At 64.1% G+C, this 56,344-nt stretch carries 54 protein-coding genes and 2 pseudogenes (1 of these 56 cut by a window edge); 27 read left to right on the plus strand and 29 right to left on the minus strand.

The genetic code is table 11. The features are described 5' to 3' along the window. The first annotated feature begins 156 nt into the window (after positions 1-156). The 4 genes from FJ424_RS11220 to FJ424_RS11235 all read left to right on the plus strand — a co-directional run bounded on the left by FJ424_RS11220 (position 157) and on the right by FJ424_RS11235 (position 5,932). Positions 157-783 (plus strand): CDGSH iron-sulfur domain-containing protein, encoded by a 627-nt coding sequence (locus FJ424_RS11220; RefSeq protein ID WP_140654608.1) that lies wholly within the window; start codon positions 157-159, stop codon positions 781-783. Positions 784-883: 100 nt separating this feature from the next. Then, complete coding sequence (locus FJ424_RS11225) at positions 884-1,258, plus strand: endonuclease domain-containing protein (protein WP_140654606.1); 375 nt, start codon at positions 884-886, stop codon at positions 1,256-1,258. A 169-nt stretch (positions 1,259-1,427) separates the two neighbouring features. Further along, positions 1,428-3,449 carry a hydantoinase/oxoprolinase family protein gene (locus FJ424_RS11230; RefSeq protein ID WP_140654604.1) on the plus strand — a complete coding sequence of 674 codons (2,022 nt, stop codon included), beginning with the start codon at positions 1,428-1,430 and terminating at the stop codon, positions 3,447-3,449. Positions 3,450-3,751: 302 nt separating this feature from the next. Then, on the plus strand, positions 3,752-5,932 hold the full coding sequence (locus FJ424_RS11235) for a malate synthase G (RefSeq protein ID WP_140654602.1): 2,181 nt from the start codon (positions 3,752-3,754) through the stop codon (positions 5,930-5,932). A 40-nt stretch (positions 5,933-5,972) separates the two neighbouring features. Here the strand turns inward: FJ424_RS11235 and FJ424_RS11240 are convergent, their stop codons facing one another. Then, complete coding sequence (locus FJ424_RS11240; protein WP_246677219.1) at positions 5,973-6,488, minus strand: GNAT family N-acetyltransferase; 516 nt, start codon at positions 6,486-6,488, stop codon at positions 5,973-5,975. Between the two features lie 161 nt (positions 6,489-6,649). Between FJ424_RS11240 and FJ424_RS11245 the strand changes: the two genes are divergently transcribed. The 3 genes from FJ424_RS11245 (at position 6,650) to FJ424_RS11255 (ending at position 8,770) form a co-directional block, all read left to right on the plus strand. Beyond that, on the plus strand, positions 6,650-7,240 hold the full coding sequence (locus FJ424_RS11245; RefSeq protein WP_140654601.1) for a DUF308 domain-containing protein: 591 nt from the start codon (positions 6,650-6,652) through the stop codon (positions 7,238-7,240). Between the two features lie 30 nt (positions 7,241-7,270). Next, complete coding sequence (locus FJ424_RS11250) at positions 7,271-7,858, plus strand: TetR/AcrR family transcriptional regulator (protein ID WP_140654626.1); 588 nt, start codon at positions 7,271-7,273, stop codon at positions 7,856-7,858. 255 nt (positions 7,859-8,113) lie between these two features. Next, entirely contained in the window at positions 8,114-8,770 is a 657-nt protein-coding gene (locus tag FJ424_RS11255) for an outer membrane protein (RefSeq protein WP_140654599.1), read from the plus strand. Between the two features lie 129 nt (positions 8,771-8,899). Here the strand turns inward: FJ424_RS11255 and FJ424_RS11260 are convergent, their stop codons facing one another. The 3 genes from FJ424_RS11260 to FJ424_RS11270 form a co-directional block, all read right to left on the minus strand. Next, positions 8,900-10,429: a YifB family Mg chelatase-like AAA ATPase gene (locus FJ424_RS11260; protein WP_140654597.1), complete on the minus strand. Its 1,530-nt coding sequence runs from the start codon at positions 10,427-10,429 to the stop codon at positions 8,900-8,902. Positions 10,430-10,596: 167 nt separating this feature from the next. Beyond that, positions 10,597-12,252 (minus strand): ABC transporter substrate-binding protein, encoded by a 1,656-nt coding sequence (locus tag FJ424_RS11265; RefSeq protein ID WP_140654596.1) that lies wholly within the window; start codon positions 12,250-12,252, stop codon positions 10,597-10,599. Beyond that, positions 12,253-13,185: a nucleoside hydrolase gene (locus FJ424_RS11270; RefSeq protein WP_246677226.1), complete on the minus strand. Its 933-nt coding sequence runs from the start codon at positions 13,183-13,185 to the stop codon at positions 12,253-12,255. Between the two features lie 229 nt (positions 13,186-13,414). Between FJ424_RS11270 and FJ424_RS11275 the strand changes: the two genes are divergently transcribed. Beyond that, on the plus strand, positions 13,415-14,410 hold the full coding sequence (locus FJ424_RS11275; RefSeq protein WP_181182067.1) for a LacI family DNA-binding transcriptional regulator: 996 nt from the start codon (positions 13,415-13,417) through the stop codon (positions 14,408-14,410). Positions 14,411-14,488: 78 nt separating this feature from the next. On the opposite strand, the gene FJ424_RS11280 is transcribed toward FJ424_RS11275, so the two are convergent. The 4 genes and pseudogenes from FJ424_RS11280 to FJ424_RS11295 all read right to left on the minus strand — a co-directional run bounded on the left by FJ424_RS11280 (position 14,489) and on the right by FJ424_RS11295 (position 19,006). After that, positions 14,489-15,553, minus strand: a complete 1,065-nt coding sequence (locus tag FJ424_RS11280; protein ID WP_140654590.1) for a glycosyltransferase — start codon at positions 15,551-15,553, stop codon at positions 14,489-14,491. A gap of 64 nt (positions 15,554-15,617) precedes the next feature. Continuing rightward, positions 15,618-15,957, minus strand: a pseudogene (locus FJ424_RS11285) (glutathione synthase); the annotation flags it as partial. Between the two features lie 210 nt (positions 15,958-16,167). Continuing rightward, complete coding sequence (locus tag FJ424_RS11290) at positions 16,168-17,910, minus strand: GGDEF domain-containing phosphodiesterase (RefSeq protein ID WP_181182066.1); 1,743 nt, start codon at positions 17,908-17,910, stop codon at positions 16,168-16,170. Positions 17,911-18,118: 208 nt separating this feature from the next. Continuing rightward, a complete protein-coding gene (locus FJ424_RS11295; protein WP_181182065.1) occupies positions 18,119-19,006 on the minus strand; it encodes an MEDS domain-containing protein in 888 nt (295 codons plus the stop codon). A 92-nt stretch (positions 19,007-19,098) separates the two neighbouring features. On the opposite strand from FJ424_RS11295, the gene FJ424_RS34320 reads away from it, so the two are divergent. Further along, positions 19,099-20,082 carry a LysR substrate-binding domain-containing protein gene (locus FJ424_RS34320; protein ID WP_281405435.1) on the plus strand — a complete coding sequence of 328 codons (984 nt, stop codon included), beginning with the start codon at positions 19,099-19,101 and terminating at the stop codon, positions 20,080-20,082. Positions 20,083-20,130: 48 nt separating this feature from the next. Here FJ424_RS34320 and gshB read toward each other — a convergent pair whose 3' ends face one another. The 3 genes from gshB to FJ424_RS11315 all read right to left on the minus strand — a co-directional run bounded on the left by gshB (position 20,131) and on the right by FJ424_RS11315 (position 22,667). After that, positions 20,131-21,072 (minus strand): glutathione synthase, encoded by a 942-nt coding sequence (gene gshB, locus FJ424_RS11305; RefSeq protein WP_140654584.1) that lies wholly within the window; start codon positions 21,070-21,072, stop codon positions 20,131-20,133. Between the two features lie 225 nt (positions 21,073-21,297). Continuing rightward, the gene (locus tag FJ424_RS11310) at positions 21,298-21,672 is read right to left on the minus strand and encodes a GtrA family protein (RefSeq protein ID WP_140654582.1); all 375 of its coding nucleotides are present in this window, start codon (positions 21,670-21,672) and stop codon (positions 21,298-21,300) included. Continuing rightward, positions 21,672-22,667: a glycosyltransferase gene (locus FJ424_RS11315; RefSeq protein WP_140654580.1), complete on the minus strand. Its 996-nt coding sequence runs from the start codon at positions 22,665-22,667 to the stop codon at positions 21,672-21,674. The genes FJ424_RS11310 and FJ424_RS11315 overlap by 1 nt, the downstream gene beginning before the upstream one ends. A gap of 126 nt (positions 22,668-22,793) precedes the next feature. On the opposite strand from FJ424_RS11315, the gene FJ424_RS11320 reads away from it, so the two are divergent. The 8 genes from FJ424_RS11320 to FJ424_RS11355 all read left to right on the plus strand — a co-directional run bounded on the left by FJ424_RS11320 (position 22,794) and on the right by FJ424_RS11355 (position 32,077). Further along, complete coding sequence (locus tag FJ424_RS11320) at positions 22,794-24,590, plus strand: GtrA family protein (protein ID WP_140654578.1); 1,797 nt, start codon at positions 22,794-22,796, stop codon at positions 24,588-24,590. Positions 24,591-24,845: 255 nt separating this feature from the next. Beyond that, positions 24,846-26,195: an EAL domain-containing protein gene (locus FJ424_RS11325; protein ID WP_140654624.1), complete on the plus strand. Its 1,350-nt coding sequence runs from the start codon at positions 24,846-24,848 to the stop codon at positions 26,193-26,195. Positions 26,196-26,347: 152 nt separating this feature from the next. Then, positions 26,348-27,115, plus strand: a complete 768-nt coding sequence (locus FJ424_RS11330) for an SDR family oxidoreductase (RefSeq protein ID WP_140654577.1) — start codon at positions 26,348-26,350, stop codon at positions 27,113-27,115. Continuing rightward, the gene (locus FJ424_RS11335) at positions 27,112-28,044 is read left to right on the plus strand and encodes a 2-dehydro-3-deoxygalactonokinase (protein WP_246677220.1); all 933 of its coding nucleotides are present in this window, start codon (positions 27,112-27,114) and stop codon (positions 28,042-28,044) included. Before FJ424_RS11330 ends, FJ424_RS11335 begins: the two co-directional genes overlap by 4 nt. After that, on the plus strand, positions 28,044-28,682 hold the full coding sequence (locus FJ424_RS11340; RefSeq protein WP_140654573.1) for a 2-dehydro-3-deoxy-6-phosphogalactonate aldolase: 639 nt from the start codon (positions 28,044-28,046) through the stop codon (positions 28,680-28,682). Before FJ424_RS11335 ends, FJ424_RS11340 begins: the two co-directional genes overlap by 1 nt. Continuing rightward, complete coding sequence (locus tag FJ424_RS11345) at positions 28,682-29,554, plus strand: SMP-30/gluconolactonase/LRE family protein (RefSeq protein ID WP_140654571.1); 873 nt, start codon at positions 28,682-28,684, stop codon at positions 29,552-29,554. Before FJ424_RS11340 ends, FJ424_RS11345 begins: the two co-directional genes overlap by 1 nt. A gap of 112 nt (positions 29,555-29,666) precedes the next feature. Continuing rightward, the gene (locus FJ424_RS11350) at positions 29,667-30,725 is read left to right on the plus strand and encodes a D-alanine:D-lactate ligase-like protein (RefSeq protein ID WP_140654569.1); all 1,059 of its coding nucleotides are present in this window, start codon (positions 29,667-29,669) and stop codon (positions 30,723-30,725) included. A gap of 83 nt (positions 30,726-30,808) precedes the next feature. Further along, a complete protein-coding gene (locus FJ424_RS11355) occupies positions 30,809-32,077 on the plus strand; it encodes a low temperature requirement protein A (RefSeq protein WP_210239409.1) in 1,269 nt (422 codons plus the stop codon). Positions 32,078-32,094: 17 nt separating this feature from the next. Here the strand turns inward: FJ424_RS11355 and FJ424_RS11360 are convergent, their stop codons facing one another. The 9 genes from FJ424_RS11360 to FJ424_RS11400 all read right to left on the minus strand — a co-directional run bounded on the left by FJ424_RS11360 (position 32,095) and on the right by FJ424_RS11400 (position 42,372). After that, positions 32,095-32,382, minus strand: coding sequence for a DUF1330 domain-containing protein (locus FJ424_RS11360; protein WP_040986451.1), 288 nt, complete (start codon positions 32,380-32,382; stop codon positions 32,095-32,097). A 231-nt stretch (positions 32,383-32,613) separates the two neighbouring features. After that, positions 32,614-33,297 (minus strand): orotidine-5'-phosphate decarboxylase, encoded by a 684-nt coding sequence (gene pyrF / locus FJ424_RS11365; RefSeq protein ID WP_140654620.1) that lies wholly within the window; start codon positions 33,295-33,297, stop codon positions 32,614-32,616. A gap of 23 nt (positions 33,298-33,320) precedes the next feature. Further along, complete coding sequence (locus tag FJ424_RS11370; RefSeq protein WP_140654567.1) at positions 33,321-33,917, minus strand: NADPH-dependent FMN reductase; 597 nt, start codon at positions 33,915-33,917, stop codon at positions 33,321-33,323. A 93-nt stretch (positions 33,918-34,010) separates the two neighbouring features. Next, complete coding sequence (gene pmtA / locus FJ424_RS11375; protein WP_140654565.1) at positions 34,011-34,613, minus strand: phospholipid N-methyltransferase PmtA; 603 nt, start codon at positions 34,611-34,613, stop codon at positions 34,011-34,013. Between the two features lie 165 nt (positions 34,614-34,778). Then, positions 34,779-35,909 (minus strand): molecular chaperone DnaJ, encoded by a 1,131-nt coding sequence (gene dnaJ, locus FJ424_RS11380; protein ID WP_140641991.1) that lies wholly within the window; start codon positions 35,907-35,909, stop codon positions 34,779-34,781. Between the two features lie 222 nt (positions 35,910-36,131). Then, positions 36,132-38,048 (minus strand): molecular chaperone DnaK, encoded by a 1,917-nt coding sequence (dnaK, locus tag FJ424_RS11385; protein WP_140654563.1) that lies wholly within the window; start codon positions 38,046-38,048, stop codon positions 36,132-36,134. A 464-nt stretch (positions 38,049-38,512) separates the two neighbouring features. Next, positions 38,513-39,481: a substrate-binding domain-containing protein gene (locus tag FJ424_RS11390; RefSeq protein ID WP_140654562.1), complete on the minus strand. Its 969-nt coding sequence runs from the start codon at positions 39,479-39,481 to the stop codon at positions 38,513-38,515. A gap of 18 nt (positions 39,482-39,499) precedes the next feature. Beyond that, a complete protein-coding gene (locus FJ424_RS11395) occupies positions 39,500-40,795 on the minus strand; it encodes an ABC transporter permease (RefSeq protein ID WP_140641985.1) in 1,296 nt (431 codons plus the stop codon). Then, on the minus strand, positions 40,792-42,372 hold the full coding sequence (locus FJ424_RS11400) for a sugar ABC transporter ATP-binding protein (RefSeq protein ID WP_140654560.1): 1,581 nt from the start codon (positions 42,370-42,372) through the stop codon (positions 40,792-40,794). The genes FJ424_RS11395 and FJ424_RS11400 overlap by 4 nt, the downstream gene beginning before the upstream one ends. Before the next feature lie 219 nt (positions 42,373-42,591). Between FJ424_RS11400 and FJ424_RS11405 the strand changes: the two genes are divergently transcribed. Further along, the gene (locus FJ424_RS11405; protein WP_140641981.1) at positions 42,592-43,611 is read left to right on the plus strand and encodes a LacI family DNA-binding transcriptional regulator; all 1,020 of its coding nucleotides are present in this window, start codon (positions 42,592-42,594) and stop codon (positions 43,609-43,611) included. Here FJ424_RS11405 and FJ424_RS11410 read toward each other — a convergent pair. The 6 genes from FJ424_RS11410 to FJ424_RS11435 form a co-directional block, all read right to left on the minus strand. Further along, the gene (locus tag FJ424_RS11410; protein WP_140654558.1) at positions 43,601-44,401 is read right to left on the minus strand and encodes an inositol monophosphatase family protein; all 801 of its coding nucleotides are present in this window, start codon (positions 44,399-44,401) and stop codon (positions 43,601-43,603) included. The genes FJ424_RS11405 and FJ424_RS11410 overlap by 11 nt on opposite strands. Before the next feature lie 72 nt (positions 44,402-44,473). Next, a complete protein-coding gene (locus FJ424_RS11415) occupies positions 44,474-45,472 on the minus strand; it encodes an LLM class flavin-dependent oxidoreductase (protein WP_140654556.1) in 999 nt (332 codons plus the stop codon). A gap of 3 nt (positions 45,473-45,475) precedes the next feature. Next, entirely contained in the window at positions 45,476-46,297 is an 822-nt protein-coding gene (locus FJ424_RS11420) for an arylamine N-acetyltransferase (RefSeq protein ID WP_140654554.1), read from the minus strand. Between the two features lie 105 nt (positions 46,298-46,402). Beyond that, positions 46,403-47,572 carry an AI-2E family transporter gene (locus FJ424_RS11425; RefSeq protein ID WP_140641971.1) on the minus strand — a complete coding sequence of 390 codons (1,170 nt, stop codon included), beginning with the start codon at positions 47,570-47,572 and terminating at the stop codon, positions 46,403-46,405. Between the two features lie 162 nt (positions 47,573-47,734). Beyond that, the gene (locus FJ424_RS33595; protein WP_181182062.1) at positions 47,735-47,875 is read right to left on the minus strand and encodes a hypothetical protein; all 141 of its coding nucleotides are present in this window, start codon (positions 47,873-47,875) and stop codon (positions 47,735-47,737) included. A gap of 140 nt (positions 47,876-48,015) precedes the next feature. Then, entirely contained in the window at positions 48,016-49,077 is a 1,062-nt protein-coding gene (locus FJ424_RS11435) for an LLM class flavin-dependent oxidoreductase (RefSeq protein WP_140654552.1), read from the minus strand. Between the two features lie 231 nt (positions 49,078-49,308). Between FJ424_RS11435 and FJ424_RS11440 the strand changes: the two genes are divergently transcribed. Next, positions 49,309-49,737, plus strand: a complete 429-nt coding sequence (locus tag FJ424_RS11440) for a DUF6481 family protein (protein ID WP_140641967.1) — start codon at positions 49,309-49,311, stop codon at positions 49,735-49,737. 117 nt (positions 49,738-49,854) lie between these two features. On the opposite strand, the pseudogene sugE reads toward FJ424_RS11440, so the two are convergent. After that, positions 49,855-50,168: pseudogene (gene sugE / locus FJ424_RS11445) on the minus strand (quaternary ammonium compound efflux SMR transporter SugE). Positions 50,169-50,361: 193 nt separating this feature from the next. After that, positions 50,362-50,487 (minus strand): hypothetical protein, encoded by a 126-nt coding sequence (locus FJ424_RS34325; protein ID WP_095819016.1) that lies wholly within the window; start codon positions 50,485-50,487, stop codon positions 50,362-50,364. Between the two features lie 223 nt (positions 50,488-50,710). Between FJ424_RS34325 and FJ424_RS11455 the strand changes: the two genes are divergently transcribed. After that, entirely contained in the window at positions 50,711-51,670 is a 960-nt protein-coding gene (locus FJ424_RS11455) for a cation diffusion facilitator family transporter (RefSeq protein ID WP_140654550.1), read from the plus strand. Positions 51,671-51,705: 35 nt separating this feature from the next. After that, positions 51,706-52,110: a GFA family protein gene (locus tag FJ424_RS11460; protein ID WP_140641961.1), complete on the plus strand. Its 405-nt coding sequence runs from the start codon at positions 51,706-51,708 to the stop codon at positions 52,108-52,110. A 56-nt stretch (positions 52,111-52,166) separates the two neighbouring features. Here the strand turns inward: FJ424_RS11460 and FJ424_RS11465 are convergent, their stop codons facing one another. Next, positions 52,167-53,420: a DNA recombination protein RmuC gene (locus FJ424_RS11465; RefSeq protein ID WP_140654548.1), complete on the minus strand. Its 1,254-nt coding sequence runs from the start codon at positions 53,418-53,420 to the stop codon at positions 52,167-52,169. A 103-nt stretch (positions 53,421-53,523) separates the two neighbouring features. On the opposite strand from FJ424_RS11465, the gene def reads away from it, so the two are divergent. The 6 genes from def to truA form a co-directional block, all read left to right on the plus strand. Beyond that, complete coding sequence (gene def / locus FJ424_RS11470) at positions 53,524-54,054, plus strand: peptide deformylase (protein ID WP_140654546.1); 531 nt, start codon at positions 53,524-53,526, stop codon at positions 54,052-54,054. A gap of 85 nt (positions 54,055-54,139) precedes the next feature. Beyond that, entirely contained in the window at positions 54,140-54,418 is a 279-nt protein-coding gene (locus FJ424_RS11475) for a plasmid stabilization protein (protein ID WP_140654618.1), read from the plus strand. After that, positions 54,415-54,840 carry a type II toxin-antitoxin system VapC family toxin gene (locus FJ424_RS11480; protein ID WP_140654544.1) on the plus strand — a complete coding sequence of 142 codons (426 nt, stop codon included), beginning with the start codon at positions 54,415-54,417 and terminating at the stop codon, positions 54,838-54,840. Before FJ424_RS11475 ends, FJ424_RS11480 begins: the two co-directional genes overlap by 4 nt. Positions 54,841-54,876: 36 nt before the next feature. Next, entirely contained in the window at positions 54,877-55,812 is a 936-nt protein-coding gene (gene fmt / locus FJ424_RS11485) for a methionyl-tRNA formyltransferase (protein ID WP_140654542.1), read from the plus strand. Next, positions 55,809-56,315, plus strand: a complete 507-nt coding sequence (locus FJ424_RS11490) for an N-acetyltransferase (protein WP_140654540.1) — start codon at positions 55,809-55,811, stop codon at positions 56,313-56,315. The genes fmt and FJ424_RS11490 overlap by 4 nt, the downstream gene beginning before the upstream one ends. Positions 56,316-56,338: 23 nt before the next feature. After that, positions 56,339-56,344 carry the start of a tRNA pseudouridine(38-40) synthase TruA gene (gene truA / locus FJ424_RS11495; RefSeq protein WP_140654538.1) on the plus strand. Its footprint extends 786 nt past the window's final position, so the window shows 6 of its 792 coding nt (coding positions 1-6); it begins with the start codon at positions 56,339-56,341; the stop codon falls past the right edge of the window.

Here is a 56,344-nt window from a genome sequence, read left to right on the forward strand (position 1 = left end):
CGAACGCATCATAGGGGAGAAACTGTTACCTATGTATCCGGTTCAAAGTGTTACCCATCTATCGGCTGGACACCGGCTGTGCATCCGGCCAGCTTGACGCCCCTCTCGCCCCCGCCCTAGCCTCGTCTCCACCCACCAACAGGAGACCCCACCCAAATGGCAGGCACGGTCGAAGGCGAGAAGCTCGACGTTTCTTTCAGCGGCAAGCGCTGCATCCATTCGCGCAATTGCGTGCTCGGCAACCCGCATGTCTTCGTGCCCAACGCGCCGGGCGAATGGATCCATCCGGAAGCGGCCAGCGTCGAGCAGGTCGTGGCGCTGGCGCAGAACTGCCCGTCGGGCGCCATCACCTACACCAGAAAGGATGGCGGACCGCAGGAGAAGCCGCCGGTGGTCAACACGGTGCGGTTGAGGGAAAACGGCCCGCTGGCGGTGCATGCCGAGATCGTGCTGGGCGACGAAACCGTCTTCCGCGCCACGCTCTGCCGCTGCGGCCTGTCGCAGAACAAGCCGTTCTGCGACAATAGCCACATCAAGGCCGGCTTCATCGCCACCGGCGAGCCGCCGCTGAAGGAAGCGCAGGTGCTGGAGGCGCGGGATGGCCCGCTGACCGTGACGCCCACCGTCAACGGCCCGCTCAAGGTCGAAGGCAATGCCGAGATCGTCACCGGGACAGGACATACGATCGCCCGCACCACCAAGGTGTTTCTCTGCCGCTGCGGGCATTCGGCCAACAAGCCGTTCTGCGACGGGAGCCATAAAAGGGTGGGGTTTGTGGGGTAGGCGTCGAAGCTGCCAATCTCCCCCCTCGTGGGGGAGATGTCCGGCAGGACAGAGGGGGGCGCCGTAGAGCGCGAACCTTAACAATCACCGAGCGATGCAAATGCCCCATACGCCGCTGCCGCCAAAACACCGCGCCAACGCCAGATCAATGCGCAAGGTGATGACAGGAGCCGAATTGAAGCTTTGGAACGAGCTTCGCGCCCATCGGTTGATGGACCTAGGCTTCCGGCGCCAGTTCCCGATCGCCGGATATATCGTAGACTTCGCTTGCCCGCAGAAGAAGCTCGTCGTCGAGGTCGACGGGTCTCAGCACGGAGAAGCCGATGCCGTCGCAGGCGATGAGGCACGGACTGCGAGGCTGGAGAAAGATGGCTGGACCGTTCTGCGGTTCTGGAACGAAGGTGTCATTCGCGACATCGATAGTGTTTGCCAGCATATCGTGATCGTGACCGGGCTTGGAAGTCCATCCGAATAGCGCGGTCAGGTCAGCGGGACAGCGCCCCCCTCTGGCCTGCCGGCCATCTCCCCCACAAGGGGGGAGATTAGCTCTTCCCCCCTGGCCCACCTCTCCCGCCTTTATCGGCCAGCCCGTATCGGCTAAGGGCTTCGCGACAAAGCCCTCTTGCCCGGACCGCCCGCCCAAAATGACCGCCAAGCCTCACCCCCTCTTCCTCGGCATCGACACCGGCGGCACCTACACCGATGCCGTGCTGTGGTCCGAGGGAGGCGGACCCAAGGGAAAAGTCCTGGCCAAGGCCAAATCGCTGACCACGCGGCACGACCTCGCCGTCGGCATTTCCGGCGCAGTGGATGCGGTGCTTCAGGAATCCGCCACCGATCCGGCCGCCATCAAGCTGGTCTCGATGTCCACCACTCTGGCCACCAACGCGCTGGTCGAGGGCCAGGGCGGGCGCGTGGCGCTGGTCATGATCGGCTTTTCCGAGGCCGACCTTGCCCGCGACGGGTTGAAGACGGCGCTCGGCACCGACCCGGTGGTGTTCTGCCCCGGCGGCCATGACGTGCATGGCAATGCGGCGAAACTCGACCTGTCCGGCCTCGAGGCGGCGCTCCCCGAGCTTGGCGGCTCGGTGTCGGGCTTTGCCGTCTGCGCCTATTTCGCCACCCGCAACCCGGCGCATGAGCTTGCGGCCCGCGACCTGATCCGCGACAAGACCGGCCTGCCGGTCACCGCCAGCCACGAGTTGTCGGCCAAGCTCGGCGGCCCGCGCCGGGCGCTCACCACCTTGCTCAACGCCCGCCTGATCTCGATGATCGACCGGCTGGTCGCTGCGACCGAAGGTTTTCTTGGCCATCGCGGCATCGCAGCACCCCTGATGGTGGTGCGCGGCGACGGCGCGCTGGTCTCGGCGGCCTTCGCCCGCCAGCGGCCGATCGAGACGATCCTGTCCGGCCCGGCCGCCAGCCTTGTCGGCGCCCGCCACATGACCGGGCTGGACGACGCCATGGTCTCGGATATCGGCGGCACCACGACAGACGTCGCCGTGCTCGATGGCGGCCGCCCGCGCCTCGATCCGGAAGGCGCCACCGTCGGCGGTTTCCGCACCATGGTCGAGGCGGTCGCGATGCGCACCTTCGGCCTCGGCGGTGATTCCGAAGTCACGCTGGAAGACGGCGCGCTCGACCCGAGAATCCTGCTCGGGCCGCGCCGCCTGGTGCCGCTGGCGCTGTCGGGCATGGTGCATGGCGAGGCGGTGACGTCGGAGCTGGAGCGGCAGCTGCGCGCGCCGAACCCTGGCCGCATGGACGGGCGCTTCGCCATGCGCACCGGCGTGCCGGACCGGCTCGCCGCCGGCCTCACCGCGCCGGAAGCGAAGCTCTACGAGACGATCGGTTCCGTGCCGCTCGTGCTCGACAGGCTTTTGTCGTCGAATGCCCAGAACGCCACGCTGAACCGGCTGGTCGCGCGGGGGCTCGTGCATATCTCGGGTTTCACGCCGTCCGACGCGGCCCATGTCGTGGGAAAACAGTCCAATTGGGACGCCGCCGCCGCCCGCCTCGGCGCCGAGCTCTTCGCCCGCCGCCGCGACGGCCGCGGCCAGACGATCGCCGCGACGCCGGAAGCCATCGCCGAGCGCGTGCTGGTGACGCTGACTCGCTGGTCGGCCGAATACATCCTTGAAACCGCCTTCGCCGAGGACGGGCTGGACGGCGCCGCGACCGTCGCGCACGCGCTGGTGCAGCGCGCGGTCGATGCCCATCCCGGCATCGCCCGCTTCACCGTCGCGCTCGACCGCCCGGTCATCGGCCTCGGCGCGTCGGCGCCGCTGCATTATGCCGGCTTGGCCGTGCTGGTCGGCAATGGCTGCATCGTGCCGGAAGACACCGACGTCGCCAACGCGCTCGGCGCCGTGGTCGGCCAGGTGCGCGTCTCGGCCGAGGCCCGCGTCAGCCAGCCCAAGGAAGGCCTGTTCCGCCTCGCCTCGGGCCAGACGGTGCGCGACTTCACCGAGGAGGAGAAGGCGATCGCGGCGGCTGAGGCCGATGTGCGGGCATTGGCGGCCGAGCGCGCGAAGGACGCCGGCACCGACAGCGCCGAGATCGAAATCGCCACCGAGTTCAAGGTCTCGACCATCGAGGGCCAACGCATGTTCATCGAAGCGCATGTGGTGGCCGTGGCGTCGGGACGGCCGCGGATTGCGGTGTGAGGGAGAGCGTAATCTCCCCCCTTGTGGGGGAGATGGCCGGCAGGCCAGAGGGGGGCGCTGTCCCGCCAGCGTCTCCGTTCTTCCGCCTCTCCGACAGCCAGTCTGGGTGACATTTGCACGGGATAGAAGTGACAAGGTTGGCGTTCCTTCGCGCCCCCTCTGCCCTGCCGGGCATCTGCCCCACGAGGGGGGAGATCAGCAGCTTCGCCGCCCCGCCAACCCCCCTACACCCTAAGCCGAATTGACCCCGCAACCCCAAACATGCCAAACGCCCGGCAAGCCTACTATCTGGAGACGTGCAGATGACCGACCGCATCGAGATCGCCGGGTTGCGGATTGCCCGGGAGCTCCATGACTTCGTGGCCGAGGAGGCGGCAGTCGGCACCGGCATCGACCCGGAGAAATTCTGGACCGGCTTTTCAGAGATCGTCCACGACCTCGCGCCGAAGAACCGGGCGCTGCTGGCAAAACGCGACGCTATGCAGGAAAAGCTCGACGGCTGGTACCGCGCCAATGGCGCGCCGGTCGACATGGAAGGCTACAAGAATTTCCTGAAGGAGATCGGCTACCTGGTGCCGGAAGGCCCGGCCTTCAGCGTATCGACCGTCAATGTCGATCCCGAGATCGCCGTCGTCGCCGGACCGCAGCTGGTGGTGCCGGTGATGAACGCGCGCTATGCGCTCAACGCCGCCAATGCCCGCTGGGGCTCGCTCTATGACGCGCTCTACGGCACCGACGCCATTCCCGAGACCGGCGGCGCCGAGAAGGGCAAGGGCTTCAACCCGGCGCGCGGCGCCAAGGTGATTGCCTGGGCCAGGGATTTCCTCGACCAGTCGGTGCCGCTGACCACGGGCAAATGGGCGGGCGTCAACGGGCTCTCGGTCGCCAATGGCGCGCTGAAGCTCGGCGAGGGCGCCGGCGCCACGACGCTCGCCGACCCAAAACAGTTCGCCGGCTATCGCGGCGATGCCGCCAATCCCGAAGCCGTGCTTCTGGTGAAGAACGGCCTGCATATCGAGATCGTGATCGACCGCGCCAACCAGATCGGCAAGACCGATCCTGCGGGCATCGCCGACGTCATCCTGGAATCGGCCTTGACCACCATCCAGGACTGCGAGGATTCGGTCGCGGCCGTCGATGCCGAGGACAAGGTCGTCGTCTACCGCAACTGGCTCGGCCTGATGAAGGGCGACCTTGCCGAAGAGATCACCAAGGGCGGCAAGACGTTCACCCGCAAGCTCAACCCCGACCGCCGCTACACGGCGCCGAATGGCGGCCAGCTCTTGCTGCCGGGGCGCTCGCTGATGCTGGTGCGCAATGTCGGCCACCTGATGACCAATCCGGCGATCGCGGACCACGAGGGCCACGAGGTGCCGGAAGGCATCATGGACGCCGCCATCACCGCGTTGATCGCGCTGCACGATGTCGGCGACGACGGCCGCCGCGCCAACTCCCGCGCCGGCTCGATGTATGTTGTGAAGCCCAAGATGCATGGGCCCGAAGAGGTCGCTTTCGCCGTCGAGATTTTCGACCGGGTCGAGGCGCTGCTCGGCATGGCCAGGAACACCATCAAGATGGGCATCATGGACGAGGAGAGGCGCACCACGATCAACCTCAAGGAAGCGATCCGTGCCGCGAAGGAGCGCGTCGTTTTCATCAACACCGGCTTCCTCGACCGCACCGGCGACGAGATCCACACCTCGATGGAAGCCGGCCCGATGATCCGCAAGGACGACATGAAGCAGGCCGCCTGGATTTCCGCCTATGAGGCGTGGAATGTCGACACGGGCCTGGAATGCGGGCTCGCCGGCCACGCCCAGATCGGCAAGGGCATGTGGGCGATGCCGGACCTGATGGCGGCGATGCTCGTCGAGAAGATCGCGCATCCCAAGGCCGGCGCCAACACCGCCTGGGTGCCGTCGCCGACGGCCGCCACACTGCACGCCACGCATTACCACAAGGTCGACGTGCACGCCGTGCAGGCGGCGCTGAAGAGCCGGCCGAAGGCGAAGCTCGACGACATCCTGTCGGTGCCGGTCGCGGTGCGGCCGAACTGGACGCCGGACGAGATCCAGCGCGAGCTCGACAACAATGCGCAAGGCATCCTGGGCTATGTCGTGCGCTGGATCGACCAGGGCGTCGGCTGTTCGAAAGTGCCCGATATCAACGATGTCGGCCTGATGGAGGACCGCGCCACGCTGCGCATCTCCTCGCAGCACATCGCCAACTGGCTGCGCCACAAGGTCTGCTCGGAAATCCAGGTGCGGGATTCACTGCAGCGCATGGCGGCGATCGTCGACCGCCAGAATGTCGGCGACCCGCTCTACCAGCCGATGGCGCCGGATTTCGACAATTCCATCGCCTTCCAGGCCGCCTGCGACCTGGTGTTCAAGGGCACCGTTCAGCCCAACGGCTATACGGAGCCGGTGCTGCATAAGCGGCGGCTGGAGCTAAAGGCGCGCGACAGGCAGGACTCTGCTTGAGTCTGCTGGCTTACCGCCGGCTGGTCGGCGGTTGCGGCCCTCACCCGCCTTTGATCGTGCGCGACAGGAAGACGTCCGTGTGCCTGACATGCGCGGGCGTGTCGCGAAACGGAGCGCAGGGCCTGAAGCCGAACGTCTCGTACACGGCAATCGCGCTTTCCATATAGAAAGTGGTGTGGATCAGCACCATGCGGGCCGGGCTCTTGTCGATCTCCGCCAGGACTGCGCCCATCAGCGCGCGACCTATGCCTTGTCCCCGGAAGGATGCATCGACGAAGAACTTGTGAAGTTCCGCCGTGCCATCGCCGAACGGACCGAAAGCGAGGCAGCCCGCCGGCACGTTGCCCGATCGCGCAATGAAGGCCATGGCACCCGGCACACCGAATTGCATTGCCAGTTTATGGCCGCTGGTGCCGGGCTGGAAGAGCGTCCTTATATCCTCCTCCGAGACACCATGGGGCGCGGACGCGTCGACATCCCACTGCGCTAGCCTGCCGCAGAGCATGGCCATGGTCTCGAAGTCTTCGGCGCTGCGCGCCGGCAGAACTGAAATCATCCTTCGCCCCCGCGCGGATCCGTTCCAGCATACCACGCAGTTACCGGGATGCGAACGCATCGTCGAGCGCTCAACGAGGCGGCAACCTCGCAAATCGCTTGACGAATGTTGACCTACCTACTAGTAGGTTGGTGACGACTTCTCCAGGAAAGGTATCCGTCATGTCTTCACAAATGAGCGGCCAGAACCGCGCCCGGTCCTCAAACGGCTGGCTCAAAAGCTACTACTATCTACGGTTTGCCGTATCGGCGGCCTGGGTCGCGGGAGCCTTCACCGTCGCTAAGTCGGTTCCGCCGCTCGCCGCCGTCATGCTGGTGGTCTACCCCGCCTGGGACGCGCTCGCGAACTATGTCGACGCGCAGCGCAGCGGCGGCTTGAGCCGCAACAGGTCGCAGTTGCTCAATTTCGCCGTCAGCATCATCACCGCGATCGCGGTCGCCGTCGCGCTTGGCCACAGCATGAACGCGGTGCTTGCGGTCTATGGGGTCTGGGCGGTCGTCTCCGGCGCATTTCAGCTCCTCACCGCCCTACGCCGCTGGAAGACCAGCGGCGCGCAGTGGGCGATGATCCTGAGCGGCGCCCAGTCAGCGCTGGCCGGACTCTTCTTCGTCAAGATGGCGGGCGGCGCGGAGGCCATCGGCATCGCCAATGTCGCGCCCTACGCCGCCTTCGGCGCCTTCTACTTCCTGGTGTCCGCCGTGTGGCTTTCCGTCAGCGATATGCTTCGCAAGTCGCGGCAGGTGGCGAGTTGAGCTTTCTTCCGTCGGACGTTAGGCATGTCTATGGATAAGCCCTCGAACACCGCCGATGACATCCTGGCCGCCGCGCGAAGCTTCATCGTCGCCGGCGGCTATAACGGGTTCAGCTACGCCGATATCGCCGAGGTCGTCGGTATCCGCAAAGCCAGCATCCATCATCATTTCCCCAGCAAGGTCGACCTCGTGCAGACCCTGGTCAGGCGCTACCTCGAGGATGCCGTGACGGGCATGACGGAGCTTGAGCGCAATGTGCCTGCGCCGCCGGAATTGCTGCGAACCTATGTCGGCTTCTGGGCGCAGTGCATCGAGGACGCGAGCAGGCCGATCTGCGTCTGCGCGCTGCTTGCCAGCGAGCTTCCCGCCCTTCCGCCGGAGGTTGCCGTGGAGGTCCGGGCGTATTTTCAGTTTCTCTCGGGGTGGCTGACCGGCGTCATCGAGCGCGGTGCCGCGCAGGGAGCATTGACGATTTCCGCCGCCCCGCGCGCGGAAGCGGAGGCCTTCATGGCGACCGTGCACGGGGCGATGATTTCCGCCCGGGCCTATGGCGATGTCCTGACCTTCGGCATGATCCTGGCGCCGACGCTGCAGAAGCTGATCCCGGCGACCGATTGAGGAGGAGATCGGCCGGCATCCGCGCCCCTTTCCGGCGATAAGTTCACGCATGAAGCCGAGCGTCCCGTTGGCGTCCTTACCGGCATCAATTGCCGCTTCAGCACTTTGTCCGCCGATCAGAAAGTGTTCCGCCTTGGACGTTCGGCAATCCTCATTTCCCGCATTGAGTGACTGTTTTGCTACAGGTTTATTAGACAATTAAGATTAAGCTCTTTGCAGTGGCGGCGATAACGAGCGACGCTTGGGAGACAATCGATGCGTTCTATCCTTGGGACTTTCCTGGTTCTGGGCGTGGCCATGACTGGGGCCAATGCCGCTGACATCGTCCAACCCGTGGCCTCCATGGAAGTTCCCTATTCCTGGACCGGCCTTTATGTTGGTGCGAATGCGGGTGGGGCCTTCGGAAAGGTCGATGGCGATTTCATCGGCATTCCTGGGTCGGCAGACATCGGCAATTTCACCGGCGGCGCTTTGGTTGGCGCCAATTATCAGTACGGTCAGTGGGTTCTCGGTATCGAAGGCGATATCAACTACCTGGGTTTCAAGAAAGAATTCTCGCCGGGGGTTGGCGGCGGCGGCCTTGGCGCAGAAGCGAGCGTCGATGCCTTCGGAACGATCCGGGGCCGCGTCGGCTACGCCTTTGATCGCTGGCTTCCTTATGTCACGGCCGGCGTTGCGATGGGTGATGTGAAAATCGATGAGCACGTCTTCGGTGTAGCCAGGACCAAATTCCAGACAGGATATGCAGTCGGCGGCGGTGTTGAATACGCTTTCAGCAACAATTGGACCGCCCGTGCGGAATATCTCTATGTCGACCTCGGCAAGAAAGACTTCGGGTTTGACCCGATCGATCCGTATAACGTGAAGATGAACTTCAGTGTCGTTCGCGCTGCCTTAGCCTACAAATTCTGATTCCGGGCATCGCAATTTGCTCATGATGATGCCGGCGCGGCTGCACGCCAAATCGCGCCGCCGTCAGGAATTGCCTTGAACAAAAAATGACAGAGCTCTTCCCCGTTCCGGCGGCATCAGGTCGCTTCATCAAGCCGCCTGCGCCATCCGCTCCGCGCTCACCCGGTAGGAAATCGCCTCGGCCAGATGAATGCGGCCGACCGTCTCGCTGGCGTCGAGGTCGGCCAGCGTGCGCGCCACCTTCAGCACGCGATGATAGGCCCGCGCCGAAAAGCCGAGCTTTTCGCTGGCGTCCTTGAGCAGCGTCAGGCCGGCGGTATCGGGCTTGGCGATCTCCTCGATGATCGAAGGCGGGCAATGCGCGTTGGTGGTGGCGCCTGCTCCCAGTCTTTCCAGCCGTTCGCGCTGCATGGCGCGCGCACGGGCCACGCGCTGCGCCACCGCGGCACTTGTCTCAGCCTTGTCCGGTCGGATCAGGTCGCTCGCCGAGACCGCCGGCACCTCGATCCGAAGGTCGATGCGGTCGAGCAGCGGGCCGGAAATGCGCGCCTGGTATTCGGTGCGGCAGCGGTCGCCGCGCAAGCAGCGATAGCCGGGCTCGCCCGACATGCCGCAACGACATGGGTTCATCGCCGCCACCAGCTGGATGCGGGCCGGATAGGTGACGCGGTGGTTGGCCCGCGCGATCATGCAGTCGCCCGTTTCCAGCGGCTGCCGCAGCGCATCGAGCGTTTGCGGCGTGAATTCCGGCAACTCGTCGAGGAACAGAACGCCGTGATGGGCGAGCGAGACCTCGCCCGGCCGCGCGCGCAGCCCGCCGCCCACCATCGCCGCCATCGAGGCGGAGTGATGCGGGGCGCGGAACGGCCGCCGGTCCGTCAGCTTGCCTTCGCCGAGCTCGCCGGCAACGGACGCGATCATCGACACTTCGAGCAGTTCCTTCGGCGCCAGCGGCGGCAGGATCGAGGGCAGGCGCTGCGCCAGCATCGACTTGCCCGAGCCAGGCGGTCCGACCATCAGGAGGTTGTGTCCGCCGGCGGCGGCCACTTCCAGCGCCCGCTTGGCACTCTCCTGGCCCTTGATGTCGGTGAGGTCCGGCAGGTCGCGCGCCGCAAGCTTTATGCCGGCCTCGGGCCGCGACAGCACCTGCGTGCCGCGAAAATGATTGGCGACCGCGATCAGGCTGCGTGGCGCCAATATGTCGAAATCCTTGCCGGCCCAGGCCGCCTCCGGCCCGCAGGCGAAGGGGCAGATCAGGCCCTTGCCCTCGGCATTGGCGCCGATCGCCGCCGGCAGCGCGCCCGCCACCCCGGCGATCGTGCCGTCGAGCGACAATTCGCCAAGCACCACATAGCCGGCAAGCATGTCGCCCGGTATGGCGCCGAGCGCCGCCATCAGGCCAAGCGCGATCGGCAGGTCGTAATGGCTGCCTTCCTTGGGAAGATCGGCCGGCGCGAGGTTCACCGTCACCTTCTTCGAAGGCATCGACAGGCCCGATGCGTGCAGCGCCGCTTGTACGCGCTCGCGGCTTTCGGCCACCGCCTTGTCCGGCAGGCCGACGATCTGCATGCCGACCTTGCCCGGCCCGACCATCACCTGGACATCGACCGGCACGGCCTCGATGCCCTGGAAAGCCACCGTGCGAACCCGCGCCACCATGTTTCCCGCCCCCGGATTCAGGCTCCTGCACGGCGCTGCGATCAGCCCGCCCAAGACCTCACGCCAGACAACCACAGATTTGTCGCTGAGGCAAGAACATTACAAGAACATCGATTCGGCCGCGGCAACGGTGCGTGGCCGAACCGGTATATTGTCGCCTCCCCAGCCTACCGGTCCAGCCACACCTTCTCGAAATGCTGCTCGAGATTGGGATGCGCCGGATTGTCCTTCACCGCCGCCACCGAATGGGTGAACAGCGAGCGCCAGTAAGGCTGGATGAGGATGCCGGAATCCTGGAGGATCTGTTCGACATCCTTCATGATCTCCTTGCGCTTTTCAACGTCCGGCACGGCAAGCGCCTCGTCGAGCTTCTTGTCGAACGCGGGATTGGCGTAGCCGGATTCGTTCCACGCCTCGCCGCTGCGATAAGCGAGCGCGAGGTTCTGGACGCCCAGCGGCCGCATGCCCCACGACGTCATCGAGAAGGGATATTTGGTCCAGTTGTTCCAGAAGGTCGAGCCCGGCAGCACGGTGCGCTTCACCTTGAAGCCAGCCTCGCGCAGCTGCGCGGCGATGGCGTCTCCGGTGCTGCGGTGCCAGTCCTCGTCGCCGGTGATCAGCTCGTGCTCGAAATCGAGCTGCCCGGCCTCCGCCATCAGCTTTTTGGCGCCTTCGAGGCCGCGCGTCTTCTTCGGCAGCGCGTAATATTCCGGATGCAGCGGGCTGACATGGTGGTTCTCGGCGACCGTGCCCTTGCCGCCATAGCCGAGCGTCAGCACGGCCTGATTGTCGGTCGCCATTTGCAGGGCGCGGCGCACGCGTATGTCGTCATAGGGCTTGTTGGTCACATTGGTGCGGGCAAGGATCGTCGCCGCCGTCACCACTTCCGACTTCACCAGCCCCAGGCCGTCCATGATCGCGACATAGTCGGCGGTGGTCTCGAAATTGGTGTCGATCTCGCCGGCTTCGAAGGCGCTCACCCAGGCGGCCGGATCGGTGCCGTAGTCGATGAACTCGATGCCGTCGAGATAGACCTCGCCACCCCACCACTTGCCGTTCTGGCGCCGCTTGACGACAGCCTTGGTGCCGACGTCGTAGGAGACCAGCTCGAAAGCGCCGGTGCCGACCGGATGCGCGATGAGATTGGCGCCGGCCTTCTCATAGCCGCGATGCACGATCAGCGCGGAATATTCCGTCATCGACGGGATGATCGAGATGTCGGACGAGGACAGTTTCAGCACCACCGTGTGGTCGTCGGCTTTGGTGATGGCGCCGTCGCGCGCCTTGCCGGTCTTGGCGTCGATCAGCGCGGTCATGCGGCCGGCCATGGAATTGCCTTCGGCCGCCTTGTCGCACCAGCGCTCGAGGTTGAAGACCACGTCCTCGGCGGTGAAGTCGTCGCCATTGTTCCAGGTCACGCCGCGCCGCAGATTGAGCGTGTATTCGGTGGCGTCGTCATTGACCTTCCAGCTTTCCAGCAGCGAAGGCTTGAACGTGTAGTCGGTGTCGTAGCGCACCAGCGTGTCGAGGAACTGGCGCGCGATATTGGCCATTTCCGGCCAGTCATAGGCGCGCGGGTCCTTCTGCTCCTTGACGAAGGTGGAAACGCGCAGCACACCGCCCTTCTTCGGCTCGGCGGCTCGCGCCGGCGTCGGCGCGGCGAGCCCGATCAGGCCATAGGCGGCCACCGCCGATGCGCCGAAAATGCTTGCCATCGCCAGGAACTCGCGCCGGTGAAGGCATCCGCCCCGGACCTCCGCCGCCAGGCCCTCGACCAGCGCATGATGGCGGTCGAATTCGCAATGCTCGCTATCCTGCCCCATTTATCTCCCAGCTCCGAAAAGATCGACGAACCAGTCCCAGAAGCCGTCGACGTCGATATCGACGGCCACCCGCGCGTTTGGCGGCCTCTTTGATACATTGTTGAAATCGGCGATGGTCATGCCGCGGGTGACCTCGCCGCCGGTTTCCAGATGCACGTAATAGCTTTCGAACCTGAACAGCGACGGTTTTACGATCGCGGCGAGCGCAATCACGTCATGCAGGTTCGGGTCGTCGGCGCCGAATTCGTCCTTGCGCCGCATCATGAAGTCCAGCACCCGCGCTACCACATCCGCTTGCGGACCTGATGCAGCCCTTATCCGGTCGAACACATGGCGCGGCAGCTCCGGCTTCAGCGTGACGTCGAGGCCGACCATCGTCAGCGCGCAGCCGGATTCGAAGACGATGCGTGCGGCTTCGGGATCGCAATAGAGATTGAACTCCGAGGCCAGGGTCATGTTGCCGCCGCGGATGGCGCCGCCCATGATGGTGATGCGTTTGATCAGCGACGGCAGCTCAGGGTGTTCGATCAGCGCGGTGGCGATGTTGGTCAGCGGCCCGACGGCGAGGATCTCGAGCCTGCCCGGGTGCTGCTTCGCCGCCTCGTGGATCAATTCCGTTACGCCGCCCTCGGCAAAGCCGCGCCGCGCGGCGGGCAGCACCACGTCGCCCAGTCCGGTCGTGCCGTGGCTGACGGCGGTGCACAATGGCCTGGCGAGCGGGCGAGAAGCGCCGACATGCACGGGCGCGTCGCAGCCGAGAAAATCGATCAGATCCAGCGTGTTCCTGGCCGTCTTCTCGATCTCGACATTGCCGCAGACGGCGCCGATCCCGACCAGCTCGATCCTGTCCGCGCAGAGCGTCGCCGCCGCGATGCAGACGGCATCGTCGGTGCCGGTGTCGACATCCATCACCAGCGGGATTCTGGAAAGCATGGTCACGTCGCGGTCTCTTGCGTTGCCGGGCTTGCACTGTGGGACAGCGGAACGGGCATTGGAAAGTCTCATATCGAGGGAGTTAAACGTTTACCTACGGCAATGCCAGCCAGCTGTCAACACGATCGACCGGCCGGAGCCCCTGCTCGCCACCTGTGCCGGTCGACTTTGCCGACGTAAGAGGCTACGGGATCAGGACGACGGTGCTTGGCAAGCAATGCGAGGACATGTGGCGGCGACCATCAAGGATATTGCGAGAGGTGCCGGCGTATCCATCGCCACCGTCTCCAAGGTCCTCAACCGCAAGGACGCCTTCATCAGCGAGGAAACGCGCAGCCGCATCTGGTCGCTGGCGCGGGAGCTCAACTACACGCCCAACTCCATCGCCCGCTCGCTGGTCACCCGTCGCTCGCAGGTCCTCGGCATCATCGTTCCGGATATTCTCAACCCCTATTTCACCGAGCTGGTTCGCGCCTGCGACGACGCTGCCCGGCAGCGCGGCTATACGACGATCCTGTGCAACTCGGATGGCATTCCGGATAAGGAGGAGGCGCATCTGGCCTTCCTCGCCGGCCATGGCGTGGACGGCATCGTGCTGGCGGCGAGCGGCGTGATCCCGAATGCCGGCCTGCTGCGGGGCCTGAACATCCCGTTCGTGTCGATGGACCGCGAGGTCCCGGAGCTCGATTGCCTGGCGGCGACCGTCGATACCGACTATCGTAACGGCGCCTTCCAGTCGGCCGGCTACCTGATCGCCAAGGGTCATACGCGCATCGTCTTCCTCAGCGGTTCGGCGGAAAGCTCGAACACCAGGATCAGGCTCGCCGGCTTCGAGGAGGCGCACCGCCAGGCTGGCATCGCCGTCGATCGCGACCTCGTCCGCTGCGGCGAGTTCCAGCACAGTTTTGGGCGCCAGGCGACGCGGGAGCTGCTGGAAAGCACCCGGTTTTCGGCCATCTGCTGCATGAGCGACATGCTGGCCATCGGCGCCACGGTTGCGCTCCGCGAAAAGGGGCTTGTTGTCCCCGATGACTGCGCCGTCATGGGCTTCGACAACATCTATCTGGCGCCGCTGCTGGAACGCCCGCTGTCGACGATCGACCGCCGCATCTTCGAAGCAGGCACCATCGCCATCGACGCGCTGGTCGACTTCCTCGAAGGGCCCGACCGGCGTCGCGCGGCGATCGTGATGGAGCCCAGCGTGGTCGAGCGCAAGACGGCCTAATTGGCGCAGTGGGACGACGCCCGGAGCGCTACCTAATGCATGTCGCGCAAAACCGAGGTCACTTTTGCGCGACATGCATTAGGCGGTGATGAAGGCATCGACCGTACCTGAAAGCGATCGATCGATTGCGATGTGGGGTGGAAGCCACTCCATGACAGGATATCGGAAAGGCCAAGGCATGGCGATTCGGCGCAAAGAGCCGCTTTCCAGAAAAATCTCATTTACAAGGTCTATGAACCGCCCGCGGTCTCGTTCAACTCGTTTCAAAGTTTGCGAACGAATATAAGCCCGGGGGATTCGTCGCTCCTTCAGCGCTAAGACAGCCTCCGCGATGGATCGAGGATCGGGTGGAACTGTAAGCGAATAATCGTCATCCAGATAAAGGTCTCGGCCACCATGGTTCGGGGTCGTGACAACAGGTAGCCCCGCGAGAAGATATTCTGTGCTGGCGAACATTGGTCCCTCCATTTCGGAGAGACAAATTCCCACGGCTGCACGATTTAGATGCATGTTCACGTGAGCCGGCGCCAATCGGACAGGCTTGCCGGTGCTGTCAAACTCATTGATAAACACGTGACCCGGCGCGAACTCCTTGTGCCGATTTATTCGCGCCCTTTCCGACTCCGTCGTAGATGACCCGACTAAATCACGATAAAAGACAAATGCGCAACGCTCGATGTCAAGAGACAAGTCGTGGCGTTTCCACGAAGCCAGTTGCGCATTGTAGATTGCATCAAATTCTACAGGGACGTTCTTGAGAGGCCTGAATATGTATTCGGAGGTTGTTGAAGTCTTGTTGTGCAGGACGGCCGCCTCACCGGACTGGTTCAAGAGGTCAGCCTCGGCTTGTGTGTTGGATAGGAAAATTAGCGAGTGACCGGGGTTCCTAAGTCTATGCAGAACGGCATAGGTCCGGATCGTTTTGACGCTGGAATTGTTTTCGATGGACCAGGTTGGCGAGATGAGAAACCAGGCACGGTGGCTGCGTGGAAGGAGAGGCATGTGACTTGCCAATCCGAGCGGCGTACCGGACATTCCCGAATAGGATATGAACGGATCGTCCGACAGCAAACTTGCCTGAAGAGCAGGTTGCGACTTCGCCGAAGGGTACCCTTTCCGGAGATAGCGGCGATGACGCAGCATTGCTCCGACAATCTCGAATAGGGTAGGAGGGCGATACCCGTGCTGTAGAGTCAACATACGGCAATTACGCGGCCGACTTCAGCCGCTTCTCCTCCACGCAATCCCAGAACAGGGCAGCTATATCCGCGCCGCCGAAACGCTGCACCTCTCGCACGCCGGTCGGCGAGGTCACGTTGATCTCGGTCATGTAGTCGCCGATCACGTCGATGCCGACCAGGATGAAGCCGCGTTCCCTGAGCGCCGGCCCGATGCGGGCGCAGATCTCGCGCTCGCGTTCCGTCAGCTCGGTTTTTTTCGGCGCGGCCGCCGACATGCATGCTGGAGCGGGAATCGTGAGCGGCCGGCACGCGGTTGATGGCGCCCACCGGCTCGCCGTCGATCAGGATGATGCGCTTGTCGCCCTTGAGTTCCGAGAACTCGGTGACGAAGATCTTTTTCCGGGCGACCGTGCGAATCCGCGCCACCATCTTTTCTCAAGCCCCCGGATACCGGCTCGCTCGCGGCCCTGCGTCAGGTTGCGAGCGAGATCAAGCCAGACAACCACAGATTTTTGCTTTGGGCAAGAACATTACGGGAACATATCGACGCTGAGGTTATGCCAGCCACGCACGATCCTAACGGTGTCCAAGCTGGGGCGGGAGGCACGCGAAAGTCGCGGCATCAACGGCCTCGCCAAAGAAAAACCCTTGTCCGAAGCGGCAATTCATATCCCGTAGACGTGCGCAGTCATCGCTCGTTTGTATCCCCTCCGCTACGACACGAAATCCGAGTTCGTTCGAGATCCTGATGATCGATTCGACGATGATCTGCTTGGAGCGGCTCTCTCCAAGCCCCGTGACAAAGGTGCGATCGATTTTGATCTCCGTAATTGGAAGCTCTTCCAGGTAGCGCAGGTTCGCGTAGCCCGTCCCGAAGTCATCGATCGAGAGCCCGACCCCAAGTTGACGAAGGTCTCTCATTATCGACAGCATTTCAGCGGAGCTTTCGACCATCAAGCCCTCGGTAAGCTCAAGCGTGATCCAGGCGGGATTGACCTCGCGTTCCGACAGAACCTCGGAGACGAATTGCGGCATATCGCGAAGCTTGAATTCGATCGCCGAGACGTTCATCGAGAACTTGAGCGCAGTCGACCGGCCATCGTTTGTCCGCTGCGCATAGTCCACGACTGCCCGCAAACCGCGGAACCCGATGTCAAGTATGAGGCCCGTGTCTTCGGCGTGCTCGATGAATCTACCGGGCTGCTGAGTTCCGAACAGGCCGTGATGCCATCGCAACAAAGCCTCAGCGCCGACCAGAGTTCCCGTGTCCAGCTCGACCTGCGGCTGATAATAAAAACCGAATTCGTCATTGGCCAATGCCTGCTGCATTTCGCGGGTCAGGCGCAGCCGATTGCGGGCCTGCCGCTCATCCTCGGGTTTGAATTCGCGAACCTCCAGGAAAGCCGATGATTTTGATCTGCGCAAGGCAACGCCGGCTTGGCGGGCCAGAGTCATCGCATCGGCCTTCGGGTGTCCGACGACATAACCCATGGCGAACCGCATGTTGATGGTGGCGCCGGCAACGACGAAGCTTTGCGAAAGGACCGACCGGATCGTCGCATTGGTGGTCTCAGCACTTTGGCCGGGCATCAGCGGATGCGCGACGCCAAATTCGTCTGAGCCGGTCCGCGAGACGACGGCGATGCTCGCTCTGGCGAGCCGCTGCGCAATCTGTTTCAGGACCTGATCGCCGACGTCGTAGCCGTAGCCTTCGTTGATGTCATGGAACCCTGCCATGTCGATCTTGGCGATCAGGATTTGTTCCTGCCGGCCAACCAGGAGATTTCCAATTTCCTCGATAAAGGCATACCGATTGAGGGCCCCGGTCAGAAGGTCTGAGCGCGCACTAAGCTCGATCTGCTCAGCGGCGTTCTTCCCTGCGGTCACATTGCGGATCAATCCGATGTAGTGCGTTGTCTCCTGCCCATCCGCACTGACCGGCACGAGCCGAAGATCATTCCAGAACAGACTGCCGTCTTTGCGGTAGTTCCTCAAAGTGACGGATATGCTCGTCCGCCTCGCAATTGCCTCGCTAACCGCATGTATTTCAGGCTGGAGCCGGTCGCTACTTTGCAGAAAGCGGCAGTTTTTCCCGACAAGCTCGTTGCTGACGTAGCCTGTAATCTCCTGGAAGGCCCGGTTGACGTACACCAGCGCGCAATCCTTGTCGCGGAGATCACTGATGGCCACGCCGTCTCGTGAGAGATCAGGCAGCCTATTCGTGATTGTTTCCGGTAAGTGGTCGCGAAGCCAGTCCGAGCGTTCATTCCCTGTCGAGGTAACCAGCGCGCCGAAACCGGCCTTGAATTTTGGTGGCATGGCTCGCCTGCAAGACATGTGGGTTCAGCCAGAAAGTATCAGCCGCCGTCACACTTTCTACTGGGAGGAATAACAGGGCAGATGTTCACGTCCAGAGTAGCGGCGCCAGCCTGGTGCGCCACGTGGTGAGGCGAGAGCGCGAAAAATGAGTACTCCGCTTGCAGACTGGCGGAACTTCCGAAGTCCGTCCTTGCTGTGTTCGTTCGCGCTAATCGCTCAGGACGATGCGAAGCAAGTCGACGGTGCTCCTCGCCCCGGTCTTCTTGATTAGGTTCTCGCGGTGAAACTCGACGGTTCGGGGGGCGATGTTCAAGATGCGGGCGATCTCCTTGCTTGAGTGCCCTTTGACGATCTGGGCCAGCACCGTGCGCTCTCTTGACGTCAGCGCATCATGTCCCGGAAATGAATTCGGCAGAATGTCCGGCGCGCCGTTGGGCTTCTTCCCGCCCTGCTGTTTTGGTTGCCTGAGCTCAGGGGACTCAAGAAACTCCCAATCATTGTTTTGCCTGATAATCGTGCCCTGATGGGCGCGCGCCACCTCGAGAAGGTCCACGATCCCGCTTTTCGCCATGGAATAAGTGCACAAGACGAGCATTTTCTGGCCCGCGACGGACCGGTCCAGGTCGCGCTCATATTCGCAGAACTTCTCCCAATGGTCGGTGCCGAGCCAGAATGCGTTCCCGCTGATCCGTATTCCGTCATAGCCTTTCGTCAGTGCGTTCCCAAGCTTTTCGTTCCAGCTTCGGATAATCCGTTTCAGGTCAAATTCACCGCCGGGCAGGTACCACTCGGCAGCACACACCATTTCGATCTGGCCGGCAGATAGGCGCGCGTCGATATCGGGAATGGAATCTCGCAGCGCGTTTCTGGCTTCTTCCTCTGTGATCGGCTCGGAGATCGCCCATAGGCAAAACTCGTTGTTCTCCAACCCGGCCTGAAGGTATGCGACGTTGGCATCTAGCAAATCTTGTGCGGCTTCGTAGAAAACGCACATATGCATGCCCCAAGAAATCTCGCCGAAAACGCCTATCCCTGACTTGCGCTGTGGGCCGGTCCCATCGTCGTCATGCCATTCTGAGGAGTGCCTGGAGGTCATCGGAAAATCACCTGCAGCGCAGGCGTTGCATATCCTTAATCGCAACATAGGGTCGCACATGGACCGGAAAGCGACGAGGCGCTCGCCGCGACATGAAAACCCAAGATGGGCATCCCTTGCCTATCACTCAAATAGATTATACTGATGCCATTAAGCGATTTGATAGCTTAATTAAAGGACGCTTCCTTGGAAATTCGACAGCTGCAGCATTTCGTCGCCGTGGCGGAGGAAAAGCACTTCACCCGTGCCGCGCAGCGCGTGAACATCGTGCAGTCGGCGCTTTCAAATTCGATCCGGTTGCTCGAGGAAGAACTCGACGCCAAATTGTTTATCCGGAGCACGCGTCAAGTAAGGCTGACCGACGCTGGACGAATCTGCTCGACAAGGCGAGGAGTGCGCTGGATTCCATCCGGGATGCGCGCGAGTCTGTTGCAGCTGTCCGCAATCTGGAACGAGGAACATTGAGCATCGGTACGGTCCAAAGTCTGCCGGCGTTTCTTGATCTGCCCTCGCTCATCGAAAAATTCCACGCCTTGCATCCCGGCGTTGAGGTCAAACTCCGCCAAGGCAGCTCTTCGGAACTCATCGAAAGAATGAGGAACGGTCGTCTCGATCTGGCGTTTTTCCCCCTCAGCGAGTCACCAGCCGATATCAAGACCGATATGATTGCCTGCGAGCCTCTCGTCCTGGCATGTGCTCCAGGGCATCCCCTCGCGGGGGCGCAAGGCGTCTCTTTTGCTGCTCTGAAAGATGAGCCCTTTGTCGATTTCGAACCGACCTGGGGGACGCGATGGCTGGTTGACCAAGGATTTCTCGGCGCCGGCATTGGCCGACACATTGCCTTCGAGGTCAGCGATCTCGAAACTCTCTTCGAGTTGGTGAGGCGAGGCATGGGCGTGGCTCTTTTACCCGAAGCGATCGCGGAAGCTCGTCTCCCCTCGCTCGGAATTGCTCAACTCGCCGGGCCGGAGATTTGCTGGGAACTCGTGGTGGCCTACCAGACAGTAGAAGGCGACGATGAGGGACCGCCAGATCATGCTGCGCGAGCCTTTTTGAATCTATTGGATATGCCATAGGGTCGGTCGAATGCCACTGCCCGAACTGACCCATAGCGCAGGCCGAAGCTACCCCCGCTTGCCTTCCACGCAATCCCAGAACAGGCTGGCTATATCCGCGCCGCCGAAACGCTGCACCTCGCGCACGCCGGTCGGCGAGGTCACGTTGATCTCGGTCATGTAGTCGCCGATCACGTCGATGCCGACCAGGATGAAGCCGCGTTCCCTGAGCGCCGGCCCGATGCGGGCGCAGATCTCGCGCTCGCGTTCCGTCAGCTCGGTTTTTTCGGCGCGGCCGCCGACATGCATGTTGGAGCGGGAATCGTGATCGGCCGGCACGCGGTTGATGGCGCCCACCGGCTCGCCGTCGATCAGGATGATGCGCTTGTCGCCCTTGCGCACGTCCTTGAGATAGCGCTGCACGATATAGGGCTCGCGGAACAGCTGGCCGAACATTTCGAGCAGCGAGGCGAGATTGCGGTCGGCTTCAAGCAGATGGAAGATGCCGGCTCCGCCATTGCCGTAGAGCGGCTTGACGATGATGTCGCCGTACTCCTTGCGGAAGGCGGCCACCTCCTGAGGGTCCTTGGTGATCAGCGTCTCCGGCATCAGGTCCGGGAATTCGGTGACAAAGATCTTTTCCGGGCTGTTGCGCACCCAGGCCGGGTCGTTGATCACCAACGTCTTCGGATGGATGCGCTCCAGTATATGCGTGGTGGTGATGTAGTTCATGTCGAAGGGCGGGTCCTGCCTCAGCAGCACCACGTCCATCTCGGAGAGGTCGGTGCGCACCTTCTCGCCGAGCGAGTAGTGGTTGCCCTTCTCGTCGCGCACCTGCATCTCCTCGATGCGCGCGAACACCTTGCCGCCCAGCATCGACAGCCGATCCGGCGTGTAGTGGAAAAGCTTGTGGCCGCGCCGCTGCGCCTCCAGCGACAGCGCGAAGCTCGTGTCGCCGGCGATCGACACGGTGGAGACATGGTCCATCTGGACGGCGATCTTCAGCGGCATTTTCGATCTCCGGGGAACTCAGACGCCCGATATAAGGAAATCGGCGGCGCGTGCCAATCGTGCTTGCTTGGTGCAGACGCTCAGAGACCCGTTTCGAACTTCGCTCTGGCGAGTCATATGGTGGTGGTTTCGAGAACCGGAGCGGAGCGGACGTTTGGGTCCGTGAGCACCGGAAGCGCAGAAACCGCCATCAGATGGCCGCCAGAGTAGAATTTCCAAACGGTCTCAGCGGTCGAAGACCAGCCTGGAATAGCCCAGGAAGGACAGCGCCATGGCGACGACCGAGGCAAAGGCCAGCGCCGCCAGCGGCGTCAGGGCAGGCAGCGCGAAGAGCAGCGCGCAATAGACCAGATAGTTGACGATGCCGGTGGCGATGCCGACGCCGCCATAGCGCGCGCCCTCATGCGCCAAGCCTCGGCTCGACGGCGAGAAGGTCAAATGGCGGTTGATCTGCCAGGTGACGCAGAGCGCGAAGCCGATCGACAGCACGCGCGCCGCCATCGGGCCGAGCGGCGTCGCGGCAAGCAGCAGCCAGAGCGCCGCCGCGTCGGCGACGAAACCGATGCCGCCGGTAAGGATGAAGCGGACGAGGCGGCCCACTATGCCGCCCGCGAGGCCTTGCCAGGCTCGCTTTTCTGCCCGGATATCCCACGCTCGGCCCGACCGGAGGAAATCGACAGGTAGAAGATGCGCTTCTGCTCGGCCCGGCCGCGCGACACCGAATCGAGGATCAGCCCGGTCATCATCGAAAGCATGGCCAGAAGCAGCATGCCGATCGACAGCACCCAGGTCGGCATGCGCGGCACCAGTCCCGTCTCGGCGAATTCGACCAGCACGGGTATCATCAGGCCGATGCTCGCCGCCAGGAAGAACAGCGCGAACGTGCCGAAGAAGCGCAGCGGCTGCGTCTCCTTCACCAGCATGGCGAACATCCACAGGATCCTGGCGCCGTCGCGGAAAGTCGACAGTTTCGACGACGAGCCCTCCGGGCGGCGGCCGTAATCGAGCGCCATCTCGCTCACCGGCAGCTTGAGCTGCGAGGCATGCACCGACATCTCGGTCTCGATCTCGAAGCCGCCGGAAACGGCGGGGAAACTCTTGACGAAGCGGCGCGAAAACACCCGGTAGCCGGAGAAGATGTCGGTGAAGTCGGTCCCGAACAGGCCCTTGTACAGGCGGTTGAAGACGCGGTTGCCGAAGGCGTGGCCGTTGCGGCCGGCATCGTCGGTGACGCCGCGCCTGGTGCCCACCACCATGTCGGAGCGCTCCGTCTGCAGCACATTGATCAGCTGCGGCGCATCTTCCGGCGCGTAGGTGCCGTCGCCGTCGGCCATCACATAGATGTCCGCGTCGATGTCGGCGAACATGCGCCGCACCACATTGCCCTTGCCCTGGCGCGGTTCGCGCACGACGGTGGCGCCGGCGGCGCGAGCTTTCAGCGCCGTGAGGTCCTTGGAATTGTTGTCGTAGACATAGATCGCGGCCGAAGGCAGCGTCTCGCGGAAGCGCCGCACGACCTCGCCGATCGTCAGCTCCTCATTGTAGCAAGGCAGGAGCACGGCAATAACCGGCTCATGGCGGACTGCATGCGGCATGTCTGTCTCCGGACGCTCGACCAGCCTCCGGCCGTCCCTGTGCCGGCCCCTCGAGCCGTTTTACTATTTATTGAAGCCGTTAAGGCTAGGTTTAAAACCGATCCTCTCCCTGCAAAGGCCACTGCAATGGGCACAGCCGAAACCGGCGCCGCCACCTGGAAGTCCGATCTGGTGCTGGCGCTGCTTGCCGCCCTGCTCGCTTTCGCCGTCGATGCGTGGGCCGGCTTTGGCCAACTGACCGATGCCGGCGGCGACAACGACAATCTGCTGCGCCTCGTCGAGGTCCGCGACCTGCTGGCCGGCCAGGGCTGGTTCGACCTGCACCAGTACCGGATGGGGCTGGAAGGCGGCTTCGTCATGCACTGGTCGAGGCTGGTCGATGCGCCGATCGCCGCCATCGCGCTTGTCGCCTCGGCGCTCACCGGCAGCAGGCCGCTTGGCGAGGACGTGGCGCAGGTGCTGTGGCCGGCGCTGCTGCTCTGGTCGACCTTGTTCTTCACCGCCCGCGCCGCGCGCAGCTTCGGCGGCGGCGGCGCGGTGCTGCCCGCCATCCTGATTGGCGCGGCCGGCTACTATTTCATCGGCATCTACGATCCCGGCGCGCTCGATCATCACAACGTCCAGCTGATGCTCACCATGGCGAGCCTCGCTTTGCTGCTCGAGGCGCCTTCCCGGCGCTGGGCCGCGCTGTTGTCCGGCCTCTGCGCCGCGCTGACGCTCGCCGTCGGCATGGAAACCGTGCCCTACGTCGCCACCATCGGCCTTTGCGTGTCGTTGTTGTTCGTCGCCGATCCGGGCGGCGAGCGGGCGATCGCCCGGGATTTCGGCCTCGGCTTCGCCGGCGTCGCGGCGCTTGTCTTCCTGGTCACCATCCGTCCGTCTGATTGGGGCGCGGCGCAGTGCGATGCCTTCTCGGTCGCGCAGTTCGCCGTCGCGGCCATTGCCGGCATCGGCCTGGCGGCAATCGCCTCCGCCGAACCCGCCGCAGGCAGCTGGCGGCGCAGGTTGGCGTCGCTTGCCGCGCTGGGCGTCGTGCTCGGCGTGGTCGTGGCGGTGCTGTTTCCGCAATGCCTCTCGGCGCCCTACGCCTCGCTCGACCCGCGCCTCAAGGAATTGTGGCTCGACCATATCGACGAGGCCCAGTCGCTGTTCACGCTGCTTGTCCGCGATCCGGCGCGTGTCGCGGCACGTTATGCCACGCCGCTGCTCGCGATCGTCCTGATGGCGCTGCGTCTGCGCCGCGGCGGCTGGCGGCGGCAGGACAGCCTCGTCGCGGCACTGCTCGCCGTCGCTTTCGTGGTCGGCGCCTGGCAGGTGCGCGGCACCACCTTCTCGATCGCCTTCGCGGTCGTCCCGCTGTCGGCGTGGATCGCCAAATGGCGGGCGCGGGCCGAAACCAGTTCCTCGCTTGGCGTGGCGCTGCGCCTTGCGGCTGTCTGGCTGGTCTCGATCAATCCGGTATGGACAGGCGTCGCCGCGGCCGCCTCGGTCGCGTTCGAAAAAGGCAAGGCCGTCGCTGACGGCACCACGACGGATCAGACCTGCGAGAAGAAGGCCACCTTCGCGCCGCTTGGCGCCATGGCCGATACCACCGTGCTCACGATTTCCAATCTTGGAGCGCCGGTCCTCGTCTATAGCGACCATCGCGTCTTCGCCGGTCCCTATCACCGCAATGTCGCCGGCAATCTCCTGGCGCTGGACGCCTTTCTCGGCTCGGCCGACAACGCACGCGCAATCGTCGAGGCGCATCGTGTCGGCCTCGTCGCCGTCTGCCCCGGCAATGTCGAGACCCTGATCCTGACCCGGAAAGCCCCGCAGGGCTTCCTTGCCGGCCTGCTGCGCGGCTCCGTGCCGGACTGGCTCGAGCCGGTCAGCGGGAAAGGCAGTCCGATCGAGCTCTACCGCGTAAAGCAAGCCGGCTAAAGCAATGTCCCGAAAGGTGGGAAGCGGCCATCCGTTCGCCTCAAACGGGAGCATCCCGGAAAAGATCGTTCGATATTTCTATTAGAGATTACGCATGAACGACTATTGGGCTAGATTACCGTTTTTTGCCCGAAGCTGAACAACCGCCAGCGAGGCAAGCAACTTTTGCATAACGGAAAATCGATTTTCCGATACTTTTCCTAAACGCTTTGCTGCCAGTGTGGCCGAAAATACCGACATCAGAACAGAGGCATGATGCAAACGACGTTTGGCACCAGTCAGCCAGGCAAGGAAAATACGGATCTGGCCTTCACGGATTCGTTGACCGGGCTCGGCAACCATCGTCGCTTCTTCGACAAGGTCGATCGCCTGATCAGCGACCGCGCCGACGATCCCGCGCCGTTCACCGTCGGCATCCTCGACCTCGACGGCTTCAAGCCGATCAACGACCTGTTCGGCCACAAGGCCGGCGACGACATCCTGATCCAGGTGGCGATGCGGCTGCGCGCCTCGATGGATGGCTACTCCACCGTCTGCCGCATCGGCGCCGACGAGTTCGCCTACCTCTACCCGATGGTGTTCTCGGAGGAGCAGGCGGCCGAGAAGTCGCGCATGTTGATCGAGATTCTGTCGGCGCCCTATGATGTCGGCGAACGCACCGCCAGGCTTTCGGCCTCGGTCGGCTGCTCGCTGTTCTATTCCGGCGACGAGACCACCGAGATCCTCATCAACAAGGCCGAGACCGCGCTTTATCACGCCAAGCGCTCGGGCCGCGGCCGCGTCGTCGTCTACACCCGGGAGATGGAAGAGGCGGCCAAGCGCGTCACCCGCATCGAGCAGGCGCTGCGCCGCGCCGTCTCGGCCGGCGAGGTCGAACCGCATTTCCAGCCCATCGTCGACTTGAACAGCCGCCGCACCATCGGCTTCGAGACGCTGGCGCGCTGGACCGACCGCGACCTCGGCGTCGTGCCGCCTTCCGTCTTCATCCCGATCGCCGAGGAACGCGGCATCATCGGCCCGCTGTCGCAGCTGGTGCTGCGCAAGGCGACCGAGGCGGCGCGCAGCTGGCCGAAGGAGCTGTTCCTGTCCTTCAACCTGTCGCCGTCGCAGCTCGTCGACCAGAACACAGGCCTGCATATCCTGGCCATCCTCGACCGCACCGGCTTCGATCCGCGCCGGCTGGAGATCGAGATCACCGAGACCGGCCTGATGAACGATCCGGCCTCGGCCGAGAAGATCGTCGAGGATCTGCGCCGCGTCGGCATCCGTGTCTCGCTCGACGATTTCGGCACCGGCCAGTCGTCGCTCGGCCGCCTGCGCGAGTTCCATTTCGACAAGCTCAAGATCGATCGCGCCTTCGTCTCCTCCATCCTCGACGACCGCCCGTCCGAGCACATCATCCGCGCCATTCTTGCCATGTGCGAAGGGCTCGGCATGGATGTCGTCGCCGAAGGCATCGAGGACGAGGCGCAGGCCGATCGCCTCGTCCAGTTCGGCTGCGCCGGGGGGCAGGGCTATCTGTTCGGCAAGCCGGCCGACGCCGACGCCACGCTCGGCTATTTGCGCGATTCCTATCGCGGCGCGTTGCACGCCAAGGCGATCTGACCCCGGCTTTCCGGCCGTTCGCAAGACTGGCGGCCGCCGCTCCGGCACAGCGCTGATCATTTGTCTGACATTTAGGCCGGAAATCCGATGTTCCCGCTTGCCCCCACGCTTTGTCTGGCTAGGATGCGCGCCGGCCAAAGGGAGAAGAGACCATGATGCCATCGGCGCGTTTCGCCGACCTCGACGGCGCCTCGGTGCTGATCACCGGCGGCGGCTCCGGCATCGGTGCCGCGTTGACGGAAGGCTTCATGCGGCAGAACGCGAAAGTCGCCTTCATCGATATCGCCGACAAGCCAAGCACTGCCCTTGCCGACCGGCTGGAGAAGGAGATCGGCCGCCGCCCGCTCTATCTCAAGGCAGACCTGCGCGACATCGAGGCGCTGCGCGCCGCCGCGGCCAGGGCGGCTGAAGCGCATGGCGATGTGACGACGCTCGTCAACAACGCCGCGCTAGATGACCGCCATGCGGTCGAGGACGTCACCGTCGAGTTCTGGGACAACAACCTCGCCGTCAATCTGCGGCCGCATTTCTTCACCGCGCAGGCGGTGGCGCCCGGCATGAAGCGCGCCGGCGGCGGCTCGATCATCAACTTCACCTCCACCTCCTATCTGATCAACCACCCCGACATGCCGGCCTACACCGCGGCCAAGGCAGGCATACTCGGCCTGACCAAGGGCCTTGCCGGCAAGCTTGGCGGCGACCGCATCCGCGTCAACGCGGTGGCGCCGGGCTGGGTCATCACCGAACGGCAGCGCGAGCTTTGGGTCACCGATGAGGGACTTGCCGCCCATGTCGCCAAGCAATGCATCAGGCAAGTGATGCAGCCCGACGACATGGTGGGCACGGTGCTGTTCCTGGCGTCGGATGCTTCGCGCATGCTCACCGCGCAGATGTTGATCGTCGACGGAGGCTTCCTGTGAGCCCGGCACCCGCGGTCGCCGCGCTCGACTGGGGCACGACCAGGCTCAGGGCCTGGCTGCTCGACGGTTCGGGCAAGGTTCTTGCCGAGCGGCGCGGCGACGACGGGTTGATCACCGCCCGCGAAAAAGGGTTTGCCAAGGTGCTGGAAGGCCATCTTGGCGCCATGGGCGCGCCGGACACGCTGCCCGTCATCATCTGCGGCATGGCCGGTTCCCGGCAAGGCTGGATCGAGGCGCCCTACGTCACCGTACCGGCGCCGATCGGCGCCATCCTGCGCGGCGCCGCCCGCATCGAGGACTCGAGCCGCGACATCCGCATCGTGCCAGGCCTCGCGCAGCGCCTGGCCGAAGCGCCGGATGTCATGCGCGGCGAGGAAACCCAGCTTGCCGGCGCCGGTTTGCCGGCAAAGGGACGCCATCTCGTCTGCATGCCCGGCACGCATTCCAAATGGGTCGCGGTCGAGGATGGCTCGGTCGAAGGTTTTGGCACCTGGCCGACCGGGGAATTGTTTTCGGTGCTCGCCACGCACTCGATCCTGAAACATTCGCTGGGCGAGCATCCCGCTCCGGTCGCCGCGGACAGCCCGTTCTTCGGGCAGTGGTGCGAGCGGGCCCTGGGCGAGGGTGGTGACGTCACCTCGAAACTGTTTGCCATCCGCGCAGCCGGCCTCTTGCAGGATCTGCAGCCCGCCGATGCGGCGGCATGCCTGTCCGGACTTCTGATCGGCGGCGAGATCGCCTCGGCAAGGCGCCGCTATGGCGCGAGCGACGCACCGGTGGCGCTGGTCGCCTCGGGCGCGCTGGCCACGCTTTATGGCGCGGCGCTCGGCCTTTCCGGCCTTGCTTTTCGCACTGTCGACGCCGATGAAGCGGTGCGCGCCGGTCTCGTCGAGGCCGCGCGCGAGAACGGCATGATTGGAGGCGCTTGATGAGCCAGACCGCACCCTTCCCGAAGCTGAAACGCGGCCTTGTCGCCATCCTGCGCGGCCTCAAGCCGGCGGAAGCGGTGGCGATCGGCCGGGCGGTCCACGACGCCGGCATCGAGGCGATCGAAGTGCCGCTCAATTCGCCGGAGCCGTTCGTCTCCATCGCCGACCTGGTCCAGGCGCTCCCGCAGACCGCGCTGATCGGCGCCGGCACGGTGCTGACGGCGACGGACGTCGATGCTTTGCACAAGGCAGGCGGACGCCTGCTGGTCAGCCCCAACATCGATGCCGAGGTCATGGGCCGCGCCATGCATCATGGCATGGTGACGATGCCAGGCGTGTTCACGCCCACCGAGGCTTTCCAGGCGATCCGGCTCGGCGCCTCGGCGCTGAAATTCTTCCCCGCCAGCGTGCTTGGATCGAGCGGCATCGCGGCGATCCGCGCCGTGCTGCCGGCAACGACGCTGGTCGGCGCCGTCGGCGGCGTTTCCGACAAGGATTTTGCCGGCTACAAGGCGGTCGGCGTCAGCGTCTTCGGCCTGGGGTCGAGCCTCTACAAGCCGGGCGCGACGGTCGAGGATGTGGCGCAGCGCGCCCGCGCCGCGGTCGCCGCCTGGGATGAAGCTTTCGGAGTGGCGTGATGGACGGCGTTTCGGTTTTTTCCGACCATATCTGCGAGCTCGGCGAAGGCCCGAGCTACGATCCCGCCACCGACACGCTGTTCTGGTTCGACATCGTCAACGGCAAGCTTCTGGAAAAGCCGCTCGCCGGCGCGCTGAAGGTGCATGATCTCGGGGTGATGGCCAGCGCCATCGCCGTCATCGACGACGCCCGCCAGCTGATTGCCACCGAGATAGGCCTGCAGGTTCGCGACGCCGCGACCGGCAAGCTGACGCTGCACACGCCGATCGAAGCCGACAACCCGCTGACCCGCTCCAACGATTCCCGCGTCCACCCTTGCGGCGCCTTCTGGACCGGCACGATGGGCAAGGGCGAGGAGAAGGGCCTCGGCTCGATCTACTGGTTCTTCAAGGGCGAATTACGCCGGCTGTTTTCCGGCATCACCGTGTCGAACTCGATCTGCTTTTCCGAGGACGGGACGATCGCCTATTATACCGATACCTCGACCGGGCTGCTGATGCGCGTCGCCTGCAATCCGGCAACCGGCCTGCCGGCAGGAGACCCGCAAGTGTTCGTCGATCATCGCTCGTCGAAGGGCTATGTCGACGGCTCGGTCGTCGACCGCGACGGCGTGCTTTGGAACGCCGTCTGGGGCGGCAGGGCGGTGAAGGCCTATGCGCCCGACGGCACGCTGCTGCGCGAGATCGCCATGCCGGTGACGCAGGCGTCTTGCCCCGCCTTTGTCGGCCAGAAAGCCGACCGGTTGGCGGTGACCTCGGCCTGGAAAGGCAAGGACGAGAAGCAGCGTGCTCTCGATCCGCAGGCCGGCATGACCTTCCTGCTCGACATTCCGGTCAAAGGCCGCTTCGAGCCTCGCGTGCTGATCGCCTGAGCGGAACGGCGCGCAGCTGTCGCGCAACCGTCCGGCCCGGTCGGTTTCCCGCAAGCCAATCATGGACGCCATGCGATGGTGGCGGCCGACGTCCCTCCAGAGCAGTCCACCCATGCCGCGTAGCAATCCCAAGCTGATCCTCGTCCATGAGCCCGAGAAGGCTTGTTTCGACCGCTTGGTCTCGGACGGCCATGCGCCGGATCGCGCCGCCGAGATATCGTCCTACCTGGCGCAGTCGACCGATCTCGCGCCCGATTTCGATGCGCTGGCCGTCGCCTGCGACAAACGCGGCCTCGCCTTCGTACCGGTGGAACTGGATGCCGCCGCAAACGCGCTCGCCGGGGCTCACCCAAACGTCACGCTGGTCTGGACGCTGACCGACGGCATCGCCTATTTCCGTGGCGGCGCCGCGCCCGCGCTCGCCCGCCTCAACGGCCTGCGCACCATCGGCGCCGACGATTCGCTGTTCGCGCTTTGTCAGGACAAGTTCCGCTGCGGCGCCGTGCTTGGCGCGCTCGGTCTTCCGGCGCCGCAAGCGGGCCTTGCCCGACACGGCGAATGGCTTGTCGAGCCGCCGACGTCGCCTGCCGGTTGGTTCGTGAAACCCAATCGGCTCGGCGCCAAGATCGGCATCTGGCCGGATTCCCGCGTCACCGATCTCGGCCATGCGTTGGAGCTTAGCCGGCGTGTCTTTTCCCATTATCGCGACGATGTCGTCGTCCAGCCCTATGTCGCCGGCCGCAACGTGCGCGCGAGCTTCCTCGGGTTGAAACCCGAAACCGGCGTCGAGGCTTTGGGCGTCTTCTTTGTCGACTCCGGCGGCGACTTCCAGACCATGGCCGATAGCATGGCGCTCTATGGCGAAACCGGCCAGGCCGCGAAGGATGCGGGCACCTATGCCGAGCCGGAGCTCGAGCCCGTCGGCTCGAGCCAGCCGGCGGCCGACCGGAAAATCCGCGCCATTGCGCAAAAACTGATAAGCGGTCTTGGCCTTCGGGATGTCTTTTCCGTCGATTTCAGGGTCGAGGCCGACGACACCGTGCATCTCATCGAGTTCGAGGTGTGCCCCGGCCTGCCCTGTTTCGATTTTCGCGACTATTGCCGCACGCAGTGGGGCCTGAGCCTCGCCGATGCGATGGCGGAGACAGCGGCCAACAGGCTCTTTGGTTGAGACAGGCTCTCGGCGCGATAGCCGCGCCTTGACGCTTGATTCATCGCCTCTACTGTCGCGGCTGTGTCAACGAAAGCCGCGCAATGAACACAACGCCCGTCAGCGTTCAAAGTCTTCACCATCATTTGAAGCGCATGAGCGGCCGCGACCCGCATGAGGAGCATCGGGTCGCCACGCCGCTCGAGCTGCTCTTCGACCTGACTTTCGTCACCGCTTTCGGCCTTGCCGCCTCGCAGCTGGCGCATGCCCTGGCCGAGGGCCATTACGCGGCCGGGCTGCTCGGCTTCGGCTTCGCCAGCTTCGCCATCTGTTGGGCCTGGATCAATTTCTCCTGGTTCTCCTCGGCCTATGACACCGACGACTGGGTCTTCCGCCTCATCACCATGGTGCAGATGATCGGTGTGCTGGTGCTGGCCATCGGCCTGCCGCGCATGTTCGCCTCGATCGAGCATGGTGAGCATCTCGACAATTCCGTCATGGTGCTGGGCTACGTCATCATGCGCGTCGCCATGATCTTCCAGTGGCTGCGCGCGGCCAGGCAGGATCCGGCGCGGCGCGGCATCTGCCTCACCTATGTCACGGCCATCGCCATCGCCCAGGTCGGCTGGGTGGTGCAGATCCTGGTCGATTTCTCGATCGAGACCAGCGCCGTGCTTGCAATCATCCTGCTGCTGGTCGAGCTTGCCGGGCCCGTACTCGCCGAGCGCAGGAATGGCGGCACGCCCTGGCACGCGCATCACATGGCCGAACGCTACAGCCTGTTCGCCATCATCGCGCTCGGCGAAGGGGTTGTCGGCACGTTGGCCTCGCTGTCGGCCGTCGTCGAGGAGCAGGGCTGGAACCTCGATGCCGCGCTTGTCGGCGTCGCCGGCACCGGCCTCACCTTCGGCATGTGGTGGTGCTACTACATGCTGCCGTCGGCGCCGGTCCTGCATGCGCACCGCGACCGCTCATTCGTCTGGGGCTACGGCCAGATGCTGATCGTGGCCGCGATCGTCGCCACCGGCGCCGGCCTGCATGTCGCGGCCTATTTCCTCGAGCACAAGGCCCATATCGGTCCGCTGGCGACGCTGCTCTCAACCGCGATCCCGCTCGCCATCTTCCTCGGCATGATCTATGCGCTCTACTATTATCTCGTGCGGCGCTTCGACCCGTTCCACATCTGGCTGCTGCTGGCCACGGCGGCGGTCGTGGCACTTGCCGTCGCCGCCGCGATTGCCGGCGTCGACATGGCGGTGTGCCTGATCATTCTGACGCTGGCGCCGGCGGTCACCGTCGTCGGCTACGAGATCCATGGCCACCGGCATGAGGCGGAATCGCTCGCCATCGACGAGCGGCACACGCTGCACTGACGGGTTTTCGAGGCTGGTCAGATGCCTTCGACCAGTACGATCTCGCCGTCGGCCACTTTCTGGCGGATCGCGACGGCGCGCTGGTATTCCGGCGAGTGGTAGCAATCATGCGCCGCCGCCAGCGATTCGAACTCGATGATCACGTTGCGGGCGCGGCCCGGCCCTTCGGCCTTTTCATGCTCGCCGCCGCGCGCCAGGAATTTCGCGCCGAAGCGGTCGAAGGCGAGCTTCGCGGCGGCGACATAGTCCTTGTAGCCCTCGGCGTCGCGCACATCGACACGGGCGATCCAATATCCCTTCGGCATTCTTTTTCTCCTGTCTGTTTTCGCGAACGAGGACCAGTTCCGAAAGTCGCTCCGGTGAGGCAGCTGGTGGTGCTTTCGAGAACCGGCCTTCGCCGTAGCCTTCATGGAACGGAGACTTATGAGGGCTTCGGCCGGCGAAGGCCGGAGCGGAGCGTACTTAAAGTACGTGAGCACCGGAAGCGCAGAAAACGCCGCCAGATGACCGCCGGAGTAGAGTTTCGAAACTGGTCCTCAGGCCGACTGCATTTCGGCGAGTATCGCTTCGGCTGCCGCGCGCCGGTCCGGCGCCGCGACGATCGGCCGGCCGACGACCAGGTGGCTGGCGCCGTTGCGGATCGCCTGCGCCGGCGTCACCACGCGTTTCTGGTCGCCATGGTCGCTGCCGGCCGGCCGGATGCCCGGCGTCACCACCGCCATGTCGGGTCCGACGATCCGGCGCACCGCCTCGGCCTCCTCGGCCGAGCAGACGATGCCGCCCATGCCGGTGTGCAGCGCCTGTTCGGAGCGTCTGAGCACCAGCGTGTGCGGGTCGTATTCATAGCCGGCGTCGATCATGTCCTGCTCGTCCATCGAGGTGAGCACGCTGACCGCCAGCAGGCAAAGCTCGCTTCCCCTGGCCGCGTCCACGGCGGCCCGCATGGCCTTCGGATAGGAATGGATGGTGAGCATCGTCATGCCCATCCTGACGATGTTCTCGACCCCTTTGGCCACCGTGTTGTCGATGTCGAGCAGTTTCATGTCGAGGAACACCTTGGTGCCGCCGCTGGCCAGTTCTCGCGCGAAGTCCAATCCGCCGACGAAGGCGAGCTGGTAGCCGATCTTGTAGAAGGAAACGGCGCCTTCGAGCTCGCGCACCGCCTTCTCGGCCTCCTTCAGCGTCGGCAGGTCGAGCCCGACGATCAGCCGCTCCCGCATTGCATCGGCCTCCGCGAAATTGATCACGCCTCGATCCGGGTGGACAGCATGCGCGAGGTTTCGATCAGTGTACGGCATAGGCGCTCCATCGATTGGTGTAGTCTGGCGTCCTTGAACTGTCCGTCCTCGGCGAACGCCGTGTCGGCCTCGGAGACCGAGCATTCCGGCGTGATCACCTCCATCTGGCAACGCACCAGCACCGCGCGCAGATGATTGATGCAGCGTATGCCGGCGAATTTGCCCTCCGACGACGAGCAGAGTCCGACCGGCTTGCCGGCAAGCGGTCTGTACGCGCGGCTGCCGTCGCGCCGTATCCGGCTCACCCAGTCGATGCTGTTCTTGAGCAGGGGCGGGATCGAGCCGTTATATTCGGGCGTCGCGATCAGCAACCCGTCATGGGCGGCGATCTGCCGGCCGAGCTTGATGGCATTCTCGGGGAGGCCTTTTTCCTTTTCCAGGTCCTCGTCCATGATCGGCAGCGGATAATCGCCGAGCGAGATGCGCGTCACCTCGGCGCTCTGCATGGCGAGTTCCTTCTGCGCCGCATCGGCGGTCCGGCCGCTGAAGGCGCCGGTCCGGACCGAGCCGGCGAAGACAAGGATTCTTGGGATCACGGGCATTGCTTCGCAAAAGGCAGTAGGGAATAGGCATTAGGCATTAGGCATTAGGCATTAGGCATTAGGAGAGTGGTTTCCTGACTATTCCCTACTGCCTTATCCCTCCCTTCGGTAGATCCAAAGCTGCGTCGGCGGGATGTTGCGGATGATGAAATCGAAATGCTTGACCGTGTAGTTGCCGCGGCCGGGCGGGATTGGCGACAGCGGGCCGTAGGTCAACTGCACGATCGGCCTGCCGGCGGGAATGCGGTCGAGCAGGCTTTCGATATAGGCGATGCGCTGGGCGACCGGGAAGTTGAGCAGCGGCACGCCGGAAACGACCGAATCGAACACCATGTCGCGCTTGTCGCCGAGCGTGGCATTGAGATTGAAGGCGTCGCCCTCGATCACGTTGACGCCCGGATAGAGCCCGCGCAGATGGCGCACGAAGTCGGTCGAGTATTCGACCGCGTAGAGGTTTTCGGGCTTCACGCCCTGGGCCAGGATGGCGCGGGTGATGACCCCGGTGCCGGGCCCGACCTCGAGCACCGGCAGGCCCGATCTCGGATTGACGATCGACGCCATCTTGCGGGCGGTGATGGAACTGGTGGGAACGATCGAGCCGACGGTTTTCGGCTTGTCGATCCAGCCTTTGAAGAACTTCAGCTCGTCGTCGAATTTTTCCGCCAGCGCTTTGCGCAACCCGGGACTACGTGCCATGCGAGCTCTCCTCAATGCTCACCCCCCGATCCGCTACTTAGCAGTTGGGTGGAACAAGGCAAGGCGTCAACCTGGCATAAGGTGTTGACGACGCTTGGGAAGCCGAACGCAAGTCGCTCAAAAGCGCGAAGCGGTTTTGGGACAACGACTTGCGTCAAAAAGACCTCAGCCTTCGCCGAACGACTCGAAGAAGTCCTTCATGCGGGCGAAAAAGCCGCTCGACTGGGGCGAATTGTCCTTCGAGGAGAGTTGCTCGAACTCTTCCAGCAATTCGCGCTGGCGGCGCGTCAGGTTCTGCGGCGTCTCGACCGCCGTCTGGATATAGAGATCGCCGACATTGGGCTGACGCAGCACCGGCATGCCCTTGCCCTTCAAGCGGAACTGGCGCCCGTTCTGCGTGCCTTCCGTCACCTTGACCTTGGTCTGCGTGCCGTCGAGCGTGGTGACCTCGAAGGAGCCGCCAAGCGCTGCCGTCGTCATCGAGATCGGCACTTTGCAGTAGAGATCGGCGCCGTCGCGCTGGAAGAATTCGTGCGGCTTGACCGCCAGGAAGATGTAGAGGTCGCCGGACGGTCCGCCGCGCAGGCCGGCCTCGCCCTCATTGGCCAGCCGGATGCGGGTGCCGTCCTCGATGCCGGCCGGGATGTTGACCGACAGCGAGCGCTCCTCGGTGACGCGGCCCTGTCCGGCGCATTTCGGGCAGGGGTCCTTGATCGTCTGGCCGCGGCCCTGGCATTGCGGGCAGGTGCGTTCGATCGAGAAGAAGCCTTGCGTGGCGCGCACCTTGCCGTGGCCGTGGCACATCGAGCAGGTCACCGGCTGCGTGCCGGGCTTGGCGCCGCTGCCGGAGCATTCCGAGCACGAGATCGAAGCCGGCACGCGGATCTGCGCCGTCTTGCCGGCAAAGGCTTCTTCCAGCGTGATTTCCATGTTGTAGCGCAGGTCGGCGCCGCGTTCGCGGCCGCCGGAGGAGCGGCGCTGGCGGCCGCCCATCATGTCGCCGAAAATATCCTCGAAGATGTCGGCGAAGCCGCCGGCGCCGAAACCATGCGCGGCGCCGTTCATGCCGCCCTGCTCGAAGGCGGCGTGGCCGAAACGGTCATAGGCGGCGCGCTTCTGCGGGTCCTTCAGCGTCTCGTAGGCTTCGTTGATTTCCTTGAACTTGTGCTCGCAGGCACCGTCACCCGGGTTGCGGTCGGGATGGAACTGCATGGCGAGCTTACGGAAAGCGCTCTTGAGTTCCTTGTCGTCGGCGCCTTTTTGCACGCCCAGCGTTTCGTAGAAATCAGCTTTCATTTTTTCCCGCTGTCCGGATGCTCAATGTCTTCAAGCATTGTTGGCGACGTTTGCCGGCACGTTCTTGGATTTAGGAGCGATGTTTCCCGGATGCTAGTGCCAAGCCGGCGCCACTCCGGGTTTTTCCGTCACATTTTCAGGCAGGTCCGCACTTTTTCAACGAAGGTTGCAAAAAAGCCCGGCCTTGCGCCGGGCTTTTGCACTTATTCGCCGTCAGCCGGCTCAAGCCGACTTCTTCTTGTCGTCGTCTTCGTCGATTTCCTCGAAGTCGGCGTCGACCACGTCCGAATCCTTGGCGGCATCCGCCTTGGCGTCGGCTTCGGCCGCTTCCTTCTGCGAGGCCTCGTACATGGCCTGGCCGAGCTTCATCGAAGCTTCGGCAAGCGACTGCGACTTGGCTTCGATATCGGCCGGGTCGTCGCCTTCGGCCGCGGCCTTCAGCGCGGCGATGGCGTCGGCGATCGCGGTGCGGTCAGCCTCCGAGACCTTGTCGCCATAGTCCTTGAGCGACTTCTCGGAAGAATGCACCAGCGCTTCGGCCTGGTTGCGCGCCTCGACGAGGGCACGGCGCTTCTTGTCCGCGTCGGCATTGGCCTCGGCGTCCTTCACCATCTTCTCGATGTCGGCGTCGGACAGGCCGCCCGAAGCCTGGATGCGGATCTGGTGCTCCTTGCCGGTGCCCTTGTCCTTGGCCGAGACGTTGACGATGCCGTTGGCGTCGATGTCGAAGGTGACCTCGATCTGCGGCACGCCGCGCGGGGCCAGCGGGATGCCGACCAGGTCGAACTGACCGAGCATCTTGTTGTCGGCCGCCATTTCGCGCTCGCCCTGGAAGACCCGAATCGTCACCGCCGACTGCGAATCCTCGGCGGTCGAGAAGGTCTGGCTCTTCTTGGTCGGGATCGTCGTGTTGCGCTCGATCAGCCTGGTGAACACGCCACCCAGCGTCTCGATGCCCAGCGACAGCGGCGTCACGTCGAGCAGCAGAACGTCCTTGACGTCGCCCTGCAGCACGCCGGCCTGGATGGCGGCGCCGAGAGCGACGACCTCATCCGGGTTGACGCCCTTGTGCGGCTCCTTGCCGAAGAACTGCTTCACGATCTCCTGGATCTTGGGCATGCGGGTCATGCCGCCGACCAGCACCACTTCGTCGATCTCGCCGGCCTTCAGGCCGGCATCCTTGAGCGCCGCCTTGCAGGGCTCGATCGTGCGCTGCACAAGATCCTCGACCAGGCTTTCGAACTTCGCCCGGGTGAGCTTCATCGTCAGGTGCTTCGGGCCGCTGGCGTCGGCGGTGATGAAGGGCAGGTTGATTTCGGTCTGCGTCGTCGACGACAGCTCGATCTTGGCCTTTTCCGCGGCTTCCTTGAGGCGCTGCAGGGCAAGCTTGTCGTTCTTCAGGTCGATGCCCTGTTCCTTCTTGAACTCGGCCGCCAGATACTCGACGAGCCGCATGTCGAAGTCTTCGCCGCCGAGGAAGGTGTCGCCGTTGGTCGACTTCACCTCGAACACGCCATCGCCGATTTCCAGCACGGAAATATCGAAGGTGCCGCCGCCAAGGTCATAGACGGCGATGGTCTTGCCGTCCTTCTTCTCCAGGCCATAGGCGAGCGCCGCGGCCGTCGGCTCGTTGATGATGCGCAGCACCTCGAGGCCGGCGATCCTGCCGGCGTCCTTGGTCGCCTGGCGCTGGGCGTCGTTGAAATAGGCCGGAACGGTGATGACCGCCTTCTCGACCTTCTCGCCGAGATAGGCTTCCGCCGTCTCCTTCATCTTCTGCAGGATCATGGCCGAGATCTGGCTGGGCGACTGCTTCTTGCCGCCGGCCTCGACCCACGCGTCGCCATTGTCGCCCTTGACGATCTTGTAGGGGACAAGCTTCTTGTCCTTCTCCGTCACCGGGTCGTCATAGCGGCGGCCGATCAGGCGCTTGACCGCGAAGATGGTGTTTTCCGGATTGGTGACCGCCTGGCGCTTGGCCGGCTGGCCGACGAGACGTTCGCCGTCATTCGAGATGGCGACGATGGAAGGCGTCGTGCGCGCGCCCTCAGCGTTCTCGATCACCTTGGGGTCCTTGCCATCCATGATGGCGATACAGGAATTGGTGGTGCCGAGATCGATACCGATAACTTTTGCCATTGTTCTAGTCTCTCCTCTAAGCAGGCTCTCAGGACCCTTCAAAAGGCGTTCCGACGAAAGCCCCTGTTCACAAGAAATCCCATCGCGGTCCCCGCTTTTCGAGGCCGGACGGCTGGCGCGTATATAAGAACAGGCGACACAAGGCGCAAGCATTCTGCGCAAGGTGTCCGTCGTCTCGGCGCGGGCCGGAAGGCGAGCCGCCGCGCCTTGCGGCAGGACCGGCGCCAGATTGCGCTATCGCATTGTTCCGGATCGCTTTTTTGAAACAGGCGCGGTTGACGGCGCGCGGATGGGCCTTCCGGGCAGGGCACGGCTTGCCCTGGCGGGCGTGACTTTCGGTCGCGAAAGCGCCGGAAATCCGCGTTGCCGCCATGGTTTTCGGAACCTGGCGACGAGATTTGAAGAGCGCCCGGCGCCCTGGCAAAAGCCCTGCCGGGCGCGTGGCCCGGCAGGGTATCCCGGGCTTAGAGCCCGTTGTCCTTGAGAATCTTGGCGGCGTTGTCCTTGGTGACCTTTTCCGTCGGCAGCGTGATGGTCTTCTCGACCTTCTCGCCATTCAGGAACTTGATCGCCTGGCGCAGGCCCTCGGCGCCCGGCGTGACATAGGTGAAGGTCGCCGTCAGCTCGCCCTTGTTCACCATCTGCACGCCTTCGTTGGGCAGGCCGTCGATGCCGATGAACTTGATGTCCTTTTCGCGCCCGACATCCTTGGCCGCGAGATAGGCGCCATAGGCCATCGGATCGTTGTGACCGTAGACGAGGTCGATCTTCTCGTTGGTCTTCAGCGCGTTGGCCATGATGTTGTAGGCCTGGTCCTGCTTCCAGTCGCCCGACTGCTGGTCGAGCAGGTACTTGATGCCCGGCTCCTTGTCGGTGAACTCATGGAAGCCGTCATGGCGGTCATGCGCCGGCTGCGTTCCCATGCCGCCCCAGATCTCGACGACGTTGCCGGCCGCCTTGCCCTTGCCGCCGAGGAGCTCGACGGCGTATTCGCCCGCGGCGCGGCCGATCAGCGCGTTGTCGCCGCCGACGAACTGCGTGTAATCCTTGGTGTCGACATTGCGGTCGAGCACGAAGACCGGGATCTTGGCGTCGATCGCCTGCTGCACCACGCCGGTGAGCCCGGCCGATTCCTTCGGCGACACCAGCAGCGCGTCGACTTCCTGGCGGATCAGGTTCTCGACATCGGCGACCTGCTTTTCGGTCTTGTCCTCGCCGTCGGTGATGATCAGCTCGACGTCCGGATGCTTGGCGGCTTCCGCGATGATGTCCTTGTTGAACTGGGCGCGCCAGGGCTCGATGGTCGTCACCTGCGAGAAGCCGATCTTCCACTTCTTGTCCTGGGCAAAGGCATGGTTGCCGGACAAGATTGCGGTGGTCGTCAGAAGTGCCGCCGCGAAAGTGGCGAGCTTCAGCATATCACGTCGTTTCATGGTCCTGTTTCCTCCGGATTATAGAGACGAGGTCTCCTGTGACGGTCGCTTGGCCGCGGCCGTTTCCTTTTGCGCCGCCCGTCCGTTGGGCAGGCGCAGATAGCTGAGAAGGTCGCCGGCGTTGCGCTCCTGCACGAGCACGGTGCCGATGATGATCGCCCCCTTCAGCACCAGCTGAAGGTTGGAATTGATGTTGTGCAGTTGCAGGATGTTGGACAGCAGCCCGAAGATCAGCACGCCGCAGAAGGTGCCGATCAGGCTGCCGCGCCCGCCCATCAGGCTGGTGCCGCCGATGACCACGGCGGCGATGGCGTCGAGCTCGAGCCCCGCGCCGGCATCGGGTTTGCCTTGCCGGTACTGCGCCACGTAAAGCACCGCCGCGATGCCGGCGAGCAGGCCGGACACCGCATAGGTGGCGATCTTGACGCGCCCGGCGGCGATGCCCGAAAGCCGCGCCGCCTCCTCATTGCCGCCGATGGCGTAGACATAGCGGCCGAAGGGCGTGAAGCGCAGCACCGCGCCGTAGATCACGATCGCGCCGAGGAAGAACAGGCCCGGCATAGGCACGACGCCAAACACCAGCGAGCGCAGGATCTCGAATTCGGCGGTGGCATTGGAACCGGTATAGACCGGCAGCACCGCATTGTTCTGGCCGGCGGTCAGCCTTGCGATGCCGAGCGCCGTCACCATCATCGCCAGCGTGACGATGAAGGGCTGCAGCCGCCCGGCGACGATGATGAAGCCGTTGATGGTGCCGAACAGAAGGCCGACGCAAGGCGCCACCAGAAGCACGCCGAGCACACCGAACTTGGTCTCGACCTGCGGCAGCAGGTACCACAGCGAAAGGCAGCATAGGATGACGCCGACCACGCCCGGGATGACCAGCCCGCGCGCCTTGTCCAGCCGCACCTCGCGGCCGGCTTCGGCGCCGGCGCGGGATTTCTCGATGTTGAGCAGGATGAAGCGGGTGACGAGCGCGCCGAGGCACAAGGCGACCAGCGCCGTTGTCGGCACGCCGAGCGCCGCCGACGGCGTGACGCCCGGCACCGTCAGCAGCATGGCGCAGACGACCGAGCAGATCGCCATCAGCGAGCCGACGGAAAGATCGATGCCGCCGGTCAGGATCACCGCCGTCATGCCGGTGGCGATGAGGCCGGTGGTCGACACCTGGCGCAGCACGTCGAGCAGGTTGCCGTAGGACAAGAAGATGTTGTTGCCCTTGGAACTGATCGGCGAGCCGAACACGCCGATCAGGAAGATGGCGATCAGCCCCCAGTAAAGCTTGGTGCGGGAGAGAAGGCTGATGAGGTTCATGCGGCGGATCTCGCTGTGCGTCTCGGCGCGGCGAGCCGCATGATCGCTTCCTCGCTGGCTTCGGCGCGGGACAGGATGCCGCGCTGGCGGCCCTCCGCCATGACCAGGATGCGGTCGGCGAGATGCAGAAGCTCGGGCAGTTCGGAGCTGATCACGGCAATCGCCAAACCGTCGCCGGCGAGCTTGAAGATGAGGTCGTAGATTTCGCGCTTGGCGCCGACATCGATGCCGCGCGTCGGCTCGTCGAGCAGAAGCACGCGCGGCCGCGTCGCCAGCCATTTGCCGATCACCACCTTCTGCTGGTTGCCGCCCGACAGCGTGCCGGCGGCCTGCTCGATGCTTTCGCAGCGTATGCCGAGCGCCCTGACCGCCTCTCGCGCAAGACCTTGCTCGCCCGAGCGCGAGCGCAGGCCGAAGCGCGCCAGCGCGCCGACCAGAGGCAGGGCGACATTGTCGGTAATCGAGGCTTGGAGATGCAGGCCTTGCGTCTTGCGGTCCTCGGTCACCAGGGCGATGCCGAGCCGTCGGGCCTCGCGCGGCGAGCCGATCTCGACCGGCGCGCCGTCGAGCCGGATCTCGCCGCCGGTGCGGCCGCCGCTGGAGCCGAAGATCGCTTCCAGGATCTCGGTGCGGCCGGAACCCAGCAGCCCGCCGATGCCGAGGATCTCGCCGGCGGCGAGGTCGAAGCCGACGCCGTCGATCACCGTGCGCCAGCCATGCCGGTCGGGCTTCGACAGCGACAGGTCCCTGACCGAGAGCACCACCTTGTCGCCGGGGCCGCCTTCGTGGCCGGAGGAAGCGAGGAGGTCGCGCCCGACCATGGCCGAGATGATGGCGTCTTCGCCCAGTCCCGCCATGTCCTCAGTCATCACATGGCGCCCGTCGCGCAGCACCGTCACCCGGCTTGTCAGATGCATCACCTCGTCGATGCGGTGCGAGATATAGACGATCGCGACGCCGCTTGCCGCAAGCTGGCCGATGATGCGGAACAGCCTCTCGCACTCGGCCGGCGACAGCGCCGAGGTCGGCTCGTCCATGATCAGGATGCGCGCCGATTTCGACAGCGCCTTGGCGATCTCCACCAGTTGCTGCTCGCCGACCCTGAGCGTGCCGACCCGCGCTTCCGGATCGAGCTCGATGCCCAGCCGCTGCAGCAGCGCGCTGGCGGCGCGGCTGCTCGCCTTGCGGTCGACGACCAGCCCGGCGATCAGCTTTTCGCGGCCGAGGAAGATGTTGTCGGCGACGCTGAGCTCGGGAACGAGGTTGAGCTCCTGGTGGATGATGGCGATGCCGGCATCCTCGGCGTCGCGGACGCCGGTGAAACGCACCGCCTGGCCGTCGATCGCCACGGCGCCTTCGTAATCGGTATAGACGCCGGAGAGGATCTTCATCAGCGTCGACTTGCCGGCGCCGTTCTCGCCCATCAGCGCATGCACCTCGCCGGGCCTGAGGTCCAGGCTCACATCGGACAGCGCGGCGATGCCGCCAAATCGCTTGGAAATGCCGGTCGCGCTCAGGACGACGGCGGGACCGTCGGCGGCCGCAATGCCAGTCGTGATGGAATCAGCGCGCTGCATGGCAAAAGGACGGCCTCCCTCCGTCGTCTTCGACTGCCCGAACGCTAATCTAAACGTTTCGAATGTGTCAAGCGCCTATCTCCTCACTGAGGATTGATGCATTTCAATTCTTGCGAAAAACACCGGGTTTACGTAGGTTTAGCCAAATAAGGGTGGCTAAACGTTTCGAAAATGACGGTGTCAGGGCGGAAAAACCAGCGGAAATCCACGGCGCCGACCATGCTGCATGTGGCGGAAGCGGCGCGTGTGTCCGTGGCCACCGTGTCGGCATTGCTCAACGGCACCGCCACCGTCAGTCCCGAGCTTACCCAGCGCATCGAGCAGGCGATCCGCGACATCGGCTACAAGCGCAACGCCATTGCCCGCAGCCTCAAGATGGGCACCACGCGGACCATCGGGCTCACGGTGCCGCACATCACCAATCCGTTCTTCACCGATGTCGTCTCGGTCATCCAGCAGGCGTTCGACCGCGCCGGCTATGCCGTCATGCTGTGCTGCACGGACGAGGATTTGAACACGCAGGACGAGCAGATACGCCTGCTGCTCGACCGCATGGTCGACGGGCTGATCGTGGCCCGCGTCGGCGACGGCGGCATTTTGAAGAGCATCGTCGAGGACGCCAATGTGCCGGTGGTGCTGCTCGACCGTCTCTGCGAAGGCGTCGACACCGATGCGGTGGTGCTGGACAACCAGCGCGCCGTGTTCGACGCCGTCACCTATCTGATCCATCTTGGCCATAGGCGCATCGGCTACATCACCGGCACCTCCGACATATCCCCCATGCATGACCGCATGATCGGCTACCGCGAGGCGCTGCAGGCCGCCGGCCTGCCGGTGGCCGAGGAACTCGTGCGCTCCGGCAATTTCCACGAGATCGACGGCTACAACGCGACCATGCAGCTCTTGTCGCTGCACGACCGGCCAAGCGCGATCTTCTCGGCCAACAACCCGATGGTGATCGGCACCATGAAGGCGATCCGCGACATCGGCCTATCCTGCCCCGAGGACATCTCGGTCGCCTGCTTCGACGATTTTCCCTGGTCGGACGTGTTCGTGCCGCAGCTGACCACCGTGGCGCAGCCCGTGCAGGCGATCGGCGAGCAGGCGGCGAACCTTCTGCTCGACCGGCTGGCCGGCAATCGCGACGCGCCGCCACGCAAGCTCGTCCTCAAGGGCCGGCTGATGATCCGCAATTCCTGCCGGCCGCTGGGAGCGGTCGCGCAGACCGTCAGCGCGTAAATCCGAAGGCGGCCTCGCAAAGCAGCTGCAGCCTGGGGAAGATGTGTTTGCCGCCGGTGATCACGCGGGTGCCTTTGCCGATCACGGTCTTGGGGTCCGCTTTCAGCGCCGTGCCGCCGGCCTCCTCGATCAGCAGCATGCCGGCCAGGCAATCCCAGGCATTCATGTGCTCCTCGATATAGCCGAGCAGCCGGCCGGACGCCGCATAGGCAAGCATCAGCGCTCCAGAAGCATTGCGGTAGAAGACGCCGCCTTCGCCCATGATCAGGCCGATGAGCACGACGACATTCGTGGTCGAAACGCGGTTGGAAAGCCCGGTGCCGACGGCGCCCTCGGAAAGCGACGCCGCATTGCTGGCCTTGATCGGCTTGCCGTTGAGGAAGGCGCCGCCGCCGAGGCGGCCGTAGAAGGTCTCGTCGGTCGAAGGCTCATGGATGACGCCGACCTCCGTCTCGCCATTCCTGGCGCAGGCGATCACCACGCACCAGGCGGGAATGCCGCGCACGAAATTGGCGGTGCCGTCGATCGGGTCGATCACCCAGACATGACCGGTTGTTCCGGCCACGGCCGCGTGCTCCTCGCCGACGATGCCGTCTTGCGGATAGGCCTCGGCGATTGCCGCGCGGATGAACAGCTCGACCTCGCGGTCGCCTTCGGAAACCAGGTCCTGATGGCCCTTGCTCTCGACGGTCAAATTGTCGAGGTCGCGAAAATATTTGAGGCCCAGCTCGCCGGCGCGCCGCGCCAGGTCGATGGCAAAATGCATGCGGTCGTCGAGGTCGTGGGTCACGGGGGAACTCTTTGTTGAGGAAAAGCCGTCCGCGCCCTTAGCAGACCGGTGTGTCATTCAAAAGCGGCCCTCTCAGGCCGCCTTCGACATCGATTTGTGCACGTCGGCGAGGATCTCGAAGGAACGCACGCGCGCCGCGTGATCGAAGCACTGCGCCGTCACCATCAATTCGTCGGCGCCGGTGCGGCCTATGAAGGCGTCGATGCCCTGGCGCACCGTTTCCGGCGAACCGACGACGGCGCAGGACAGCGCCTGGGCAAGCATGGTCTTCGCGACGGAATCGAGATCGCGGTCGTAATTCTCGACCGGCGGCGGCAACTGGCCGGGCCGGCCGCTGCGCAGATTGACGAAGGCCTCCTGCAGCGAGCTGAACAGAAGCTTCGCTTCGGCGTCGGTCGGCGCGGCAAAGACATTGAGACCGAGCATGACATAGGGTTTGTCGAGCTGCGCCGAGGGCTGGAACCGCGTGCGATAAACCTCCAGCGCATGGTCGAGCTCGGCCGGCGCGAAATGCGAGGCGAAGGCGTAAGGCACGCCGAGAAGTGCCGCGAGCTGCGCGCCATAGAGGCTGGAGCCGAGGATCCAGACCGGTACGGTCTGGCCTTCGCCGGGCACCGCGCGGATGCGCTGGCCTTCCTCGGCCGGCTGGAAATAGCCCATCAGCTCGACCACGTCCTGCGGGAAGTTATCGGTGGACTCCAGGTTGCGGCGCAGCGCTCGCGCGGTCAGCATGTCGGTGCCCGGCGCGCGGCCGAGACCGAGGTCGATGCGGCCGGGAAAAAGCGCGGCCAGCGTGCCGAACTGCTCGGCGATCACCAGTGGCGCATGGTTGGGCAGCATGATGCCGCCGGCGCCGACGCGGATCGACTTGGTGCCGCCGGCGACATGCGCGATCACGACGGACGTCGCGGCGCTCGCAATGCCCGGCATGTTGTGGTGCTCGGCCAGCCAGTAACGCTTGTAGCCCAGCCGCTCGGCATGGCGGGCAAGGTCGAGCGAATTGGCGAGCGACTGCGTTGCGGTGCTGCCTTGCGTGATCGGCGACAGGTCGAGAACCGAAAGGTCCGTCATTGGTCAGGTCTCCACGATGCGTTTTTCCCGCAGCCTTGTCTCGAAGGCGGCGCGGTCGGGAATGACGATGGCGAGCTGGTTCTCCAGCACGTCGGCGAGTTCGGCGGCCATCGCGATTTCGCGCTGCTCGCTGCGGCCGCCGGCATGATGTGTCGACAACCGGTTGTTGCGCAGCGCATAGCGCCGGTCGGGCAAGGCGAGCGCGGCCACCAGCGTGGTCAGGAAATGCGAGCTCGGATGCGTCGACAAGAAATGGCTGGCGACCCGGTAATCGACCTCATAGGCTTGGCTCATGTCGAAGCGGTAGAGCGTGCGCCAATCACCGCCGATATTGGCCTGCAGGCGGAAACGGTCGCCGGTTCCGACGACGCAGAAGGCCTCGTGCGGCGTCTGCTGTTCGAGGCCCGGCTCCAGCAGCAACGGCGCCGTCAGCGTCAGGCCGCCGAAGCCGACATCGGCGATATAGGCACGGCCGCCGAGCTCGATGCGCAGCAGCATATGGCTGCGCGCCGTAATGGCGTCATCAGGCTGGCCCCAGAGCACGCGGGCGGCAAGTCCGCTGACCATGAACCCCAGCGCGTCAAGCGCATGCATGAAGATCAGATTGTGCTCGAAGCAATAGCCGCCGCGGCCCTGGCTGAAAATCTTGTCCTGCAGCGAAGCGACGTCGAGGCCGACGGAAACGCTCATCAAGGCGTCGATGTTCTCGAACGGGATCGCCCGCGGGTGGATTGCGTGCAGCGCCTGCAGCGTGGCGAGCGAAACGTCGGTTGGCCCGTCATAGCCTATCCGGGCGAAATAGCCATCGAGATCGAAGTCGCTCATTCAGGGGACAGGTCCGGCTTGACCGGTCCGATATAGGCACTCGCCGGCGGTGCCGCAAACGCGGTGCCGCAAACAATGTGCGAGGTTTGAGATTATGCCAGGGTTTCAGGGCGCGGATTTATGATTGTTCTCGGTCGCTTCCTCGTCCACGGCCATGGACTGCTGCGCCGCGAGGAAGTTGCCGACATGGCTCAAGCCCTCGAAATGGTCGCAGAAGACCTTGATGACGACCAGCAGCGGCACCGCCATCAGCGCGCCGACGAAGCCCCATAGCCATGACCAGAAGGCGATGGCGATTAAGATCGCCACCGCGTTGATCTCAAGGCGCCGCCCGACCACCGTCGGCGTCACGAACTGGCCTTCGACGATATCGCACAACACCACGAAAGCCGGCGGCAGCAGCGCATAGGCGATCGTGTCGAAGCTGATCAGCGCGATGATGGCGACGAGCAGGACGGTCATCAGCGCGCCGACATAGGGCAGGAAATTGAGCAGCGCCGCCGCCGCGCCCCAGACCAGCGGGGTGGGCATGCCGAGCCCCCAGAGGCCCAGCCCGATTGTCGTGCCGAGGCCGGCATTGATCAGGGCAACGGTAAGCAGATAGTGCGAGATTTCGTGCTCGACGTCATAGACCACGCGCAGCGCCCGCTTCTTCTGGGTCATGCTGGTGAAGGACTGCACGATCTTCTCGTAGAACAGCGTGCCCGAGGCGAGCAGGAACAGCGACAGCACGAAGACGATGGTGATCGAGGTGCCGGCTTCCAGGATATTGCTGGCCGCCGTGGACAGAACGCCGGAAGGCGCCACCGCGACCCGCTGCACGCCTGGCTCCTGCGAAGTCTCGGTCAGCGCCTCGAGCTGATGCGCGAGATCCATCACCCGTTCGAGCGGCCGCTTGAACGGTGCCAGCCGCTCGGTGAGCTGCTGGCCGATCGAATAGGAGTTGTTGATGAGGTCGATGACCGGACCGCTGAGCAGATAGCCCGCGACGACGAAAACAAAGATGGAAAGCAGCACCAGCAACGTCGCCGAAACCACCTCCGGTACGCCGTGCTTGCGCAGGAAGCGCACGATCGGCGTCAGCGTCAGCGCCAGCAGGAAGGCGAGGATCACCGGCATGAAGAAGTCACGGGCGAAGTAGAGCGCTGCGATCGTCAGCAGAATGAAAATCCCGATCACCAGCGACCGCGTCAAGCGCATGTCCGCCCGGGCGTTGGCACGCGGATCAGGGCTTTCGGCAACGCTCGCGCCCGAAGCAATCGGTTCGGTTTTCATCGGTTCCCCTTGCAGCCCGTCACCCAAACAATGAATGCATGGCAGGCTTCTGCGCGAAACGCGGGAGTTCCGGGCAAGGTTCCATGAGCCGGCTTTCCCCGGCATCGCTCATGCGGTCGCGCTATTACATGACGTGTAATTGAGTCGCCGCGCCGGCCTGGCCTAATACGGGGCAGGCTTTCGCGACGACAGATCGAGCCGCAAACCGTCGCCGCCCAGGAACTGCGTGTCGAGTGCATATTCCCGGCCGATGAGGCAACCGAGACGTTCCATGCCGAAATGATGGCCGTCGGCGCCGGGCATCCAGAGGCCTAGCGCGTTTCACCGTTTCACGGAAACGGCGAACCGCTCTATCTCTTTGTTTCTACGCAATTCCGGACGGAAAACCGCTCACACTTTTCCTGGAATTTCTCTAGCATCCGGAGACCGGCTTCGACTGCCGCTCAGGCGACCGGCGCCAAGATGGCGGGCGCGGCCTTCGCCGTTTCCTTGCGCACGATCGGTGCCACCCTGGTGCCGTAGAGCTCGATCGCCTTCATGATCTTGGCATGCGGCATGGTGCCGATCGCCATCTGCAGCAGGAAGCGGTCGTTGCCGAAGATCTTGTGCTGGGCGACGATCTTTTCCGCCACAGTTTCAGGATTGCCGACGAAGAGCGCGCCGTTGGGTCCGCGCGCCTGGTCGAAATGGGCGCGCGAGGTTGGGCCCCAGCCGCGCTCGCGGCCGATGCGGTTCATTACTTCGGCCTGCGGTCCATAGAAGTCGTCGGCGGCCTGTTCGGTCGTCTGGGCGATGAAGCCGTGCACGTTGATGCTGGTGGCAAGCGTTGCCGGGTCGGTGCCGGCGCGCCGCGCCGCCTCGCGATAGATATCGAACAGCGGCGCGAAACGCGCCGGCTCGCCGCCGATGATGGCCAGGGCCAGCGGCAGGCCGAGCACGCCGGCGCGGGCGGCGGATTGCGGCGTGCCGCCGATGGCGATCCAGACCGGCAGTTTTTCCTGCAACGGTCGCGGATAGACGCCGCGGCCGTTGATCGGCGCGCGCAGCTTGCCCTGCCACGTCACTGTCACCTGGTCGCGGATGGCGAGCAACAGGTCGAGCTTCTCGGCGAAGAGCTCGTCATAGTCCTCGAGATTGTAGCCGAACAGCGGGAAGGATTCGATGAAGGAGCCGCGCCCGGCCATGATCTCGGCGCGGCCGCCGGACAGAAGGTCGAGCGTCGCGAATTGCTGGAAGACGCGCACCGGATCGTCGGAGGAAAGCACCGTGACCGCGCTGGTCAGGCGGATGCGTTTCGTGCGCTCGGCCGCCGCGGCCAGCGCCACGACCGGAGCCGAGGCGGCATAGTCGGGGCGGTGATGCTCGCCGAGGCCGAACACATCGAGGCCGACCTGGTCGGCCAGCTCGATTTCCTCGATGAGGTTGCGCAGCCTCTCATGCGGGCCAATCGCGCCGACACCCGGCTCCGGGCTGACATCGGCGAAAGTGTAGAGACCGAGTTCCATCTGGTTTTATCCTGAGGTGTTCATATGGGTGTTGCTTGTCTGTACTAGAGGTAGCCATCTACCGTTCTGCCCGCCAGAGGTGCGATCTGTGAACAGTGCATCGCACGCTGCCGAGCCGTATCCCTTCGGCAACAAGCCCGGATTTTTCATGGCTGGTATACCGTTTTGGCGCTTGAACTTGCCGCTTTCACGCGTATGTAAGCGTCGCGAATAGACTGCAGGGAAGTGCACTTGGCTATCTACAGGGAAAAAGACATTTTCGAGCGGCGCAATGCCGCGAACGAGGCAAAGAAGGCGCTGCTCGAGCGCTTCAAGGCAAAACCGGCGGCGGATGATCCGACAGTGCTGGCTCGCCAGGCCGAACGCAAGGCTATCCTTGAGGCCCGCGCCATCCGCGAGGCGGAAAAGGCAAGGCTGAAGCAGGAAAAGCTGGCGCGCGAAGCGGCCCAGAAGGCCGAGCGCGAGGCGATTGCTGAAGCGGCGCGTCTTGCGGCGGAAGCAGCGGCGGCCGAAGAGGCCAAGCGCCGCGAGGCCGAGGACTCCGAGCGCATCGCTTTCGAACTTGCCGATGAGGCCGCGCGCAAGGCCAAGCGTGACGCACGCTACGCCGCTCGCAAGGCACGCGTCGGCCGCACGCCTCCGGGCTTCTCCGCCCGCTAGAGCAATTCCAGGAAAAAAGGTTCAGGGTCGCCGAAAGCGGCCCTGAACGCGTTTATGCTGCGGATAACGGGCTAATTTAAAGCGCGTCGCGTGAATCCGCTTCGACGCGACGCGCTTTTAGGCGACCAGTTTCAGCCCGACGATGCCACAGACGATCAGGCCGATACAGGCGAGCCGGACAATCGTCGCGGCTCGCCGAGCAGCCAGATGCCGAGCAGCGCCGTGCCGACGGTGCCGATGCCGGTCCACACCGCGTAGGCCGTGCCGACGGGCAGCGTCTTCAGCGCCAGCCCGAGCAGGCCGAGGCTGACGATCATCGAGGCAATGGTGAGAAGGGTCGGCAGCGGCTTCGAGAAGCCGTCGGTATATTTGAGGCCGATCGCCCAGCCGATCTCGAACAGGCCGGCGAAGAAAAGAAGAATCCAAGACATCGAAGACACTCCGTCATTCCGGCATCGCTTGAGATGCTTGGTGGCGGGTCGTCCCGGCCGGTTTTCGGGGAAGCGAGGTCGTCCTCGCCCTTGATATGGGGTGGCCTGTTTCCCGATCAACAAAACACCGGCAGCACTGTCATGCCGCCGGTTCAAAGTCTGCATTGAGCCGGATCGACCGAATTTCGGCCGCTTACTTTTCCTTTATGCGCATCGCCTTGACCGGCGGCGCCTTCGGAGCCGGGGCCGCAGCGGGCTTCTTGGCGTCCTTCTTCGGCTTGCGGGCTTCCTTGCCCGCCTTCATCGCACCTTTAGCCATGATTCGCTCCTCCGATTGTGGACGTGCAAGTGAAACAAGAGAAATGCCGGACCGCAAGAGGCCCCGCCTCGCTTGCGAAGCCGTCCAGCCGGATGTCAACCGGTTTCCCGACGCCATGCTGGCTCGAGCGCGCTATGGTGGCTTGAACTTCGGACTGCCTGGCGCATTGTCTGTGGAGTTTCGCCTGGGCGGGCATCAATGCTCGGGCGCGCCGGGAGATCGAATGGCAGGACATAGCGGGTCAAGACGAGTGATCTATGCCGCGCTCGCCGGCAATTTGGCGATCGCGCTGACCAAATTCGCGGCGGCGTTCTTCACCGGTTCGTCCTCCATGCTGTCGGAAGGCGTGCATTCGCTGGTCGACACTGGCAATGGCGGGCTCCTGCTCTACGGCATGCACCGCGCCGCGCGGCCGCCCGACCGTACCCACCCGCTCGGCCACGGACGCGAGCTCTATTTCTGGAGCTTCATCGTGGCGCTTCTGGTGTTCGCGCTCGGCGCCGGCGTTTCCTTCTATGAGGGCGTCATCCACATCATGGCGCCCGAACCGGTCGTCAATGCCAAGGTCAACTACATCGTGCTTGCCCTCTCCTTCGTCTTCGAGGGCAGCTCATGGCTGGTGGCGCTGAAGGAGTTCCGGCAGCAGAAGGGTAAGCAAGGCTGGTTGCAGGCTGTGCAATCGAGCAAGGATCCGAGCGTCTACACGGTGCTGTTCGAGGACAGCGCCGCGCTGCTTGGCCTTATCGTCGCCTTCGCCGGCATCCTGTCCGCCGAACTTCTGGAAATCCCCGAGCTCGACGGCGTCGGCTCGATCGGCATCGCCATCATCCTGGGCGCCACGGCTATCTTCCTGGCGCGCGAGAGCAAGGGCCTGCTGCTCGGTGAACCTGCCTCGTCCGAAGTGCAGAAGAAGGTGCTGGCGATGGTCCAGGAGGATCCGGCGGTCCAGCGGGCGAACGGAATCCTGAGCGTCCATATCGGGCCGGAGGAAATCGTCGCGGGTTTGAGCATCGAATTCGAGGATCATCTCACCGCGCCCGAGATCGAGGCCTGCGTCGAGCGCCTGGAGGCAAGGCTGAAGCAGGAAATGCCGCAGATATCCAGGCTCTTCGTCAAGCCGCAAACGACTGGCACATGGGAGCAGCGGCGCGAGGCCATCGCCGAGGCTTCGGACGAGAGTTAGGTTCAACGCAACGAACTTCGTGAGGAGGAAAGCTGATGAAGATCGACGGCGGATGCCACTGCGGCGCGATCGCCTATGAGGCGGAGGTCGATCCGCAAAAGACCTCGATCTGCCACTGCACCGACTGCCAGCAGCTGACCGGCACGGCCTTTCGGGTCACCGTTCCGGCGCCGGAAAGCGACTACCGGATCACCAGGGGCGCGCCGAAGATCTACATCAAGGTCGTGGCAAGCGGCGCCAGGCGCGCCCAGGCTTTTTGTGCCGACTGCGGCTCGCATCTTTATGCAACGTCGGTCGGCGATGGTCCGAAGGTTTATGGGATCAGGGTCGGGACCGCGCGGCAGCGTCAGGACTTGGTTCCCAGACAGCAGAAATGGCACCGGTCGGCCCTGCGCTGGCTTCCGGAATTCGAGGGCATGGCGACGACGGAAGAGCAATAGCGCTATCGGATCGGCCCGCCGGCGCGAGCCTTGGCGATTGGCCGAATCTTCCGCGACTACTCGTCTCCCTCGACGACTCGCAGCCTGAGTTGGCCGGTCTTGGAATCAGCCACGCGCGCCCCGGCCTCGACCTTGGCCGGCCCGTTGCGCGGCAGCTCGGCCTCGCCCTCGGCAAACTCCAGCGCCTCGATCTTCTGGCCGCGCTTGGTCACTTTCGACGTCGAGACCAGGATGTCGTCGATGTCCTTGGTCGCCTGGCCGAAATGCGTCTGCAGCCGGCGCACCCGCTCGTCGACCCGCGCCACGTCCTCCATCAGACGGATGACCTCTCCCTGGATCAGATGCGCCTGCTCGCGCATGCGGGCGTCCTTCAGGATCGACTGGATGACCTGGATCGACAGCATCAGCAGCGAGGGCGAGACGATGACGACGCGGGCGCGGTGCGCCTTCTGCACCACCGCCTCGAAATTCTCGTGGATTTCGGCGAACACCGATTCCGACGGCACGAACATGAAGGCGGTGTCCTGCGTCTCGCCCTGGATCAGATATTTTTCGGCGATATCGCGGATATGTATCTCGATGTCACGCCGAAAAGCCTGCGCCGCCGCCTTCTGCATGTCGGCGCCCTCGGCGGCCCGGATGGCGTTCCAGGCTTCCAGCGGGAACTTGGCGTCGACGGCCAGCATCGGCGCGCCGTTCGGCATCCGCACCAGGCAGTCGGGCCGGCTGCCATTGCTCAGACTGGCCTGGAATTCGTAGGCGCCGTGCGGCAGGCCGTCGGCGACGATCGCCTCCATCCGCGACTGGCCGAAGGCGCCGCGCGTCTGCTTGTTGGAAAGGATCGCCTGCAGTTGCACGACCTGGCCGGCCAGGGACTGGATGTTGCCCTGCGCGGTGTCGATCACCGCCAGCCGCTCCTGCAGCTTGGCCAGGCTCTCATGCGTCGACTTGGTCTGCTCGGCCATGGTCTGGCCGAGACGCCCGGTCATGGCGTCGAGCCGTTGTCCGAGCGACTGGGTGAGCTCGGCCTGCCGTGCCCCGAACACTTCGGCGATCGCGCCCATGCGCCCCTGCATCTCGGCCTGCGCCTGCATAATGTCGGCCATCCTCGCCTCGGCATCGCGGGCATGGTCGGCGGCTTCGGCAGCCGCCACCGCGCGCGCCCCGGCCGCGCGCCACAAGGCGACCACGAGCGCCACGAACAGCGCAAGCAGGAGGATTGCGCCGAAAGCCAGCGCCTGGCCAAGCGTGATGGTCGTGGCGCCAAGCCACGCGATGGGCTCGGAAAGCATGGAGGTCATGTCGTTCATTTGGCCACCATAACCGATTCGGCCTCCTGGCACAGATCAAAACGTGAACAAGCCAAAGATGCCCCGGTTGACGCTTTTCAAGCGAGGTCTTAGGTGAGACGCCATGTCGATCAAGCCTCTCATCATCCTTCCCGATCCGGTCCTGCGCCAGGTTTCCGAGCCGGTCGAGCGCGTCGATGCCGATTTGCGCAAGCTCGCCGACGACATGCTCGACACCATGTATGACGCGCCGGGCATCGGCCTTGCGGCGATCCAGGTCGGCGAGCCGCGGCGGCTGCTGGTCATCGACCTCGCCAAGGAAGGCGAGCCGCCGGAGCCGCATGTCTTCATCAATCCGGAAGTGCTCGAAAGTTCCGACCAGCGTTCCGTCTATGAGGAAGGCTGCCTGTCGATCCCAGACTATTATGCCGAGGTCGAGCGCCCGGCTTCGGTGCGGGTGAAGTATCTCGACCGCGACGGCAAGTTGCAGGAGATGCAGGCGGAAGGCCTGATGGCCACCTGCCTGCAGCACGAGATCGACCATCTCAACGGCGTGCTGTTCATCGACCACATCTCGAAGCTGAAGCGCGACATGGTGGTGAGGAAGTTCAAGAAACTCGCCAAGGACAAGGCACCGGGCAAGATGGTGGGCTGACGCCCGCCTTGAAACGCACTGCCTTGAGCGTAAGCTCTCATCGTGATATCGATGATATCAGAGCGGAGAAACGCCAGTGGGCGACATGTTGATTCGAGGCATTCCCGAGCCTTTGAAGCGTGAAATTGAGCAAGCTGCGCGCAAGGGTGGCCAGAGCCTGTCGGGCAAAGCCATAGATCTTCTGCGCAAAGGTATCGTCGCGGAAAAAGAGGCAAAGCCGGATCGGAGCGTTTCGGCCTGGGATGCGATCCGCTCGGCATTCGTCGCTGAAAACGCCACCGACGAGACGTTCGCAGAAATAATGGACGAAATCGAAGCGGAAAGGAAACGTGACTTTGGTCGCCCGGTCGAGGATTTCGAGTGATCGTCCTCGACACCAACGTCATTTCCGAAGCCGGCAAGCCGGTGCCCGATCCGATCGTCGCCGAATGGCTTCGCAAACAGGACGTTCTCGAACTCTACGTGTGCGGCCCGGTTATCATGGAGCAATCTTTTGGCGCGGAAAGATTTCTGAGCAGGACTGGGTCGGATCGCTATATCCGTGTCCTGGATCATCTGATCTCGGATCAGTTTGCCGGTCGCATCGCGGAGTTTGCGGACTCGGCCCCTCGTCTTGCCGGCAAGCTACGGGCCATGCGCGAACGAAAGGGCCGCCCAATGAGCCTGCCTGACGCGATGATTGCCGCTATCTGTCTGGCGCATGACGCCACGCTGGCAACGCGTAATGTTCGCGACTTTGATGGGCTCGACCTGAAACTCGTAAACCCGTTTGAAGCGGGCTCCTGAGCGCACCATCGGGCACAAGCAGATATTGGAAGAAAAATGCCGCTTCGCGTCATCTTCATGGGCACGCCGGATTTTTCCGTGCCGACCTTGCGCGCCATCGCCGAAGCCGGCCACGAGATCGCGGCCGTCTACACGCAGCCGCCGCGCGCCGCCGGCCGGCGCGGGCTGGAGCTGACGCCCTCGCCGGTGCAGCGCGAGGCCGAGCGGCTGGGGCTCGAAATGCGCACGCCGACATCGCTGAAAGGCGAGGCCGAGCAGCAGGCCTTCGCCGCGTTGCGGGCCGATCTCGCGGTCGTCGTCGCCTACGGATTGCTGTTGCCGAAAGCCGTTTTGGACGCGCCGAGGTTGGGCTGTCTGAACGGCCACGCCTCGCTTTTGCCACGCTGGCGTGGTGCTGCTCCCATCCAGCGCGCGATCATGGCCGGCGATGCGGAGACCGGCATGATGATCATGCGCATGGAAGAAGGTTTGGACACCGGGCCGGTGGCAATGGTTGAAAAAGTCGCCATCGCACCCGATATGACGGCCGGCGAATTGCACGACCTCCTGATGGTTCAGGGCGCTTCGCTGATGGTTGAGGCGCTCGCCCAGTTGGGGATAAATTGTCTGACATTTACCCAACAGGCGACGGCAGGGGTGACCTATGCCCGAAAGATCGATAAATCGGAGACACGCGTAGACTGGACGCGGCCTTCTGGCGAAGTCCACAATCACATTCGCGGCCTCTCGCCCTTTCCGGGCGCGTGGTGCGAGGTCGAAATTGGCGGCCGCATGGAGCGGCTGAAACTGCTTCGCTCGACGCTCTCGGATGGCGTCGGCGAGTCGGGAGGAATTCTCGATGACCGGCTGACGGTCGCCTGCGGGTTGGGCGCGGTCAGGCTGGTCGAAGTTCAACGGGCGGGCGGAAGGCCTGCCGCCGCGCAGGAGTTTTTGCGCGGCGCCAAGATCGAAAAAGGAATGAAACTCACATGAGCATGATGTCGATACGCGCGGCGACGCCGCGGGATCGCGAGGCGATCCGCCTCGTCGAAGAGCATGCCTTTGGCCAGCAGGCGGAAGCCGGCCTGGTCGACGCGATTGTCACTGGCGGCGATGCCGTCGTCGAGCTGGTTGCCGAGGAAGACGGCCAGGTCGTCGGCCATATTCTTTTCTCGCGGCTTTTCGTGCAGGACGGCGCCAAGCAGTTCGCCGCTGTCGCGCTGGCGCCGCTGGCGGTCGAGCCCTCCTTCCACGGCACCGGCATCGGCGGCGCGCTGATCCGCGAGGCGCATGTGCGGCTCAAGGAAGCCGGCGAGACGCTGGCCGTGGTTCTGGGCGATCCGGTCTATTACGGCCGCTTCGGCTACACCCACGCCCGCGCCGGAAAGTTCGAAAGCGAGTACCAGGGCGAGGCGCTGCAGGCGCTGGCCTGGGGCGACGCGCCCGAGACCGGCAAGCTGGTCTACGCTTCAGCCTTCACCGCTTTAGCCGCCTAGGTTAAGGCGAAAGCACAGCTGGCATGCCG

It is taken from the genome of Mesorhizobium sp. B3-1-8 (assembly GCF_006439495.1).
In the GTDB taxonomy this organism is placed as follows: Bacteria; Pseudomonadota; Alphaproteobacteria; order Rhizobiales; family Rhizobiaceae; genus Mesorhizobium.

Coding starts and splice junctions, on each gene's coding strand:
- FJ424_RS11405 (WP_140641981.1), top strand. CDS start 42,592: ATGCTGCATGTGGCGGAAGCGGCGCGTGTGTCCGTGGCCACCGTGTCG.
- FJ424_RS11320 (WP_140654578.1), top strand. CDS start 22,794: ATGGGCACAGCCGAAACCGGCGCCGCCACCTGGAAGTCCGATCTGGTG.
- FJ424_RS11240 (WP_246677219.1), bottom strand. CDS start 6,488: ATGATTTCAGTTCTGCCGGCGCGCAGCGCCGAAGACTTCGAGACCATG.
- FJ424_RS11460 (WP_140641961.1), top strand. CDS start 51,706: ATGAAGATCGACGGCGGATGCCACTGCGGCGCGATCGCCTATGAGGCG.
- dnaJ (WP_140641991.1), bottom strand. CDS start 35,909: ATGAAAGCTGATTTCTACGAAACGCTGGGCGTGCAAAAAGGCGCCGAC.
- FJ424_RS11265 (WP_140654596.1), bottom strand. CDS start 12,252: ATGGGGCAGGATAGCGAGCATTGCGAATTCGACCGCCATCATGCGCTG.
- def (WP_140654546.1), top strand. CDS start 53,524: ATGTCGATCAAGCCTCTCATCATCCTTCCCGATCCGGTCCTGCGCCAG.
- FJ424_RS11255 (WP_140654599.1), top strand. CDS start 8,114: ATGCGTTCTATCCTTGGGACTTTCCTGGTTCTGGGCGTGGCCATGACT.
- FJ424_RS11290 (WP_181182066.1), bottom strand. CDS start 17,910: ATGCCACCAAAATTCAAGGCCGGTTTCGGCGCGCTGGTTACCTCGACA.
- FJ424_RS11245 (WP_140654601.1), top strand. CDS start 6,650: ATGTCTTCACAAATGAGCGGCCAGAACCGCGCCCGGTCCTCAAACGGC.
- FJ424_RS11280 (WP_140654590.1), bottom strand. CDS start 15,553: ATGCTGCGTCATCGCCGCTATCTCCGGAAAGGGTACCCTTCGGCGAAG.
- FJ424_RS11435 (WP_140654552.1), bottom strand. CDS start 49,077: ATGGAACTCGGTCTCTACACTTTCGCCGATGTCAGCCCGGAGCCGGGT.
- gshB (WP_140654584.1), bottom strand. CDS start 21,072: ATGCCGCTGAAGATCGCCGTCCAGATGGACCATGTCTCCACCGTGTCG.
- FJ424_RS11350 (WP_140654569.1), top strand. CDS start 29,667: ATGCCGCGTAGCAATCCCAAGCTGATCCTCGTCCATGAGCCCGAGAAG.
- FJ424_RS11390 (WP_140654562.1), bottom strand. CDS start 39,481: ATGAAACGACGTGATATGCTGAAGCTCGCCACTTTCGCGGCGGCACTT.
- FJ424_RS11490 (WP_140654540.1), top strand. CDS start 55,809: ATGAGCATGATGTCGATACGCGCGGCGACGCCGCGGGATCGCGAGGCG.
- FJ424_RS11475 (WP_140654618.1), top strand. CDS start 54,140: ATGTTGATTCGAGGCATTCCCGAGCCTTTGAAGCGTGAAATTGAGCAA.
- FJ424_RS11270 (WP_246677226.1), bottom strand. CDS start 13,185: ATGCTTTCCAGAATCCCGCTGGTGATGGATGTCGACACCGGCACCGAC.
- FJ424_RS11345 (WP_140654571.1), top strand. CDS start 28,682: ATGGACGGCGTTTCGGTTTTTTCCGACCATATCTGCGAGCTCGGCGAA.
- FJ424_RS34320 (WP_281405435.1), top strand. CDS start 19,099: ATGAAAACCCAAGATGGGCATCCCTTGCCTATCACTCAAATAGATTAT.
- FJ424_RS11225 (WP_140654606.1), top strand. CDS start 884: ATGCCCCATACGCCGCTGCCGCCAAAACACCGCGCCAACGCCAGATCA.
- fmt (WP_140654542.1), top strand. CDS start 54,877: ATGCCGCTTCGCGTCATCTTCATGGGCACGCCGGATTTTTCCGTGCCG.
- FJ424_RS11420 (WP_140654554.1), bottom strand. CDS start 46,297: ATGAGCGACTTCGATCTCGATGGCTATTTCGCCCGGATAGGCTATGAC.
- FJ424_RS11325 (WP_140654624.1), top strand. CDS start 24,846: ATGCAAACGACGTTTGGCACCAGTCAGCCAGGCAAGGAAAATACGGAT.
- FJ424_RS11230 (WP_140654604.1), top strand. CDS start 1,428: ATGACCGCCAAGCCTCACCCCCTCTTCCTCGGCATCGACACCGGCGGC.
- FJ424_RS11465 (WP_140654548.1), bottom strand. CDS start 53,420: ATGAACGACATGACCTCCATGCTTTCCGAGCCCATCGCGTGGCTTGGC.
- FJ424_RS11295 (WP_181182065.1), bottom strand. CDS start 19,006: ATGACCTCCAGGCACTCCTCAGAATGGCATGACGACGATGGGACCGGC.
- dnaK (WP_140654563.1), bottom strand. CDS start 38,048: ATGGCAAAAGTTATCGGTATCGATCTCGGCACCACCAATTCCTGTATC.
- FJ424_RS11455 (WP_140654550.1), top strand. CDS start 50,711: ATGGCAGGACATAGCGGGTCAAGACGAGTGATCTATGCCGCGCTCGCC.
- FJ424_RS11235 (WP_140654602.1), top strand. CDS start 3,752: ATGACCGACCGCATCGAGATCGCCGGGTTGCGGATTGCCCGGGAGCTC.
- FJ424_RS11250 (WP_140654626.1), top strand. CDS start 7,271: ATGGATAAGCCCTCGAACACCGCCGATGACATCCTGGCCGCCGCGCGA.
- pyrF (WP_140654620.1), bottom strand. CDS start 33,297: ATGCGGGAGCGGCTGATCGTCGGGCTCGACCTGCCGACGCTGAAGGAG.
- FJ424_RS11340 (WP_140654573.1), top strand. CDS start 28,044: ATGAGCCAGACCGCACCCTTCCCGAAGCTGAAACGCGGCCTTGTCGCC.
- FJ424_RS11355 (WP_210239409.1), top strand. CDS start 30,809: ATGAACACAACGCCCGTCAGCGTTCAAAGTCTTCACCATCATTTGAAG.
- pmtA (WP_140654565.1), bottom strand. CDS start 34,613: ATGGCACGTAGTCCCGGGTTGCGCAAAGCGCTGGCGGAAAAATTCGAC.
- FJ424_RS33595 (WP_181182062.1), bottom strand. CDS start 47,875: ATGCCCGGCGCCGACGGCCATCATTTCGGCATGGAACGTCTCGGTTGC.
- FJ424_RS11330 (WP_140654577.1), top strand. CDS start 26,348: ATGATGCCATCGGCGCGTTTCGCCGACCTCGACGGCGCCTCGGTGCTG.
- FJ424_RS11260 (WP_140654597.1), bottom strand. CDS start 10,429: ATGGTGGCGCGGGTTCGCACGGTGGCTTTCCAGGGCATCGAGGCCGTG.
- FJ424_RS11360 (WP_040986451.1), bottom strand. CDS start 32,382: ATGCCGAAGGGATATTGGATCGCCCGTGTCGATGTGCGCGACGCCGAG.
- FJ424_RS34325 (WP_095819016.1), bottom strand. CDS start 50,487: ATGGCTAAAGGTGCGATGAAGGCGGGCAAGGAAGCCCGCAAGCCGAAG.
- FJ424_RS11370 (WP_140654567.1), bottom strand. CDS start 33,917: ATGCCCGTGATCCCAAGAATCCTTGTCTTCGCCGGCTCGGTCCGGACC.
- FJ424_RS11220 (WP_140654608.1), top strand. CDS start 157: ATGGCAGGCACGGTCGAAGGCGAGAAGCTCGACGTTTCTTTCAGCGGC.
- FJ424_RS11400 (WP_140654560.1), bottom strand. CDS start 42,372: ATGCAGCGCGCTGATTCCATCACGACTGGCATTGCGGCCGCCGACGGT.
- FJ424_RS11395 (WP_140641985.1), bottom strand. CDS start 40,795: ATGAACCTCATCAGCCTTCTCTCCCGCACCAAGCTTTACTGGGGGCTG.
- FJ424_RS11425 (WP_140641971.1), bottom strand. CDS start 47,572: ATGAAAACCGAACCGATTGCTTCGGGCGCGAGCGTTGCCGAAAGCCCT.
- FJ424_RS11315 (WP_140654580.1), bottom strand. CDS start 22,667: ATGCCGCATGCAGTCCGCCATGAGCCGGTTATTGCCGTGCTCCTGCCT.
- FJ424_RS11415 (WP_140654556.1), bottom strand. CDS start 45,472: ATGACGGACCTTTCGGTTCTCGACCTGTCGCCGATCACGCAAGGCAGC.